At 67.7% G+C, this 55,198-nt stretch carries 54 protein-coding genes and 1 pseudogene (1 of these 55 only partly in view); 30 read left to right on the plus strand and 25 right to left on the minus strand.

Annotated elements, in window-relative coordinates; genetic code table 11:
* Positions 1-37 precede the first annotated feature (37 nt).
* From lptB to OEL49_RS10860, 9 genes are all read left to right on the plus strand, one after another.
* Positions 38-784: an LPS export ABC transporter ATP-binding protein gene (gene lptB / locus OEL49_RS10820; RefSeq protein WP_014235815.1), complete on the plus strand. Its 747-nt coding sequence runs from the start codon at positions 38-40 to the stop codon at positions 782-784.
* Between the two features lie 66 nt (positions 785-850).
* A complete protein-coding gene (locus OEL49_RS10825; RefSeq protein WP_014235814.1) occupies positions 851-2,329 on the plus strand; it encodes an RNA polymerase factor sigma-54 in 1,479 nt (492 codons plus the stop codon).
* 14 nt (positions 2,330-2,343) lie between these two features.
* Positions 2,344-2,664, plus strand: a complete 321-nt coding sequence (gene hpf / locus OEL49_RS10830; RefSeq protein WP_014235813.1) for a ribosome hibernation-promoting factor, HPF/YfiA family — start codon at positions 2,344-2,346, stop codon at positions 2,662-2,664.
* 155 nt (positions 2,665-2,819) lie between these two features.
* On the plus strand, positions 2,820-3,305 hold the full coding sequence (ptsN, locus tag OEL49_RS10835; RefSeq protein ID WP_014235812.1) for a PTS IIA-like nitrogen regulatory protein PtsN: 486 nt from the start codon (positions 2,820-2,822) through the stop codon (positions 3,303-3,305).
* Positions 3,274-4,209, plus strand: coding sequence for an HPr(Ser) kinase/phosphatase (hprK, locus tag OEL49_RS10840; protein ID WP_014235811.1), 936 nt, complete (start codon positions 3,274-3,276; stop codon positions 4,207-4,209). The genes ptsN and hprK overlap by 32 nt, the downstream gene beginning before the upstream one ends.
* Positions 4,210-4,254: 45 nt before the next feature.
* Positions 4,255-4,569, plus strand: coding sequence for a PsiF family protein (locus OEL49_RS10845; protein ID WP_130459698.1), 315 nt, complete (start codon positions 4,255-4,257; stop codon positions 4,567-4,569).
* Between the two features lie 124 nt (positions 4,570-4,693).
* Entirely contained in the window at positions 4,694-5,365 is a 672-nt protein-coding gene (locus OEL49_RS10850; protein WP_287874665.1) for a hypothetical protein, read from the plus strand.
* Positions 5,366-5,381: 16 nt separating this feature from the next.
* On the plus strand, positions 5,382-6,197 hold the full coding sequence (locus tag OEL49_RS10855; protein ID WP_130459700.1) for a hypothetical protein: 816 nt from the start codon (positions 5,382-5,384) through the stop codon (positions 6,195-6,197).
* A 33-nt stretch (positions 6,198-6,230) separates the two neighbouring features.
* Positions 6,231-8,555: a serine/threonine-protein kinase gene (locus tag OEL49_RS10860; RefSeq protein WP_287874666.1), complete on the plus strand. Its 2,325-nt coding sequence runs from the start codon at positions 6,231-6,233 to the stop codon at positions 8,553-8,555.
* A 79-nt stretch (positions 8,556-8,634) separates the two neighbouring features.
* Here OEL49_RS10860 and OEL49_RS10865 read toward each other — a convergent pair whose 3' ends face one another.
* From OEL49_RS10865 to OEL49_RS10875, 3 genes are all read right to left on the minus strand, one after another.
* On the minus strand, positions 8,635-9,537 hold the full coding sequence (locus OEL49_RS10865; protein WP_014235806.1) for an adenylate/guanylate cyclase domain-containing protein: 903 nt from the start codon (positions 9,535-9,537) through the stop codon (positions 8,635-8,637).
* Positions 9,538-9,657: 120 nt separating this feature from the next.
* Positions 9,658-10,557 (minus strand): tRNA 2-thiocytidine(32) synthetase TtcA, encoded by a 900-nt coding sequence (gene ttcA, locus OEL49_RS10870; protein WP_014235805.1) that lies wholly within the window; start codon positions 10,555-10,557, stop codon positions 9,658-9,660.
* A gap of 21 nt (positions 10,558-10,578) precedes the next feature.
* The gene (locus tag OEL49_RS10875) at positions 10,579-11,334 is read right to left on the minus strand and encodes a pteridine reductase (protein WP_014235804.1); all 756 of its coding nucleotides are present in this window, start codon (positions 11,332-11,334) and stop codon (positions 10,579-10,581) included.
* A 90-nt stretch (positions 11,335-11,424) separates the two neighbouring features.
* Here OEL49_RS10875 and OEL49_RS10880 point away from each other — a divergent pair, with 90 nt between their 5' ends.
* Together OEL49_RS10880 and OEL49_RS10885 are read left to right on the plus strand one after the other, a co-directional pair.
* A complete protein-coding gene (locus tag OEL49_RS10880) occupies positions 11,425-12,582 on the plus strand; it encodes a class I SAM-dependent methyltransferase (protein ID WP_014235803.1) in 1,158 nt (385 codons plus the stop codon).
* An 82-nt stretch (positions 12,583-12,664) separates the two neighbouring features.
* Positions 12,665-13,519, plus strand: coding sequence for a type IV pili methyl-accepting chemotaxis transducer N-terminal domain-containing protein (locus OEL49_RS10885; RefSeq protein WP_014235802.1), 855 nt, complete (start codon positions 12,665-12,667; stop codon positions 13,517-13,519).
* 17 nt (positions 13,520-13,536) lie between these two features.
* On the opposite strand, the gene OEL49_RS10890 is transcribed toward OEL49_RS10885, so the two are convergent.
* Positions 13,537-13,734, minus strand: coding sequence for a hypothetical protein (locus OEL49_RS10890; protein ID WP_014235801.1), 198 nt, complete (start codon positions 13,732-13,734; stop codon positions 13,537-13,539).
* 160 nt (positions 13,735-13,894) lie between these two features.
* Between OEL49_RS10890 and OEL49_RS10895 the strand changes: the two genes are divergently transcribed.
* Positions 13,895-14,089: a YjfB family protein gene (locus tag OEL49_RS10895; RefSeq protein ID WP_014235800.1), complete on the plus strand. Its 195-nt coding sequence runs from the start codon at positions 13,895-13,897 to the stop codon at positions 14,087-14,089.
* A gap of 72 nt (positions 14,090-14,161) precedes the next feature.
* On the opposite strand, the gene OEL49_RS10900 is transcribed toward OEL49_RS10895, so the two are convergent.
* Together OEL49_RS10900 and OEL49_RS10905 are read right to left on the minus strand one after the other, a co-directional pair.
* A complete protein-coding gene (locus OEL49_RS10900) occupies positions 14,162-14,974 on the minus strand; it encodes an alpha/beta hydrolase (RefSeq protein ID WP_014235799.1) in 813 nt (270 codons plus the stop codon).
* A complete protein-coding gene (locus OEL49_RS10905) occupies positions 14,974-15,591 on the minus strand; it encodes a glutathione S-transferase family protein (RefSeq protein ID WP_014235798.1) in 618 nt (205 codons plus the stop codon). Before OEL49_RS10905 ends, OEL49_RS10900 begins: the two co-directional genes overlap by 1 nt.
* A 95-nt stretch (positions 15,592-15,686) precedes the next feature.
* Between OEL49_RS10905 and OEL49_RS10910 the strand changes: the two genes are divergently transcribed.
* The gene (locus tag OEL49_RS10910) at positions 15,687-15,878 is read left to right on the plus strand and encodes a DUF2905 domain-containing protein (RefSeq protein WP_014235797.1); all 192 of its coding nucleotides are present in this window, start codon (positions 15,687-15,689) and stop codon (positions 15,876-15,878) included.
* Here OEL49_RS10910 and OEL49_RS10915 read toward each other — a convergent pair.
* From OEL49_RS10915 to OEL49_RS10930, 4 genes are all read right to left on the minus strand, one after another.
* Positions 15,862-17,082, minus strand: coding sequence for a multifunctional CCA addition/repair protein (locus tag OEL49_RS10915; RefSeq protein ID WP_014235796.1), 1,221 nt, complete (start codon positions 17,080-17,082; stop codon positions 15,862-15,864). The genes OEL49_RS10910 and OEL49_RS10915 overlap by 17 nt on opposite strands.
* An 8-nt stretch (positions 17,083-17,090) precedes the next feature.
* Entirely contained in the window at positions 17,091-17,723 is a 633-nt protein-coding gene (locus tag OEL49_RS10920; protein ID WP_287874700.1) for a glutathione S-transferase family protein, read from the minus strand.
* Between the two features lie 33 nt (positions 17,724-17,756).
* Positions 17,757-18,716 carry a complex I NDUFA9 subunit family protein gene (locus OEL49_RS10925; protein ID WP_130459709.1) on the minus strand — a complete coding sequence of 320 codons (960 nt, stop codon included), beginning with the start codon at positions 18,714-18,716 and terminating at the stop codon, positions 17,757-17,759.
* A gap of 105 nt (positions 18,717-18,821) precedes the next feature.
* Positions 18,822-20,810: a lytic transglycosylase domain-containing protein gene (locus tag OEL49_RS10930; protein ID WP_205229618.1), complete on the minus strand. Its 1,989-nt coding sequence runs from the start codon at positions 20,808-20,810 to the stop codon at positions 18,822-18,824.
* 161 nt (positions 20,811-20,971) lie between these two features.
* Between OEL49_RS10930 and OEL49_RS10935 the strand changes: the two genes are divergently transcribed.
* On the plus strand, positions 20,972-21,565 hold the full coding sequence (locus OEL49_RS10935) for a 5-formyltetrahydrofolate cyclo-ligase (protein WP_014235792.1): 594 nt from the start codon (positions 20,972-20,974) through the stop codon (positions 21,563-21,565).
* A gap of 161 nt (positions 21,566-21,726) precedes the next feature.
* Here the strand turns inward: OEL49_RS10935 and OEL49_RS10940 are convergent, their stop codons facing one another.
* Complete coding sequence (locus OEL49_RS10940) at positions 21,727-22,536, minus strand: helical backbone metal receptor (RefSeq protein ID WP_287874667.1); 810 nt, start codon at positions 22,534-22,536, stop codon at positions 21,727-21,729.
* A gap of 29 nt (positions 22,537-22,565) precedes the next feature.
* Between OEL49_RS10940 and OEL49_RS10945 the strand changes: the two genes are divergently transcribed.
* Positions 22,566-23,297, plus strand: coding sequence for an SDR family NAD(P)-dependent oxidoreductase (locus OEL49_RS10945; protein ID WP_287874668.1), 732 nt, complete (start codon positions 22,566-22,568; stop codon positions 23,295-23,297).
* Between the two features lie 3 nt (positions 23,298-23,300).
* On the opposite strand, the gene OEL49_RS10950 is transcribed toward OEL49_RS10945, so the two are convergent.
* Together OEL49_RS10950 and OEL49_RS10955 are read right to left on the minus strand one after the other, a co-directional pair.
* The gene (locus OEL49_RS10950; protein WP_287874669.1) at positions 23,301-23,975 is read right to left on the minus strand and encodes an SCO family protein; all 675 of its coding nucleotides are present in this window, start codon (positions 23,973-23,975) and stop codon (positions 23,301-23,303) included.
* A 2-nt stretch (positions 23,976-23,977) separates the two neighbouring features.
* Entirely contained in the window at positions 23,978-24,334 is a 357-nt protein-coding gene (locus tag OEL49_RS10955) for a hypothetical protein (RefSeq protein ID WP_014235788.1), read from the minus strand.
* A gap of 129 nt (positions 24,335-24,463) precedes the next feature.
* Here OEL49_RS10955 and OEL49_RS10960 point away from each other — a divergent pair, with 129 nt between their 5' ends.
* Positions 24,464-25,285 (plus strand): hypothetical protein, encoded by an 822-nt coding sequence (locus OEL49_RS10960; protein ID WP_205229622.1) that lies wholly within the window; start codon positions 24,464-24,466, stop codon positions 25,283-25,285.
* On the opposite strand, the gene OEL49_RS10965 is transcribed toward OEL49_RS10960, so the two are convergent.
* From OEL49_RS10965 to argS, 4 genes are all read right to left on the minus strand, one after another.
* Positions 25,282-26,055 carry an SDR family oxidoreductase gene (locus OEL49_RS10965; protein WP_205229623.1) on the minus strand — a complete coding sequence of 258 codons (774 nt, stop codon included), beginning with the start codon at positions 26,053-26,055 and terminating at the stop codon, positions 25,282-25,284. The two genes, OEL49_RS10960 and OEL49_RS10965, sit on opposite strands and share 4 nt — an antisense overlap.
* Positions 26,056-26,133: 78 nt before the next feature.
* The gene (locus OEL49_RS10970; RefSeq protein ID WP_205229624.1) at positions 26,134-26,790 is read right to left on the minus strand and encodes a thiol:disulfide interchange protein DsbA/DsbL; all 657 of its coding nucleotides are present in this window, start codon (positions 26,788-26,790) and stop codon (positions 26,134-26,136) included.
* A gap of 11 nt (positions 26,791-26,801) precedes the next feature.
* Positions 26,802-27,455, minus strand: a complete 654-nt coding sequence (locus tag OEL49_RS10975) for an SPOR domain-containing protein (RefSeq protein ID WP_232058790.1) — start codon at positions 27,453-27,455, stop codon at positions 26,802-26,804.
* Between the two features lie 46 nt (positions 27,456-27,501).
* Positions 27,502-29,244, minus strand: coding sequence for an arginine--tRNA ligase (gene argS, locus OEL49_RS10980; protein WP_287874670.1), 1,743 nt, complete (start codon positions 29,242-29,244; stop codon positions 27,502-27,504).
* 118 nt (positions 29,245-29,362) lie between these two features.
* Here argS and ubiB point away from each other — a divergent pair, with 118 nt between their 5' ends.
* The 5 genes and pseudogenes from ubiB to OEL49_RS11000 all read left to right on the plus strand — a co-directional run bounded on the left by ubiB (position 29,363) and on the right by OEL49_RS11000 (position 32,758).
* Positions 29,363-30,913, plus strand: a complete 1,551-nt coding sequence (gene ubiB / locus OEL49_RS10985; RefSeq protein WP_014235782.1) for a ubiquinone biosynthesis regulatory protein kinase UbiB — start codon at positions 29,363-29,365, stop codon at positions 30,911-30,913.
* Positions 30,914-30,938: 25 nt separating this feature from the next.
* Positions 30,939-31,817: an arginase gene (locus OEL49_RS10990; protein ID WP_014235781.1), complete on the plus strand. Its 879-nt coding sequence runs from the start codon at positions 30,939-30,941 to the stop codon at positions 31,815-31,817.
* Between the two features lie 376 nt (positions 31,818-32,193).
* Positions 32,194-32,385 carry an aldehyde dehydrogenase family protein gene (locus OEL49_RS10995; RefSeq protein ID WP_274413064.1) on the plus strand — a complete coding sequence of 64 codons (192 nt, stop codon included), beginning with the start codon at positions 32,194-32,196 and terminating at the stop codon, positions 32,383-32,385.
* A gap of 107 nt (positions 32,386-32,492) precedes the next feature.
* A pseudogene (locus OEL49_RS17415) lies at positions 32,493-32,537 on the plus strand (hypothetical protein); the annotation flags it as partial.
* A 5-nt stretch (positions 32,538-32,542) separates the two neighbouring features.
* Complete coding sequence (locus tag OEL49_RS11000) at positions 32,543-32,758, plus strand: hypothetical protein (RefSeq protein ID WP_235832476.1); 216 nt, start codon at positions 32,543-32,545, stop codon at positions 32,756-32,758.
* Here the strand turns inward: OEL49_RS11000 and OEL49_RS11005 are convergent.
* The gene (locus OEL49_RS11005; protein ID WP_014235779.1) at positions 32,751-35,471 is read right to left on the minus strand and encodes a DUF2339 domain-containing protein; all 2,721 of its coding nucleotides are present in this window, start codon (positions 35,469-35,471) and stop codon (positions 32,751-32,753) included. The genes OEL49_RS11000 and OEL49_RS11005 overlap by 8 nt on opposite strands.
* Before the next feature lie 186 nt (positions 35,472-35,657).
* On the opposite strand from OEL49_RS11005, the gene OEL49_RS11010 reads away from it, so the two are divergent.
* The 3 genes from OEL49_RS11010 (at position 35,658) to ppk2 (ending at position 39,017) form a co-directional block, all read left to right on the plus strand.
* Complete coding sequence (locus tag OEL49_RS11010) at positions 35,658-35,864, plus strand: hypothetical protein (RefSeq protein ID WP_014235778.1); 207 nt, start codon at positions 35,658-35,660, stop codon at positions 35,862-35,864.
* Between the two features lie 305 nt (positions 35,865-36,169).
* The gene (locus OEL49_RS11015) at positions 36,170-37,672 is read left to right on the plus strand and encodes a sodium:solute symporter family protein (RefSeq protein ID WP_014235777.1); all 1,503 of its coding nucleotides are present in this window, start codon (positions 36,170-36,172) and stop codon (positions 37,670-37,672) included.
* Between the two features lie 145 nt (positions 37,673-37,817).
* Positions 37,818-39,017, plus strand: a complete 1,200-nt coding sequence (gene ppk2 / locus OEL49_RS11020; protein ID WP_014235776.1) for a polyphosphate kinase 2 — start codon at positions 37,818-37,820, stop codon at positions 39,015-39,017.
* Positions 39,018-39,095: 78 nt separating this feature from the next.
* Here ppk2 and hemL read toward each other — a convergent pair whose 3' ends face one another.
* From hemL to thiD, 3 genes are read right to left on the minus strand one after another with little or no spacing between them, the layout of a single operon-like run.
* On the minus strand, positions 39,096-40,379 hold the full coding sequence (gene hemL, locus OEL49_RS11025; protein ID WP_014235775.1) for a glutamate-1-semialdehyde 2,1-aminomutase: 1,284 nt from the start codon (positions 40,377-40,379) through the stop codon (positions 39,096-39,098).
* Positions 40,366-41,013, minus strand: a complete 648-nt coding sequence (gene thiE, locus OEL49_RS11030; protein ID WP_014235774.1) for a thiamine phosphate synthase — start codon at positions 41,011-41,013, stop codon at positions 40,366-40,368. Before thiE ends, hemL begins: the two co-directional genes overlap by 14 nt.
* Positions 41,006-41,848, minus strand: a complete 843-nt coding sequence (gene thiD / locus OEL49_RS11035) for a bifunctional hydroxymethylpyrimidine kinase/phosphomethylpyrimidine kinase (protein WP_014235773.1) — start codon at positions 41,846-41,848, stop codon at positions 41,006-41,008. The genes thiE and thiD overlap by 8 nt, the downstream gene beginning before the upstream one ends.
* Before the next feature lie 139 nt (positions 41,849-41,987).
* Here thiD and OEL49_RS11040 point away from each other — a divergent pair, with 139 nt between their 5' ends.
* The 6 genes from OEL49_RS11040 (at position 41,988) to OEL49_RS11065 (ending at position 51,971) form a co-directional block, all read left to right on the plus strand.
* Positions 41,988-42,140, plus strand: coding sequence for a rubredoxin (locus tag OEL49_RS11040; RefSeq protein WP_043797679.1), 153 nt, complete (start codon positions 41,988-41,990; stop codon positions 42,138-42,140).
* 126 nt (positions 42,141-42,266) lie between these two features.
* Entirely contained in the window at positions 42,267-42,629 is a 363-nt protein-coding gene (locus OEL49_RS11045) for a response regulator (RefSeq protein WP_172974747.1), read from the plus strand.
* Positions 42,630-42,650: 21 nt separating this feature from the next.
* Positions 42,651-43,013 carry a response regulator transcription factor gene (locus OEL49_RS11050; RefSeq protein WP_014235770.1) on the plus strand — a complete coding sequence of 121 codons (363 nt, stop codon included), beginning with the start codon at positions 42,651-42,653 and terminating at the stop codon, positions 43,011-43,013.
* Between the two features lie 14 nt (positions 43,014-43,027).
* Positions 43,028-43,540, plus strand: coding sequence for a chemotaxis protein CheW (locus OEL49_RS11055; protein ID WP_014235769.1), 513 nt, complete (start codon positions 43,028-43,030; stop codon positions 43,538-43,540).
* A 79-nt stretch (positions 43,541-43,619) separates the two neighbouring features.
* Positions 43,620-45,818, plus strand: coding sequence for a methyl-accepting chemotaxis protein (locus OEL49_RS11060; RefSeq protein ID WP_287874671.1), 2,199 nt, complete (start codon positions 43,620-43,622; stop codon positions 45,816-45,818).
* A gap of 33 nt (positions 45,819-45,851) precedes the next feature.
* On the plus strand, positions 45,852-51,971 hold the full coding sequence (locus tag OEL49_RS11065) for an Hpt domain-containing protein (RefSeq protein WP_287874672.1): 6,120 nt from the start codon (positions 45,852-45,854) through the stop codon (positions 51,969-51,971).
* 58 nt (positions 51,972-52,029) lie between these two features.
* Here the strand turns inward: OEL49_RS11065 and OEL49_RS11070 are convergent, their stop codons facing one another.
* The 4 genes from OEL49_RS11070 to OEL49_RS11085 form a co-directional block, all read right to left on the minus strand.
* Positions 52,030-52,656, minus strand: coding sequence for a DUF2238 domain-containing protein (locus tag OEL49_RS11070; protein WP_287874701.1), 627 nt, complete (start codon positions 52,654-52,656; stop codon positions 52,030-52,032).
* 126 nt (positions 52,657-52,782) lie between these two features.
* Positions 52,783-53,238 carry a hypothetical protein gene (locus OEL49_RS11075; protein WP_014235765.1) on the minus strand — a complete coding sequence of 152 codons (456 nt, stop codon included), beginning with the start codon at positions 53,236-53,238 and terminating at the stop codon, positions 52,783-52,785.
* Between the two features lie 238 nt (positions 53,239-53,476).
* Positions 53,477-54,664: a class I SAM-dependent rRNA methyltransferase gene (locus OEL49_RS11080; protein ID WP_287874673.1), complete on the minus strand. Its 1,188-nt coding sequence runs from the start codon at positions 54,662-54,664 to the stop codon at positions 53,477-53,479.
* Positions 54,665-54,760: 96 nt separating this feature from the next.
* Positions 54,761-55,198, minus strand: the 3' end of a protein-coding gene (locus tag OEL49_RS11085) for a VIT1/CCC1 transporter family protein (protein ID WP_287874674.1). The gene runs 705 nt beyond the window's last position; the window shows 438 of its 1,143 coding nt (coding positions 706-1,143); the start codon falls outside the window, past its right edge — the gene reads right to left on this strand; its stop codon occupies positions 54,761-54,763.

Raw genomic sequence — 55,198 nt, forward strand, 5'->3', positions numbered from 1 at the left:
GCCTTTACGCCCCCGCATTCATAGAATCCGATAGCCCATGTCCGAGCAGAACCCCGACCTCATCGCCAAGCTTTCCGCCAACAACCTGAAAAAGCGCTACAAGTCCCGCACCGTGGTGCATGACGTGTCCTTCGAGGTGGGCAGCGGTGAGGTGGTCGGCCTGCTGGGCCCCAACGGTGCCGGCAAGACCACCTGTTTCTACATGATCGTCGGCCTGGTGCCCTCCGACGGCGGCTCCATCCAGCTGCAGAATCAGGAAGTGACCCACTTCCCCATCCACAAGCGGGCCCATCTGGGCATTTCCTACCTGCCCCAGGAGGCTTCCGTCTTCCGCAAGCTCAACGTGGAGGAGAACATCCGCGCCGTGCTGGAACTGCAGAAGCTGCCCAAGCACGAGATCGACCTGCGCCTGGAGGAACTGCTGGAAGAGCTGCACATCGGCCACATCCGCGCTTCCAATGCCGCCGCCCTGTCCGGTGGCGAGCGCCGCCGGGTGGAAATCGCCCGGGCCCTGGCTACCTCTCCCCGTTTCATCCTGCTGGATGAGCCCTTCGCCGGCGTGGACCCCATCGCCGTGCTGGAAATCCAGAAGATCATCCGTTTCCTCAAGGACCGCAGCATCGGCGTGCTCATCACCGACCACAACGTGCGTGAGACCCTGGGCATCTGCGACCGGGCCTACATCATCAATGAGGGCCGGGTGCTGGCGTCTGGCCGCCCGGATGAGATCGTTTATAATGAAGACGTCCGAAAAGTATATCTGGGCGAGAGCTTCCGTCTCTGACGAGCCCAGTCTCCGAGTCTTTCCCTCAACCCGCTCATTGCCGCCGGCCCCTTCGGCCCCGGGTCCATGAAACCAACCCTCCAACTCAAACTCTCGCAGCACCTGGCCCTGACGCCACAGCTGCAGCAGTCCATCCGGCTGCTGCAACTGTCGACGCTCGAGCTGGAGCAGGAGTTGGAGAAGTATCTGCTGGAAAACCCCCTGCTGGAGCGCGAGGACGAGAACTACGAGCCCTCCTACAGCGGGAGCGAAGGCGAATACGCCGGCAGTACGGCCGAGGCTGCTGCCGAAGGCCCGCGGGAAGGCGATAGCGGCGAATCCGGTGAAGGCGCCGACAGTCACGGCCCCGAAGAAGTCCGGGACGACAGCCGGGACAGCCTGGGCGAAGGCGAGGACTGGTTTGCCGAAGGCAGCTACCCTTCCGCCTCCCGCGACGAGGACGAGGATTCCGACTTCCAGGAAGTGCAGGCCGCCAACACCTCCCTGCGCGACCACCTCAACTGGCAGCTGGGCCTGATGCAGCTCTCCGAGCGGGACCGGCAGCTGGTCAGCTTCCTGATCGAGGCTCTGGACGAGGACGGCTACCTGACCCAGCCCCTGGAGGAGCTGCAGGAAGCCCTGCCGGAAGAGCTGGAAATCGACCTGGACGACCTGCAGATCGCCCTGCGCCACCTGCAGCACCTGGACCCGACCGGTGTCGGCGCCCGCACTCCGGGCGAATGCCTGGCCCTGCAGCTGGAAGCCCTGCCGGCCGACGAGGTGCGGGACCAGGCCCTGAAGCTGGTGCGCCATCACCTGGAACTGCTGGCCGGCCGGGACTTCACCAAGCTGAAGAAGCTGCTGGGCTGCGACGACGAGCGCCTGCGCGCCGTCACCAACCTGGTGAAGAGCCTCAACCCCCGGCCCGGCGCCCAGTACGCGCCCCTGGATGCCCGCTACATCACCCCGGACGTGGTGGTGAAGAAGGTGCGCAACCAGTGGACCGCCAGCATCAATCCGGACGCCTACCCGCGCCTGCGCATCAACCGGCTCTACGCCGAGATCCTCTCCAAGCAGCGCGGCTCCAGCCTCTCCGGCCAGCTGCAGGAGGCCCGCTGGCTGATCAAGAACGTGCAGCAGCGTTTCGACACCATCCTGCGCGTGTCCCAGGCCATCCTGGACCGCCAGCGCCAGTTCTTCGAACACGGCGAGGTGGCCATGCGTCCCCTGGTACTGCGGGAAATCGCCGAAACCCTGGGCCTGCACGAATCCACCGTTTCCCGGGTGACGACCCAGAAGTACATGGCCACCCCCCGGGGCATTTTCGAACTCAAGTATTTCTTCGGCAGCCATGTGGCCACGGATACGGGGGGCGCCTGTTCGGCCACCGCCATCCGGGCCCTGATCAAGCAGCTGGTGGCGGCCGAAGACCCCAGAAAACCCCTTTCGGACAGTCAAATATCCGAAATTCTTGGCCAACAAGGCATTGTTGTGGCGCGTCGAACCATTGCAAAATACAGAGAAGCGCTCAACATTTCGCCGGCCAACCTACGCAAGTCCATCTAAAAAAGGAGCGAGCCATGAACCTGCACATCACCGGACATCACCTGGAAGTCACCCCGGCGATCCGCGACTACGTCACTGCCAAGCTGGAGCGGGTTACGCGTCACTTCGACAGCGTCATCGACGTCAACGTCATCCTCACCGTGGAAAAGCTGAAGCAGAAGGCTGAAGTCACCGTGCGCGTGCCCGGCAAGGACATCCACGTGGATGCCGAGGATGCCGACCTGTATGCCGCCGTGGACACCCTGATCGACAAGCTGGACCGCCAGGTGCAGAAGTACAAGCAGAAGGCCCAGGATCACCACCGCGACACCATCAAGAATCACATCGAAGAGTGATCTGATTCCCTCTCCGGGACTGGGACGAAAGGCATAGGCGGCGGGGTCGTTTTCCGTTATGATCCCGCCACTTTTCGCCAGGTATCCTGCCTGAATCCCAGTCTCCAACCGGCCCTGCCGCCGCCATCCCGCTGTTCGGGGAAGGTTCCCGCCCCATGGATCTGATCGCCAAACTCCTCCCTCCCGCCCACATCCTGCTGGACCTCGAAGCCAGCAGCAAGAAGCGGGCATTCGAGCAGGCCGGACTGCTGTTCGAGAACAACCTGGGCATCGCCCGGGCCACGGTTTTCGACAGCCTCTTCGCCCGGGAAAAACTCGGTTCCACCGGCCTGGGCCAGGGGGTTGCCATTCCCCACGGCCGCATCAAGGGGCTCAAGGAAGCCGCCGGCGCCTTCATGCGCCTGTCCGCCCCGGTGCCTTTCGATTCCCCCGACGGCAAGCCTGTCGGCCTGATGTTCGTGCTGCTGGTGCCGGAACAGGCCACCGAGCAGCATCTGCAGATTCTTTCCGAGCTGGCCCAGCGTTTCTCCGACCGGGCCTTCCGCGAGGCCCTGGGCGCCTGCGACAACACCGACGACGCCCACCGCCTGTTCACCGACTGGGGGAACCATGCGGCAAATCTCCATCAGCCAGCTGTTTGAGGACCACCAGGACAAGCTGTCCCTGACCTGGGTCGCGGCCCAGGGCGCCGAACGCTCCATCGAGATCCGGGAGCGGGGCAACTACGGCGCCGACGTGGTCGGCCACCTCAACCTGATCCACCCGGAACGCCTGCAGGTCATCGGCGCCGCCGAGTACCAGTGGCTGAGCCGGGTCAATCCTGAGCGCCTCAAGGCGCAGATGAACGAAATCTTCGCCGCCCAGCCCCCCGCCGTCATCGTCGCCGAGGGACTGGAAGTGCTGCCGGCCGTGCTGGAGGGCTGCGAGAGCACCGGCACGCCCCTGTTCACCACCGCCAAACCCTGCTCGGCCGTGATCGACCTGCTGCGCATCTACCTTTCCCGCCGCCTGGCGGACACGGTGTCGGTGCATGGCGTCTTCATGGACGTGCTGGGCATGGGCGTCCTCATCACCGGCGATTCCGGCGTCGGCAAGTCCGAACTGGCCCTGGAACTGATTTCCCGGGGCCACGGCCTGGTCGCCGACGACGTGGTGGAACTGGCCCGCATCGCCCCCGCCACCATCGAGGGCCGTTGCCCTGGCATGCTGCGGGACTTCCTCGAAGTGCGGGGCCTGGGCCTGCTCAATATCCGCACCATCTTCGGCGAGACCGCCTCCCGGCGGAAAATGAAGCTCAAGCTGATCGTGCACCTGCAGAAGCCGGTGGCCGGGGTGGATGCGCCGCGCCTGCCCCTGGATGCCCAGACCCAGGAGATCCTCGGCGTGGCCGTGCGCAAGGTGGTCATTCCGGTGGCTGCCGGGCGCAACCTGGCGGTGCTGCTGGAGGCGGCGGTGCGCAACAGCATCCTGCAGCTGCGCGGCATCGACAACATGCAGGAATTCATCACCCGGCAGCAGAAGCTGCTGCTTGACGACGATATTTGACGAACGCATAGTGGTAAGCCCTGCCTGACCACTGACGGAGACACCATGAAAAAGATGCTGCTTGCCCTGTGTTCCCTGGCCTGTATCGGCCTGGCTCCCGTTGCCGGCGCCGCCGACGCGGCCAAAGCGCCGACGCCCCAGCAGGAGCGCATGAAGAACTGCAACAAGGAAGCCGGCGAGAAGGGCCTCAAGGGCGACGAGCGCAAGGGCTTCATGAAGACCTGCCTCTCCGGCAAGACCGCCGACGCTCCCGCCGCCAATGCGGAGTGCCAGTCCAAGGCCGCGGAGAAGAAGCTGGCCGGTGCCGCCAAGGCCTCCTTCATCAAGAAGTGCGAAGCCGACAGCCAGGCTGCCAAGTAAGCCAGGGGCGGACTTCCCGCAAAAATGCCAGCCGATTGAAGGCTGGCATTTTTTTTGACAGAATGGCCTGCCCCATTCCACCTGCCCCGGCGTTGATGCCGGGGACTTTTCCTGGAGTCCCGAGATGAAGCCTGCCCCCCTGCGTGCCGCTTCCCGCCTGCTCTGCTGTGGCCTGCTGCTGGCGGCAGCCGGCGGCGCCCGGGCCTTCAGTTTTGCCGAGGACGAGAAGCAGGGTGCTGCCGAGGAGGAGGGCCGCCGCGGCCGCATCGCCCAGCATCTGGCCGTTCCCTGCAAGGCTGCATTGCGCAACCAGGGCATCCTGGTGGCCCTGGCCGACCAGACGGCCGACGGCTACCAGCTGCAGGGCAGCAAATACGGCCGCCATGCCGCCGTGATCAACCAGAAGCTGAAGGCCCTGGGCCTGAAGACCTACACCGCCGAGGAGCAGCGGGCCCGCATCGCCCAGGCCGAGATGGAAGCCTATTTCCGCAACGACCCGGACGCGGCCCTGGCCGCTTCCAGCAAGCTGGGCGCCGCCTTCGTCCTCAAGGGCGGGGTTTCCACCCGCACCGCCTACAACCCGGTGGTGCGCCTGCCCGAGGTCTATGTGACCATGCATTTCACCCTGGCGGCGGCGGACGGCCGCACCATTTCCACCGCCACGGCCAAGGCCGAGTCCTATTCCGGCAGCGACACCGCCGGCATGGCCCTGGAGCTGGTCCATGAGCAGGCCGAGGAGGTCGTGGCCAAGCTCTACAACGATTACTGCCGGGCTGCCGGCAAACCAAAAAAATAAACCTACGGAGTCTTCCATGCGTCAGTACATCGCCCCCATTGCCCTGGCCCTGGCCTGCGCCGGTTCGGCCCATGCCCAGCCGGTTTTCGACAGCCCGTCGCCCACCGCCGGCAGCGACACCTCCAAGCAGGCCAACGAAATGGCCGACAAGGCCATGTACAAGCCGGTGGAGTACGCCAATGCGGCGAAGAAGGGCCCGGCCCTGGTGGTCATCCCGGGCGAAGTGAAGTCCAACAACGCCTCCTTCACCCAGAAGTACGGCCCCAACAACATCGCCGACTACGCCGAACTGGAACTGGGCAAGGCCAACTTCAAGATCCTCGAACGTTCCGACATGGGCCCCCTGCTCAACGAGTTCACCCTGGCCTACACCATGGGCGACCCCAGTGCCGCCCGCAAGCTGCTGCAGAAGGGCAAGTTCAAGACCACCAAGTACGTGGTCAAGTTCGACATCCTCAAGGCCGAGCAGGTGGCCCAGGCCCAGCAGGGCTTCGACGGCCGTGCCGTGGGCAAGCTGCTGGGCGTCTTCGGCGCCTTCTCCGGCTCCATGGGCGGGGCCCAGGCCGGGGCCGTCGGCGAGACGGTGGTCGGTTCGGTGCAGACCCAGGAAAACACCGGGGTGTGGATCATCGGCATGCGCTACAAGATCATCGACGCCAACACCACCGAACAGGTGGCCACCGGCTATACCGAAGAGAAAATGGAACTGGGAGCCAAGGGCTCGTCGGTGATGGGCGTTTCCTCCGGCGCCTCCGGCGGCCTCACCCTGGACAGCATGGTGCAGCGCCTGGTGCAGAAGAACGTCTGGGAAATCGACAGCAAGTACAAATAACCTGCCGCCGGGAGAGCCGCTATGGCCGAGGCTATGCCGCCCAGACTGGGCAAGTACGAGGTCCGCCGAGAGTTGGGGCGGGGGGCCATGGGGGTGGTCTATGAGGGCTTCGACCCGGGCATTGCCCGGCGGGTGGCCCTCAAGACCGTGCGCCGGGACCAGCTGGAGAAGGACGAGGCCCAGGAGCTGCTGAGCCGTTTCCAGCGCGAGGCCCAGGCCGCCGGGCGGCTCAACCATCCCAACATCGTCGCCATCTACGAGTATGGCGAGGACGGGGGCACCGCCTTCATCGCCATGGAGTATGTGGAAGGGCGGGAGCTGAAGGACTATTTCGACAAGTCCGAACGCTTTTCCCTCAGCGAGATCGCCCGCCTCATGGGCGAGCTGCTCTCCGCCCTGGACCACGCCCACGGCAACGGCATCGTGCACCGGGACATCAAGCCGGCCAACATTTTCATCCTGCACAACGGCCAGGCCAAGGTGGGGGATTTCGGCATCGCCCGCATCGAATCCTCCAACCTGACCCAGGCCGGCTCCGTCCTCGGCACTCCGGCCTACATGTCGCCGGAGCAGTTCATGGGGCAGACGGTGGACGGCCGTTCCGACCTGTTCTCCGCCGGTGTATTGCTCTACCAGTTTCTCACCGGGGAAAAGCCCTTCACCGGCCAGCTCACCACCATCATGCACAAGGTGTTGAAGGAGGACCCCATCGCCCCTTCCGAGCTCAACGTGCAGGTGCCGCGGCGTTTCGATGCGGTGGTGCGCAAGGCCCTGGCGAAGCGGCCGGAGCAGCGTTTCCAGAGCGCCCGGGAATTTGCCGCCGCCCTGCAGCAGGCCATGGCCGGCGGCCCCGAGGAGGAGGCGACCCTGGTGGCCGATGAGGTCACCCTGCTCTCTGCCGAGGCGGAGCGGACCCTGGTCTCCGGGGCGGCAGGGCCCGCCGCAGCCGGCGAAGCCACCCGGGTGGTGCCATCGCCAGCGGCCAGCAAGGACGCGCCTTCCAGCCATGGCATGGCCGGGACGTCCGTCCCGCCTGCCTCCCAGGCCGTTGCCAAATCCCGTCTGCCCTATGCCTTGGCGGCGGGGGCGGCGATCCTGGTGGCGGCCGGTGCCGGCTACCTGTACCTGGGCCGCGGCGGCGACGGATCGGGTTCCCCGGCAGCGTTGCCGACGGCTTCGGTAGCGGCGGCCGACAACGGCACCATCGTCATTTCCGCCGTGGGCGTGGCCGATCCCAGCGATTCCCGCCTGGCCGGCGATCCGGCCCTGCTGCAGGCCGCCCTGCGGGAGGATGCCCGTCGCCAGCTGGTGGAAAAGGCGGTGGCCCTCAACGTGCAGCCGGCCTCCCTCTCCCGCTACTACGATCTGCTGTCTGCCCGCCTGCTTTCCCGCAGCGGCGACTTCATCGAATCGGTGCTGCAGGAAGAGGCGCCACAGCAGGAGGCCGGCGGTCTGGCCACCCTGGGCACCCGGGCCGTGGTGCGGGTGCGGGAAGTGCAGAAATCCCTCAACCAGATGTCTGCCGAGGAGCGGGTGGATTTCATCCGCAACAACGGCGACCCGAAAATCTCCGTCACCATCAACACCCGGGGCGAAGCCGGCGACGCCGTGCGTTCCCCCATCGCCGAGAACATCCTCAAGGAGCGGGTCCAGTCCTTCGGCTTTCGCACCTGGGGCGATGCCGCCAAGGGCCAGCCGGGGGCCGATTTCGCCATCGTCGGCGAGGCCCGCTTCAAGAAGCTTTCCGCCACCCTGCAGGCTTCCGGCCTGACCATCGAGAAGTACGTCATCACCTCGTGGACGGTGAAGTGCATCGACCAGGCCAGCGGCGAGGAAATTTACTTCAACACCACCCTGCCCCAGAACGGCAGCTGGGCCACGGAAGAGGCGGCCCTGAAGGATGTGGGCCGGCTGGTGGGCGAGGAGTTCTCCAAGAGCTTCTTCCTGCAGCACTTCCGTTTCGCCGGCCAGAAGGTCCGCTTCCGCTTCGGCGCCCTGCCCGACAAGGCCCTGCTGCCCAGGTTGCAGCAGGAAATGAACGGCCTGCGGGCAGTGCTGGGCACCCGTCTCGACGGCGAGGTGGTGGAGGCGGAGCTGTCCGGCAGCCTGCCGGCCACGGCGGAGCTGGCCCAGGCCGCCGTCCTTGCGCCCCTCAACCGCAAGCTGGGCCAGCCCTGCTTCAGCGTGGTATCCACCGCCGGCAGCGAGGTGACGGTGGGCCTGGACAGCCGTTGCAGCAGCGCTGCCGGCCTGGCTCGCCTCAACGAGGCGCCGCCGGCCGCCCTCTACGAAGCCACGCCCGGGCGCCGGGCCGAAGTGGTGAAAAACCCGGCCCTGCTGAAGAAGCTGGAAATCTGAAGGCGGGCCTGGGGACAGGCCCAAAAGAAACGGCCGGCAGGCATGACGCCTCCGGCCGTTGGTTTTGGTTGGGGCCCGCTTACAGGTATTCGAACTGGGCCACTTCCATTTCGGTGCTGCCGCTGGCGGCGGTGTGGCCGAAGGCCACCAGGCCCTTGTTGCGCAGGACGATCTCCTCGCGCCGCAGGAACACTTCGGCCTCGCCTTCGAAGGCGACGAAGGTGCCGTTGGTGCTCTGGTCGATCAGCACGTACTTGTCGCGCCGGCGTTCGATCTTGGCGTGGCTGCGGGAGGCCTTGCGGTCCTCGATGACCACGTCGTTCTCGCCGCCGCGGCCGAAGGTCAGGGTGGAGGTCTTGTCATCCAGCAGATAGGCCTTGCCGTGGTGCCGCACGCAGAGGCGGGTCACGGTGCGCAGGGGCTGGGTGGGGTCGATGCTGGGAGCCTTCATGGTCAGCTCCTCGGTCTCCTGCCACAGCACCTCGACGATCTGCATTTCCTCGGCCTTGCCCTTCACCGGCAGCCGGTCCACATCCCGGGTCGAAGCCCGCAGCAGGGGCGAGACGGTGGCCAGGCTCTGGGCGTTGGTGATGATCTGGCCGGCCTTGGCCAGACCGGCCATGCGGGCGGCGGTGTTCACCGTGTCGCCGAAGAGGTCGTTGTTCTCCTCGATGGTGGGGCCGAAATGGAAACCCACCCGGATGTTGAGCTTGACCCCGGAAACCGGCGGCAGGTCCAGGACCCGCTGCTGCATGTCCATGGCCGCCTGGAAGGCGGCGTCGGCGGTGGGGAAGGCCACCATCAGTTCGTCGCCGATGGTCTTGATGATACGCCCCTGGTAACCCTCGACGGCCCGCTCCATGCGCTTGATGCAGCGATCGACGGCGTGCAGGGCTTCCGTGTCCCCCAGCTTCTCATAGAGCCGGGTGCTGCCGGAAATGTCGGCAAACAGTACCGCCAGTTCGGATTCGGTACTACTCATGCCATTACCCCCCTGAATGACTGCGACAGCATGACTCCAACTACCTGAACTGCACGTATTCTCTTCGTCATATTATTGATTTATGTTGATTTTCCCTGAACCGGCATCATAGCAAAGGGCTCAGGCCCCAGCCACTACGGGCAGCGGAAAATCGTCCCCGTCCAGGGGACCCCGGGGCGCCAGCATGGGGGGCAGCTCCGGCGGATCGAACAGGGTGTCGCCCTCGGCCGCCGGGGTCAGGCCGGCCTTGAGACCCTTGAAGTCGAACAGCTTGGTGTCCGCCAGGTGGGAGGGCACCACGTTCTGCAGGGCGCTGAAGACGGCCTCGGTGCGGCCGGGGAATTTCTGGTCCCACTCCTGCATCATTTCCCGGATTTTCTGCCGCTGCAGGTTGTCCTGGGAGCCGCACAGGTTGCAGGGGATGATGGGGAATTCCATGCCCCGGGAGTAGCGGGCGATGTCGCTCTCGGCGCAGTAGGCCAGGGGACGGATGACCACGTGGGCGCCGTCGTCGGTGACCAGCTTGGGCGGCATGGCCTTCAGCTTGCCGCCGAAGATGAGATTGAGGAACAGGGTGTGCACCATGTCGTCCCGGTGGTGGCCGAGGGCGATCTTGTTGGCGCCCAGTTCCTTGGCGGTGCGGTAGATGATGCCGCGGCGCAGGCGGGAACAGAGGGAGCAGGTGGTCTTGCCCTCGGGAATCTTCTCCTTCACCACCGAGTAGGTGTCGGCCTCGATGATGCGGAAATCGACGCCGGTCTTCTCGAAGTAGGCCGGCAGCACCTCGGCCGGGAAGCCGGGCTGCTTCTGGTCCAGGTTCATGGCGATGAGGCGGAAGTTGATCGGCGCCTTGGCCTGGAGGATGCGCAGCAGGTGCAGCAGGGTATGGGAATCCTTGCCGCCGGAAACGCAGACCAGCACCGTGTCGCCTTCCTCAATCATGTTGTAGTCGGCGATGGCCTTGCCGGTTTCGCGCAGGAGCCATTTTTCAATGCGTTGCAGGGTGTTGGAGCGTTCCACGGGAGATTCCTGGTTACTTGATTACAGATGGGCCGTGCGGCCCCCGTCTACGTTGATCACCTGGCCGGTGATGTAAGGGCTGTCCACCAGCAGGAAGTGCACGGCCCGGGCGATGTCGGCCGGGCTGCCTTCCCGGCCCAGCAGGGTGTCGGCGACGATGGCCTGGCGGGCGGCGCTGTCGAAGTCGCTGCCCTCCGGCCACAGGATGGGGCCAGGCGCCACCGCATTGACCCGCACCACCGGTGCCAGCTCCGCCGCCAGGGCCCGGGTCAGGGTGAGCAGGGCGCCCTTGGCGGCGCAATACAGGGGATAGCCCACCAGGGGGCGCTCGGCATGGACGTCGGTGATGTTCACCACGGCGCCGCCGCTGGCCCGGAGATGGGGCGCCGCCGCCTGGGTGAGGAACAGGGGGGCCTTGAAGTTGCTGCCCACCAGGTCGTCCCAGGCCGCCTCGTCGATGCTGCCCAGGGGCGTGCGGAAAAAGCTGGAAGCGTTATTGACCAGACCGTCCAGGCGGCCGAATGCCGTCACCGACTGCTCCACCAGCCCGGGCAGGGCCGAGGTCTGCAGCAGGTCGGCCTGGATGCAGACGGCGGAACCGTCCCGCTGGGCGTTCAGCTCGGCCGCCAGGCTGCGGGCCTCGGCCGCCGCCGAGCGGTAATGCAGCACCAGACTGGCGCCGGCGGCATGCAGGCGCCGGGCGATGGCCGCACCGACCCGCTTGGCGCCGCCGGTCACCAGAATCGCCTTGCCCTGCAAGTTGCCGTTGCTGTCCATGGACTGCCCTGAACGGATTTGGAAGTTTGCGAATTTTAGCGGATTGGCCCATCATCCCGCCCTCTTTTCGCCCCTTTTTCTTCTTCTTTCATGGCCTTGCCCCTGCCCGACGCCGATGCCCTGGCTCACAGCCAGCGACTGACCGATGCCCTCGCCGCCGAAATCGCCGGCCGGGGCGGCTGGATCGACTTCGCCCGGTTCATGGAACTGGCGCTCTACGCGCCGGGGCTGGGCTATTACACGGCCGGGGCGCGCAAGTTCGGCGCCGACGGGGACTTCGTCACCGCCCCCGAACTGTCGCCCCTCTTCGCCCGCAGCCTGGCACCCCAGGCGGCCCAGATCATGGCGGCCAGCGGCCCCCGCATCATCGAGGCCGGGGCCGGTACCGGCCGCCTGGCGGCCGACCTGCTGCTGGCCCTGGAGGCCCTGGGCAGCCTGCCGGAAAGCTATGCCATCCTGGACCTGTCGCCTGACCTGCGCCAGCGCCAGGCGGCGACCCTGGAGCAGCGGGCGCCCCATCTGCTGGACCGGGTGCAATGGCTGGATCGCCTGCCGCAGCGCTTCTCCGGCCTGGTGCTGGGCAACGAGGTGCTCGACGCCATGCCCGTACATGCGGTGGCCTGGCGCGAGAGCGGCATTTTCGAGCGGGGCGTCGGCATCGGCCCCGCAGGCTTTGCCTGGGTCGAACGCCCCGCCACCGGCGAACTGCTGGCCAGGGCCCAGGCCCTGGCGGCCGAATGCACCATTCCGCCGGCCGGCTACATGAGCGAGATCGGCCTCGCGGCACCGGCCTGGGTGGCCTCCTGGGGGCCGATCCTGGAGCAAGGAGCCCTGCTGCTGCTGGACTACGGCTTTCCCCGGCAGGAGTTCTACCATCCCCAGCGGGGCGGCGGCACCCTGATGTGCCACTACCGCCACCATGCCCACCCGGACCCCTTCCATCTGCCGGGCCTGACCGACATCACCGCTCACGTGGATTTCACGGCAGCGGCCGAAGCCGGCTTCGTCGCAGGCCTGGAAGTGCTGGGCTATACCGCCCAGGGCCAGTTCCTCATGAATGCGGGCCTGCTGGACTGCCTGGCCAGTCTGGCCCCCGGCAGCAGCGAGTACTTCAAGGCCGCGGCCATGGTGCAGAAACTGGTGCAGCCCCATGAAATGGGCGAGCTGTTCAAGGTCATCGCCCTGGGCAAGGGCCTGGCCGAGCCCCTGCTCGGCTTCCAGCGCGGCGACCGCAGCCACACCCTGTAAGCGGCAGCGTTCCGACCCTTCATATTCCTGCAACGCGGAGGGTGTTTACTGACGGCCCCTAGATGTTTTCGGGAATGCCGTCATGCCCCTTGCCTTGCTCCCCGTCGCTGCCAGTCGCGCCCTCTTCCTGGGACTACTGTTTCTCTTTGCCCTGCTGCTTTCCGGTGCCGTCCAGGCTGCCGGGGCCAGCGACCTGGTGGCCGTGGGCCAGCTGCGGCTGCAGTCCCAGCGTGTGGCCAAGCTCTATCTGCAGGCCGGCCTGCAGATCCAGGCGGACAGCGCCCGCAATCAGTTGCAGAAAGCCACCCAGCAACTGGAGACGGCTCTTGCCGAACTGGCCCCCTACAGCCGCCAGAGCCGCATGGCGCCAACCCTGCAGCGCACCCAGGCCCTCTGGGTGGAGCTGCGGCAGGCCCTGAAGTCCCCCTACACCACGCCGGCCCTGCAGCGGGTGCTGGCGGTCAGCGACGACCTGATGCTGGCCAGCGGCAAGCTGAGCCTGCTGATCGAGGAGCAGAGCGAAGGCAATATGGGGCGCCTGCTGGATCTATCCCAGCGGCAGAACATGCTGGCCCAGCGGCTGGCACGACTGTATCTGATGGGCTACGCCGGTGACCGCAGCCAGGGGCGCCAGGTGGACGCGGAACAGGCCCGCCGTGAATTCAATACCGCCCTGGGCGAGCTGGCCGGGGCCCGGGAAAACACCGCCGCCGTGCGCAATGCCCTGGAACTGGCCCGTACCCAATGGCTATTCTTCGACCAGGCCCTGGTCGGCGGCGGCAGCGGTGCCGGTACGGACAGGCAGAGCCAGGCCCGCAACGTGGCTACCACCAGCGAGCGCATCGCCGAAGTGCTGGAGGAGGTCAGCCGTCAGTACGCCCAGGCCTACAACAGCACCCAGGTGGCGGTGGCGCCGGGGGGCGCCCGTCGCAACTGAGTTTGGCCGGGCAGCGCCTATTCCTGGGCGGCGTAGAAGGCGTTGAGATAGAGGGCGGGGTCGATACCCGGTTGCCGCGTCGGCACCGCCACCAGTTGCAGCTGGGGCTCCAGCCGGGGCGGCTCGGTCCAGTTGGCGTTCAGCACGTCTTCGTCGTAATGGGCGGTGAGGTCGTCGCTGCAGCGGCCCGTGCTCATGTCCATGATGGTCAGCATGTTGCTCTCCTTCACCGTGAGGGGGCGCCCGTCGCCCTGTAAGAGGTGTAACGGAGCGCGGTGGGAAAAGGTTGAGCCGTTCCGGGATTTTTTTGCTCCGGTATCAAGAAAGACGGATTTTGGTCGTAAAATGAAACAGTAATTCCACGAGGAGAACGCCATGGACGTCAATGGCATCGCCAGTCTGGCCACCAGTTTTTCGGAAACCCAGACCAGCAACCAGATTCAAACCGCAGTCCTGAAGAAGGCCCTGGATGCCCAGGCTTCCAGTGCGGCCCAGTTGATCCAGGCCCTGCCCCAGTCCACCGTCAATCTGCCCGACCATTTGGGCAAGAACGTGAACACCACGGCCTGAGCTGCCCGGCCCTGCCGTCGCAGATACCGAAACGCCCCGGCTTGCCGGGGCGTTTGTTTTTGGTGCCGCGGTTCAGAAACCCTGGCCTTGGAGCCAGGCCAGGAGCGACCTGGCCACCTTTTCCCAATCCTGTTCCAGCATCAGCCCGTGGCCCATGCCGGGGAAGATTTCCGGGGTGATGCCGTAGGTGTCCCCGGTCATCTTCACCTGGGCCGCCGGCACCAGGGCATCCAGTTCGGCGCCGATGATCTGCAGGGGCGGCAGCCGCATGCGCAGCAGCTGGGGCAGGTTGAACAGGGACATGTCCCAGATGGCCCGCTGGGACTCCTTCTGCATGTGGCCGTAGTAGCGCAGCAGCCGTTCCGGCTCCACGTCCTGGGCGAACAGGGCCTGCTCCAGCACATGGCTGGCCACCTGGCCGCCCCCCAGCAGGTGGTTGAGGTCCCCCAGCAGGTCCGGGCGGGAGAAGACCATCTGCAGGGAAGCCCCCACCAGGCCCTGGGGCGGCACCGAGCACATCAGCACGGCGCCCGGCACCTGGGCCTGCTCCAGGTACTTCTGCACCACGAAGCCGCCCATGGAGTGGCCGATCAGCACCGGCGCCTGTTCCAGTTCCGCCACCGCCCGGCGCACGTCCTCGACGTAATCCTGGATGCTCCACCAGTCGATGCTGTTGTGACCCCAGCTGCCGCCGTGGCCGCGCAGGGAAACGGCATGGGCGTCGTAGCCGGCGGCGGAGAAGAAGGGCAGGAAGTGCTCGTCCCAGCACCAGGCGCCGGCGAAGGCGCCATGGACGAAGAGCAGGGGCGTGGGCCGGGCCTTGGCCTTGCCTTGGGCCGGGCGGGAAATGACTTCGAGGACCTGGTCCTGGGCGCGGGTGTCCATCAGGCGGGCACCTCCATGCCGCGCCGCACGGCGGGCCGCTCACCCACCAGGGCCGCCCAGCGGGCCACCTGGGGATAGTCTGCCAGGTCGATGCCCTGCCATTCGTGGCGGCTGACCCAGGGGTAGATGGCCATGTCGGCGATGGAATAATCGCCGGCGACGTAGGTCTGGCGTTGCAGCTGACCCTCGAGAACGCCGTAGAGGCGGGCCGTTTCCGTGCGGAAGCGCTCGATGGCGTAGGGCACCGGAGCCGGGGCGAAGCGCAGGAAGTGGTGGGTCTGGCCGAAGATGGGGCCGATGCCGCCCATCTGGAACATCAGCCATTGCAGCACGGCATAGCGCTCCGGCCCGGCAGCGGGCAGGAAGCGGCCGCACTTTTCCGCCAGGTAGATGAGGATGGCGCCGGATTCGAACAGGCTCAGGGGCTGGCCGCCGGGGCTGTCCGGGTCCACGATGGCGGGGATCTTGTTGTTGGGGTTGATGGCCAGGAAGTCCGGGGCAAACTGCTGCTCCCGGGTGATGTCCACCGGCTGCACGGCGTAGGGCAGGCCGCACTCTTCGAGCATGATGGAGACCTTGCGGCCGTTGGGGGTGCCCCAGGTGTAGAGGGTGATCATGGCTTTCCTTGGTTCTGTGTCGCGGGGCCGGCTTCCCGTGGTTAAATCGGGGCCGCCGGATGTGGGCGCCAACCTTTCCTGTCTAGGTCTGCACAATGTTGAAATGGCTTCTGACCCTGAGCCTGGGGGTGATACTCCTGGGCCTGTTCCTGCCCCGCCAGCCGGGGTGGCGGCGGGGCCTGCCCGGGGATGTCAATCTGCGCCTGCGCGGCCGGGACTATTTCTTTCCCTTCGGCTCCACCCTGGTCTTTTCCGCCCTGCTGGCCCTGCTCAGCCGTTTTCTCTGAGGGCTGCCGCGACGGCGCCGGCCCGGGCCTGGTGGATGGCGTCGGGGATGCGGGAACGGTCGCCGGCGGCCTTGGCCACGGCCCCCGCATCGACGCTGCGGGCCGCCGCCAGGGCGGTGCGCAGGCGCGCCGGGCTGGCGTAGGGGCGCTCCTCCCAGTCCTTGCGGCCGTTGTAGTCGCAGGCGCAGGCGGCGAGCAGTTGCTCGAAACGCTCGGGGCGGCGGAAGGCGTCGGTCTTTTCCAATAGGGTGACCAGGGTCGCCGGCCGCATTTCCAGGCATTTGTGGATGTCGCCGTGGTAGCGGGCGGTGAGCAGGGCCAGGTCCCGGCATTCCACCGGCACCTTGAGGCGGGCGCACAGCGCCGCGCCCAGCTCCACGCTGCGGTGCTCGTGGCCGATGTGCCGGGGCAGGATGTCGGCCGGCGTGGTGCCCTTGCCCAGGTCGTGCAGCAGGGCGGCGAAGCGCACCGGCAGCGGCTCGCCGCGGCTGGCGGCGACGTCGATGACGCGCATGACGTGGTCGAAGGTGTCGATTTCCGGATGGTAGTCGGCCCGCTGGGGCACCCCGTCGAGCTTCTCCAGTTCGGGCAGGAGGCGGGCCAGGGCGCCGCAGTCCTTGAGCACGGCGAACATGCGCGAGGGCCGGGCCTCCATCAGGCCCTTGGACAGTTCCTGCCACACCCGTTCCGGCACCAGGGCGTCCACCTCACCGTTGGCCACCATTTCCCGCATCAGGGCCAGGGTTTCCGGGGCCACGGAAAAATCGGTGAAGCGGGCGGAGAAGCGGGCCAGGCGCAGGATGCGCACCGGGTCTTCGACAAAGGCCGGGCCCACATGGCGCAGCACCCGGGCGGCAATGTCCCGGACCCCGCCGTAGGGGTCGGTGAGGCTGCCGTCCTCACCTTCGGCGATGGCATTGATGGTCAGGTCCCGCCGCGCCAGGTCCTGTTCCAGGGTCACGTCCGGCGCCGCGTGGAAGGCGAAGCCGGCGTAGCCCCGGCCGGTCTTCCTTTCGGTGCGGGCCAGGGCGTATTCCTCATGGGTCTGGGGATGCAGGAAGACGGGAAAATCCTTGCCCACGGGCTTGAAGCCCTGGGCCAGCATGGTCTGGGGATCGGCGCCCACCACCACGTAGTCCCGGTCCTGCACCGGCAGGCCGAGCAGGCGGTCGCGCACGGCGCCGCCGACGACGTAGATCTGCATGGGCGGGGTCAGGCGCCCACCTCGGCCCGGGCGCCGGCAGCCCATTCCTGCATGGCCGGCAGGGCCAGCAGGGTGTCCCGGTAGGCGGCAGCCAGGGGCGGCAGTTCGACGCCGTAGGTGTGGAAGCGGAAGGCCACCGGAGCGTACATGGCATCGGCCACGGAAAAGTCGCCGAAGAGGAAGGGGCCGGCCGCGGCGAAGCGCTCCCGGCTGGAAGTCCAGAGGGCGGCGATGCGGGCGATGTCGGCCAGGACCTCCGGCGTCTGGCCTTCACCGGGGCGGCTGGCAGCCACCTCCATGCTCATCTGTTGGCGCAGGGCGGCAAAGCCGGAGTGCATCTCGGCGCTGACGCTGCGCGCCTCGGCCCGGGCCTTGGGGTCGGCGGGCCACAGGTCCACATGGTTCAGGGAGGCTTTTTCGGCCAGGTATTCGCAGATGGCGAGGGAATCCCACACCGTCAGGTCGCCGTCGATCAATGCCGGCACCTTGCCGGAGGGCGAGTGGGCCAGGATCTGGGCCTTGGTGTCCGCCTGGCGCAGGCGCACGGGGATTTCCCGGAAGGGCAGCCCGGCCTGCTTCAGCAGCAGCCAGGGCCGCAGGGACCAGGAGGAGAAGTTCTTGTTGCCGATGACCAGTTGCAGCATGGAGTCTCCTCCCGGGCGGGGGGCAGGTGTTCAGCGGCCGGCCTGGCCCCGGAACGTGTTGAACTTGGCGTTGGGATCGGCGGCCAGGTAGGTGGGGGCCACGGATTCCAGGGAGGCGGGGCACCAGCGGGCCGGAGTCTTGGCGCCGGGGGTGGCCACATTGTCCACCTGCATGGAACGCAGGTTGTCCGGGGACATCAGGGGCTTGGGCGCCAGCCACAGCAGGCCGGCCTGCAGGTAGGCCCAGCCTTCGGAGAGCTTGAACAGGGGCCGTTCCTTGCCGATCACCTTGCCGGTGTACTGGATCAGTTCGCGCAGGCTGTACACGCCGGGGCCGCACAGTTCATAGGTCTGGCCGAAGGTGTCGCTGTCTTCCAGGCTGTCCACGAAGGCCTGGCCCACGTCGTCGATGCACACCGGCTGGAAGCGGGCGTCGGGGAAGCCGATGGGGAACACCGGGGCCAGCTTGAGCAGCTTGGCGAAGGTGTTGAGGAAGGAATCGCCGGCGCCGAAGATGACGGAGGGACGGAACACGGTCACGTCCAGCGGGCCCTGGGCGGCCAGCACGATGGCTTCGCCGTCGCCCTTGGAGCGCAGGTATTCGGAGGGGCCCTTGGCGTCGGCCTTGAGGGCGCTCATGTGCACCAGGCGCTTGACGCCGGCCTGCTGCATGGCGGCGACGACTTTCCGCGGCAGTTCCACATGGGCCTGGGCGAACTTGCGGCCGTAGGGCATTTCGCTGTCGCCGTGGAGGATGCCCACCAGATTGATCACCGCGTCCTGGCCGCGCATCAGGGCGAGCAGGTCTTCTTCCTTGTTGATGTTGGCTTCCACCACATCGACCCCGGGCAGGGGCAGCAGGTGCTTGGCCCGTTCCCGACGGCGGGAGGGCACGGTGATGCGGATGCCTTCGCGGGCAGACAGCAGGTTGGCAATGTGGCTGCCGACAAAGCCGCTACCGCCCAGCAACAGAATGTTTTTGATCGCCATGATTATCTCTGGAGTGTCGCTTTATAGTCTTTGCGCCGCGTCGTTGCCGACGCGATGCTCCCCTCACCTCCCGGCAACGCTGGCGCCGCCGGGAAACCCCGGATTTTACGGCAAATCTTCCGGTTTTGGCTGGTTCTCGCCACCGCTGCCCTTGGGCAGCACCACCCCCAGCCGGCTTTTCAGGGACTGGGGCCGGCCGTTGTTGAAGAGGGAGGCGTAGTAGACCGAGTTGCTCATCACCTTTTTCACGTAATCCCGGGTCTCGCTGAAGGGGATGGTCTCGGCGTAGATGGCCCCCTCGATGGGCTTGGCGGCCCGCCATTTCTGGGCCCGGCCGGGACCCGCGTTGTAGGCGGCGGAGGCCAGCACCGGGTGGTTGTCCAGGCTTTCCATGACCATGCGCATGTAGGAGGTGCCGAGCAGCACGTTGGTGTCCGTATTGGTCACCTGGCCGTGGTCGTAGTCCTTGAGGCCGATCTTCTTCGCCACCCAGCGGGCCGTGGCCGGCATCAGCTGCATCAGACCCGAGGCGCCGACGGAGGAGCGGGCGTTGGTGACGAAGCGGCTTTCCTGACGCATCAGGCCGTATACCCAGGCATCGTCCAGCTGCTGCTGGCGCGCCACGGGGCGCACCTGCTCGTCGAAGGGGGAGAGGTAGCGCAGGCTGTAGTCGTGTTCGTTCTTGGTGCGGTCGGCGGCGGCGATGGCCCGGTCGTAGATGTTGTTGCGGCGGGCGATTTCGGCGGCGGCCAGCAGTTCCCGGTCGTCCATGCCGCGCAGGGCCCAGCTCCATTCCTTGGTGCCTTCGAAGCGCAGGTTGGCGCGGAACAGGGCCAGGGCCCGGCGCAGGGCCAGGTTGTCGCCGACCCGGGCCAGTTCCTCCCGGCTCAGGGGGCGGGCCTGGGGCGGCAGCTTGATGGGGCGGCCCAGCTCGTCGTCCGCCAGGTTGCCGTAGAAATTGGGCTGGCCGGCGATGCGCTCGAACAGGGGCTGGGCGAGGTCGTTGCGGCCGGCGGCCTTGTAGGCCCGGCCCAGCCAGTAGGTCCAGCTGGGGTCGGCGGCCTGGGTCGGGCTCATGCCTTCGATGGCGTGGCGCACCAGGTGCCAGTCCTGGGCGCGCAGGGCGGCGCGCACCTTCCAGGCCTGGGCTTCGTCGGAGAGGGGCGCCAGGTCGCTGCCGCGGCGGTACCAGTCCAGGGCTTCCGGATAGTGGCGCTGGGCGCCCTGCCAGCCGATCTGGCCCCAGGCCCAGGCCCGGTCGGCCGGCGGCAACTGGCTTTCCAGGGCATCCAGGCGCTGGGCGGCCATGGCCGGGTCGTTGCGGGCCACCCGCTGCAGCGCCAGCAGGGCCAGTTCCCGCTGCAGGCGCTGGCTGGTGCCGGAGAGCTTGACCAGGAAAGGCAGGGGTTTGTCCGTCACCTGGTCCCACAGCTTGCGCTCCGGGGTCTGGGCCACGGGCAGGTACTGGGCCGTGTTCCAGGCGGCGCCGAGCTTGTTGATTTCGAACTGGCGGCGGATGCGGGCCCAGACGTCGTCGGAATTGACCTTCTGGGCCGCCACCACGGCGTCCAGCACCGGGTTGCAGGGCTCGGGCACTTCCAGCAGGGTGCGGAACAGGGGCAGGGCGTCGTCCAGGGCCTTCGGGTCCTTGCGTGCCAGGCGGCTCTGCAGGCTGAGGCAGGCCAGGTCCTGGTCGGCCTGGGAAATCTTCGGATACTCGGCCTCGAACTCGCTCCAGCGTTGCTGCTTGCCGAGCAGGCGCAGCCAGTCGCCGCGCAGCTTCTCGGCGATGTAGGTCTTGTCCTGGCGGGCGAGGAAATCGTTGAGGGCGGCGACGGTGTTGGCGTCGGCCTTTTCCAGCTGGGCGCGGATCTGGAAATACTCCACGTAGGGCGCCAGTTCGTGGTCCCGCAGCTCGGCGGCGAGGCGGTCGAGACGGTTCAGGTCGCCGGCGCGGAAGGCGTCCCGGGCGGCGACGAACTGTTCGTCGCCACCGGCGCGGGCCGGGGCGTTGAGGCCGAGACAAAGGCCGAGCAGGGCGGAGCACAGGGTGAGGCGAAGGGCGAAGCGGGGGCGGGCTGGGGAAGGCGACATCGTGGTGTGATAATCTGGTTCGGCGTCTGCAGGGCAGGCGCTTGAGGCAAGGGGCTGGCGGGAAAAAATGCCGTCACGGCAGAGCCACTGGCAGCCCTTTGAGCATAGCACAGGCCGGGGCCCTGCCCGGCCTCCGCAGCGAGCCAATTTCATCTTTCTCCATGACCGCCATTCCCTTCACCCCGCCGCCCGCCCCCGAGAACCGCAACGTCCTGCGCCAGCGCCTCATTGCCGCCCGCCGCGGGCTTTCCGCCGAGGCCGTGGCCCTGCTTTCCGAGGCCATCTGCGGCCACCTCATGGCCGGCTTTCCCGAACTGGAAGGCAAGGTGGTGGGTTTCTGCTGGCCGGTGCAGAACGAGCCGGACCTGCGTCCCCTGCTGCTGGAGTGGCAGTCCCGGGGCGGCCGCTCGGCCCTGCCGGTGGTGACGGTGCCCAATGCGCCCCTGGCCTTCCGCGAGTGGCGGGAGGCGACGCCCCTGGCGCCGGACCGCTACGGCATCCCGACGCCCACCGAGGGTCCCTGGCTGGTGCCCCAGGTGCTGCTGCTGCCGGTGAACGGGGTGGACCGGCTGGGCTACCGCCTGGGCTACGGCGGCGGCTTTTTCGACCGCACCCTGGCCAGCCTGGACCCCCGGCCCCTGGCCATCGGCGTCGGCTACGAACTGGCCAGGGTGGCCGACATCGGCCCGGAACCCCACGACGAGCCCCTGGATGCCCTGGTGACGGAAGCCGGCATCACCCGCTTCCGGCCCTGAGTCGTCGGCGTCGGCCACTGCCGGGAGAGGCAGGCGGGATGGGCGTCCTGAGATGGTGTGTCCGGTGAACGGCTTGCAATCAGCCTCTCCCGGCAGGGGGGCGGAAGAATGCCGTCTTTCCTGCCTGCCCGGGTAGGCGCAAAGGAGCGCTGCCTGCCGCCCTAGGCCAGGCTTTGGCGCAGGGCCGCCAGGTAGCGCAGGCCGGCGATGGCCCGGCTGCCGTACCAGGAGATCATTTCCCCATCCACCGTCAGCACCGGGGTGCCGCCCGCGGCCGGGTCGGCGGCCAGTTCCAGGGCGTCCTTGTCGCGGAAGGGATAGGGCTCGCTCGGCAGCAGGATGCGCCCGGCCTGGCGGGCCAGGGCCAGGTCCACTTCCGGATAGCGTTCGGCGGCGTCGGCGGGCAGGCTGTCCCAGCCGGCGGCGGCCAGCATGCGGGAGATGTAGGTGTCCCGGCTGATGCTCATCCAGGGCTTTTTCCAGATCAGGTAGAGCACCGTCTCCCGGGGCAGGTCGGCCACGGCGTCCGCCAGTTCGGCCCGGGCCGCGGCGTAGTCGGCGCAGAGCCGCTCCGCCTCCGCTTCCTTGCCGAAGAGATGGCCCAGCAGGCGGTACAGGGCCGGATTGTCGTCCGGGCCCAGGGGATGGGTGACGACGATGTGGGGCACGAAGGCCTCCAGGGCCGCCACTTCCTCGCGCCGGTTTTCATCCACATTGACGATGACGTGGGTGGGGGCCAGGGCGCGGATTTTCTCCACGGAGAAACCCTTGGTGCCGCCCACCTTGGGCACGGCCTGCAGGGCCTGCCGCGGATGCACGCAGAAGCCGGTGCGCCCCACCAGCTGCGGGCCCAGGCCCAGGTCCCACAGCAGTTCGGTGATGGAGGGCACCAGGGACACCAGGCGCAGTTCGCCCTGGGCGGCGGACCAGGCGGGGTGCGGCTTGCCGAGGGCGTCGGGCCATTGCATCATCGGGCATCCATGAACGTGAAGGAGCAGCGATGCTAGCGCAAAAAATTGCCGTGGTGACGGGTGCCGCCCGGGGCCTGGGCCTGGCCGTGGCCGGCCTGCTGGCCGAGCAGGGTTGCCGGGTGGTGCTGGTGGGGCGGCGGGAGGGTCCGCTGCAGGCGGCCTGTGCCGAACTGGCCGGGCGCGGCTTGGCGGTGGCGGCCCAGGTGGCCGACGTCACCCGGGGCGAGGACGTGGCCCGGCTGGCCGCCTTCCTGGAACGGGAATACGGCGGTGTGGACATCCTGGTGAATAACGCCGGGGTCTTCCTCGAACCCCACGATTTTGCCGATCCGGCCAGCGGCAGCCTGCTGCGGGTCGATCCGGCGCTGGTGGCGGCGACCCTGGAGGCCAACACCCTGGCGCCCCTGCGCCTGATGCAGGCCCTGGTGCCCCTGATGCGGCGGCGGGGCTGGGGGCGCATCGTCAATGTCTCCTCCGGCATGGGCCAGCTGTCCACCATGGGCGGCGCCTGGCCCGGCTACCGGGCCTCGAAGACGGCCCTCAACGCCCTCACCCGCATCCTGGCGGCGGAACTGGCCGCGGAAGGGGCAGCGATCAAGGTCAATGCGGTGTGTCCCGGCTGGTGCCGCACCGAGATGGGCGGCAGCGACGCCCAGCGCAGCGCCGAAGAGGGCGCCCGCAGCATCCTGTGGGCCGCCACCCTGCCCGACGACGGGCCCAGCGGCGGCTTCTTCCGGGACGGTCAGCCCCTGGACTGGTAAGGCTCAGCGCCGGGGCGGGGCGTCCGCCGGGGTCTGCTGTTCCCGGGGCGTCGGCTCCGGCGTGGCGTCCAGCTGGGCCTTGATGCGTGCCGTGATCTCGGCGGCGGGCATGGCGTAGGGGAACTTGGCGATAAAGCCGCTATCCGGCCCCAGCAGGTACATACCGGCGGAGTGGTCCATCCAGTACTGGTCCGAGCCCGGCTCCTGGACCTTCTCGTAGCGCGCCTTGAAGTTGTCGGCGACGCCCCGCACCAGGGCCGGCGAACCGGTGAGGCCGAGGATGCGCGGGTTGAAGAAGGCGACGTAGTTGCCCAGGACCTTGGGCGTGTCCCGCTGCGGGTCCACGCTGATGAAAATGGGCTGCACCCGCTTGCCCGCCTCTCCCAGCTGTTCCAGGATGGCCGCCATTTCGGCCAGGGTGGTGGGGCAGACGTCGGGGCAGGAGGTGTAGCCGAAGGTGATCAGCTGGAACTGGCCGCCGAAGTCCTGGTTGGTGACCACGTTGCCGTACTGGGTCTGCAGCAGGTAGCGGGGCTGCACGCCGACGGCGATGTCGTCGCCGCTGGCGGCCAGATGGCGGGCCGGGTTGAGGGGCTTGGCCGGGGCCTGGGCGGCGGCCGGCAGGGCAAGGGCGGCGCCCAGGGCCAGCAGGGTGAGCTTGAGACGGGCGTGTTTCATGGTCAGCGGGCCACGGCGTCGGCAGAGGCAGGCGGCAATTGCTCGGCCAGGGCTTCGGCCTTGCGGGCCAGTTCCGGGGCGGCGGGGCAGGTGCCCCCCTGGCGTGAGCGCTCCAGGAAAGCGTTCTGTGTGGCCCCTTCGAAAGCCTCGCCGTACTGGCGGGTCTTGGGCGCGCGCTGGATCACCAGCCCCTTGATCCGTGCCACCACCTCCTTCTGGCCGCAGGCCAGGGCGGTGCCGTTGAGGCGGCCCAGTTCGGTGAGGGCCTGCAGTACCGATTCGGGCGACAAATCCGCCGCCCGGGCGGGTTGGGCGGCCAACAGCGAGAGGGGCAGCAGGAGCAGGGCAAGACGGCGCATAGGGTCCTCGGAAGCAGGGGGAATGGGCGGATGATAGCCCGGCCCGGGGCCGCCTGATTTGATATAGGCCGGATTTGTCGCCGCCCCGGACCCCGCGGCGGCGGCGGGGCCTGTGGGATAATCCGCCCCATGTCTGCTCCCAACCTGCCCGCCGGCGCCCCCGAACTGGTCGCCGCCATCGAGGCGGCCCTGGCCGCCCGTCCCGAGGAACGCATCCTGCGCCTCAGCCATGAGGGCCAGTCCCTGGTGGTGAAGCGCGCCTCCGACCAGACCCGGGCCCCCTGGGTCACCTGGATCGCCGCCCGCATCGCCGGCAGCCTTTCGCCCCAGCCCCTACCGCGGCAGTCCCTGGCCCTGTCGGACCAGGGCGGCCTGATCCGCATCGAAGCCCGCCGCCTGCGTAGCCTCCACGCCGCCGGAGTGAAAGTGCCCCGGGTGCTGGCGGAAGGGGCCGGCTGGCTGGCCCTGGAGGCGGTGGGCGATACCCTGGAACACGCCCGCACGGACCGTCCGCGGCAGGAATGGGATGCCCTGCTGCTGCGGGCCATGGACGACCTGGCGGCCTTCCACCGGGCCGGCCACTGGCACGGCGGCAGCCAGGTGAAGAACCTGATGCTGTGGCAGGGCGAGATTTTCCGCATCGATTTCGAGGAAGACATCGGCGAGCACCTGCCCCTGGCCGTGGCCCAGACCCTGGACCTGGTGCTGCTGGTCAATTCCTGCCTGCTTCTCGACGACCGGGGTGAGGCCGCCTGGCAGGCCATGGGCGAGGCCCTGCTGGAGCGCTACTTCGCCGCCCACCCGGCGGCCGACATCCGCCGCTGCCTGCAGCGGGCCATGCTGTGGCTGCGCGCCATCACCTTCCTGGCCCGGCCCTGGCGCCACAAACGGGGCCGCAGCCTGCGCCGGGTATTCCTGCTGCGCCGTTGCCTGGAGCGGGTGCTGGCCTAGTCCAGCAGGCCCCGGGGCTTGCGCGGGGCCTGGGTGAACAGGCGGTCGTAGAGCCAGTTGGGCAGGAGCCGCAGGACCTTCGCCACCACCCCCATCTGCCAGGGAATGACCGTGTAGCTGGTGCCCTTCGCCACCGCCCGGGCGAAGCGCCGCGCCGCTTCCGCTGCCGGCAGCAGGAAGGGCATGGGATAGGGGTTGATGGCGGTCATGGGGGTTTCGATATAGCCCGGGGCGATGGTCACCACCTTGATGCCCTTGGGCGCCATTTCCAGGCGCAGGGATTCCAGATAGGCGATGGCGGCGGCCTTGGAGGCCGAATAGGCTTCGGCCCCCGGCAGGCCCCGGATGCCGGCGACGGAGGCGATGCCCACCAGGCGCCTGTCGCCGCCGGCGGCGGCCATGGGGCCGATGAAGGGGGCGAAGGTGGCGGCCATGCCGTAGACGTTGGTGTCCATCACCTTGCGGAAGGCCGCCAGGTCTTCCGGGCATTCGCTGAGGGTGCCGACGGAGACGCCGGCGTTGGCGATGACGATGTCCGGGGCGCCGTGGCGGGCCGTGAAGTCGGCAGCGGCGGCGGCCAGGGCCGGGGCGTCGCTTACATCCAGGGCATAGGCGGCGTGGTGGCCGGGCAGGTCGGCCAGGAGGTCCGTCAGTGCTTGTTGCCGGCGGGCTGCCAGGCCAAGGGTGGCGCCCTGTTCGGCGTAGTGGCGGGCCAGGGCGGCGCCGATGCCGCTGGAGGCGCCGGTTATGAAGACCTTGAGGGATGCCATGGAATGTTCCGCAGGTGGATGTGAAATCGCCCGGAGGGCGGGGCCGTCCGGGCGATGGCGTGGGTCTGCCGGCGGGGCTTACTTCTTCTTGCCGGCCCGCTCGGCGCGGATTTTCTCGATCAGCAGGTCGGCGTTGCGCAGCACGTCCTTGAAGGCTTCGCCCTTGACCACGTAGCGGCCGTCCACCACCACCATGGGCACGCCGTCCACCTTGTAGGCCCGGGCGATCTGTTCGGCCCGGCTCATCTTGCTGTTCACGCCGAAGGAGGCAAAGGCCTCGGCGAACTTCTTGCCGTCGGCGCCCTGCTTGCCCACCCATTCCTCGGCGGTGCGGGGGTCGAACAGATTGACGCGCTGTTCGTGGATGGCCTTGAACACGGCTTCGTCCAGCTTGGCCAGGTCGCCGGTGGTTTCCAGGGCGTAGTACAGCTTGGCCACGTTGGTCCAGGCGGGGCGGCCGAAGGTGATGGGCACCTTCTTGAAGGCCACGTCCGGGCCCAGGCGGGAGGCCCAGGCGTGGATCAGGGGGTTGAAGTCGGCGCAGTGGGGGCAGCCGTAGGAGAAGAACTCGATCACTTCGATCTTGCTGCCGCTGTCGGTGGCGATGGGCGGGTTGATCGCCTGGAACTGGGGCTGCTGCTGGGCAACGGCCGGCTGCAGGGCGGCGGCCAGCAGGGCCAGGGGCGCCAGCCAGCGGCGCAGGCGGGAATACAGGGAAGCGGAGGTCTGGGTCATGGGGGTTTCCTTCAGTCCTTGTTCTTGACGATATTGGCTTCGACGCCGGCCTTGGCCAGTTCGGCGCGCACCTTGTTCACTTCATCGATCTTGGTGTACGGCCCCAGGCGCACCCGGTACCACACCTTGTCGCCCACCATCACTTGCTGCACGGTGGCTTCCACCCCCAACATGGCCAGACTGGCCTTCTGATTGTCCGCGTCGCCCGGCTTCTGGAAGGAGCCGGCCTGGAGGAACACGGGTTCCTTGGCGGCGGCGCCGTCCTTGGCGTCCTTGGCCTCCTTCCCGTCCTTGCCATCCTTGGCCGTCTTGGCGTCGGGCTTGGCTTCCGGGGCGGGAACGGCGTCGGCGTTGCCGGGCAGAATCTTGTAGAAGTCGAAACGGGGCTTTTCCGGCACCGGGTCGCCGGGCTTGCCGGGCAGGGCCGCCGGGGCGGGGGGCTGGGCCGGGGCGGCCTTGTCTGCCGCCTTCTCGCCCGGCTTGGGCAGGGCCTCCGGCGGCATGGGGGCGCCGTTCTGGGTCTTGTTCACAAAGGGCATCGGCGCCTTGTTGATGTACCAGGCGACGCCCAGGGCCGCCACCACCCCCAGGATGAGGCCGATAAAGATGCCGATCAGGGTGCCGCCGCCGGACTTTTTCCTGGCGGGGGCCTTGCGGGGTTTCATGTCACGACTCATGGTTCTCTGCTCAACGTATGGGGGCGGGGTTGGCTTACATGGAGGCCGGGCAGGAAACACCCAGCAGGGCCATGCCGTTACGGATCACCTGGCGCACGGCGGCGGCCAGGGCGACGCGGGAACGGGCCAGGGCGGCGTCGTCCACCAGCATGCGTTCGGCATTGTAATAACTGTGGAAGTCGGCGGCCAGGTCCTTCAGGTAGAAGGCCACCTGGTGCGGCGCCAGGTCTGCGGCGGCATTGGCGACGACTTCGGGGAAGGCGGCCAGGCGGGCAGCCACGGCCAGTTCCCGCGGGTGGGTCAGCAGGGAGAGGTCGGCACCGGCCAGTTCGGCCTCGTTGCCGCCGGCATCGCCCCACTGCTTGACCACGGAACAGACCCGGGCGTGGGCGTACTGGATGTAATAGACCGGGTTTTCGTTGGTCTGGCTCTTGGCCAGGTCCAGGTCGAAGTCCAGGTGCTGGTCGGACTTGCGCAGCACGTAGAAGAAGCGGCAGGCGTCGTTGCCCACTTCGCCGCGCAGCTGGCGCAGGGTGACGAACTCGCCGGAGCGGGTGGACATGGCGGCCTTCTCGCCGTTGCGGTAGAGCACGGCGAACTGCACCAGGGCCACGTGCAGCTTGGCTTCGTCCTGATCCAGGGCCTGGAGGGCGCCCTTCACCCGGGGGATGTAGCCGTGGTGGTCGGCGCCCCAGATGTTGATGACCTTGTCGAAGCCCCGGTCGAACTTGTTCAGGTGGTAGGCGATGTCGGAGGCGAAGTAGGTGAACAGGCCGTTCTCCCGCTGCACCACCCGGTCCTTCTCGTCGCCGAAGGCGGTGGAACGGAACCACTTGGCGCCGTTCTGCACGTATAGGTGGCCGGCGGCTTCCAGCTTCTCCACGCACTTGGCCACCAGGCCGGTATCGAAGAGGGACTTCTCGGAGAACCAGACGTCGAAGTGCACGCCGAACTCTTCCAGGTCGTCCTTGCCGTCCGCCAGCTGCTCGGACAGGGCGTGCTGGTGGATGTAGCTCCAGTCCGGGCCGAGCAGGTTCTTGGCGTTGGCGATGAGGGCGTCCAGGTGGCCCTCCTTGTCCGCTTCCACGTCGGGAGCGCCGGCCAGGATATCCGCCGCCGGGCGCAGGTACTTGTTGCCGTGGGCTTCCTTGATCTGGCGGGCCATGTCGCGCACGTAGTCGCCCTGGTAGCCGTTGGGCGGGAAGGGGACATTGATGTCGTACAGACCGAGGTAGCGCAGCCAGGTGGAGAGGCCGAGGATGTCCATCTGCCGGCCGGCGTCATTGACGTAGTACTCCCGGGTCACATCCCAGCCGACGAAGGCCAGCAGGCTGGAGAGGGAGGCGCCATAGGCGGCGCCGCGGCCATGGCCGACGTGGAGGGGGCCGGTGGGGTTGGCGGAGACGAATTCCACCTGCACCTTCTGCTTGCCGCCGGCATTGCTGCGGCCGTATTCCCCGGCCTTGGCCAGCACGGCCTGGACCACGGCGGTCTTGGCGGCGGCCTTGAGGGTGAAGTTGATGAAGCCGGCGCCGGCGATGTCCACCTTTTCCACCCAGGCGGAGGGCGGCAGCTCATTGACCAGCTGCTGGGCGATTTCCCGCGGGTTCTTTTTCAGTTCCCGGGCCAGCTGCATCGCCACGTTGGCGGCGAAGTCGCCGTGGGACTCCTGTTTCGGGCGCTCCAGGGCGATGGGAGTGGCGGCGTGATCGGGGGCCACGCTCTTCAGGGCGGTCTGCAGCAGGTCGGCCAGGTGGGCCTTGATATCTTGACTCATAGGGAAATCGGGCGGTGCCAAAAGCTTGAAAGGGCCGATTATACCTGCCCGGCGCCGCGGGCCGGTCTGGATTCTGGTATTCTCGGCGGCTCCCTCCCCCGCCTCTTCCCGACTGACCATGCGCCTGCTGCGCCTCGCCAAGATCGCCACCGTCGCCATCCGTTACGGCCTCGACCAGATGGTGCTGGAACACGAGCCCACCGGCCGTGCCCGGGGCCTCTCCCGGCTTTCCCGCGCCCTCTTCTTCTGGCGCGACCTGGACCGCCGCTCCGAGGCCGAGCGCCTGCGCCTGGCCCTGGAAGCCCTGGGCCCCATCTTCGTCAAGTTCGGCCAGGTGCTGTCCACCCGCCGCGACCTGCTGCCGCCGGATCTGGCGGAGGAACTGGCCAAGCTGCAGGACCAGGTGCCGCCCTTCCCCTCGGAGCAGGCTATCGCCCAGGTGGAAGCGGCCTACGGCAAGCCCCTGGCAGAAATCTTCGCCGAGTTCGACCCGACCCCGGTGGCCTCCGCCTCCGTCGCCCAGGTCCATTTCGCCCGCCTGCACGATGGTCGCGAAGTGGCGGTGAAGGTGCTGCGCCCCGGCATGAAGCCGGTCATCGGCCACGACCTGGCCCTCATGGACACCCTGGCCGGCCTTACCGAAAAGCTGTGGGCCGACGGCAAGCGCCTGAAGCCCCGGGAGGTGGTGGCCGAGTTCGCCAAGCACCTCTACGACGAGCTGGACCTGATGCGGGAAGCGGCCAACTGCTCCCAGCTGCGCCGCAATTTCGAGAATTCCCCCCTGCTGCTGGTACCCGAGGTGCATTGGGACTACTGCACCCCCTCGGTGATGGTCATGGAGCGCATGCACGGCATCCCCATCAGCCAGACCCAGCGCCTGCAGGCCCAGGGCACCGACTTGAAGGCCCTGTCCCGGGCCGGGGTGGAGATCTTCTTCACCCAGGTCTTCCGCGACGGCTTCTTCCACGCCGACATGCACCCGGGCAACATCTTCGTCCATGCCGACGGCCGCTACATCGCCCTGGATTTCGGCATCGTCGCCACGCTGAACGACAACGACAAAAACTACCTGGCCCAGAACTTCCTGGCCTTCTTCCGCCGCGACTACAAGCGGGTGGCCGAGGCCCACATCGAATCCGGCTGGGCCCCCGCCGACACCCGGGTGGACGAGCTGGAAGCGGCCATCCGCGCCGTCTGCGAGCCCATCTTCGACCGCCCCCTGAAGGACATCTCCTTCGGCAAGCTGCTCTTGCGCCTGTTCCAGACCAGCCGCCGCTTCAATGTGGAAATCCAGCCCCAGCTGGTGATGCTGCAGAAGACCCTGCTCAACATCGAGGGCCTGGGACGCCAGCTGGACCCGGACCTGGACCTGTGGAAGACCGCCAAGCCCTTCCTCGAGAAGTGGATGGAAAGCCAGATGGGCTGGCGCGGTTTCGTGCGCAACCTGAAGAACGAGGCGCCCTACTGGGCCCGCAGCCTGCCCCAGATTCCCCGCCTGGCCCAGCAGGCCCTGGCCGCCCAGGCCCGGGCGCCGGAAGCCGGCGTCGCCACCCAGGCGGCCCTGGCCGCCATCCAGGCCACCCAGGCCCGCCACGAGCGCTGGCTGCGCCTGGCCCTGCTGCTGGCCGCCGGCATCTTCGCCCTGGAAATCTTCCGCAGCCTGGGCTGAGTCCGGGCCCGCCGCCTGCGCCGCCATGCACCGCACTCTCCGCCTCATTGGTGCCGCCAGCGGCGTCGGCGCCCAGGACCCGGGCTGCCACGCCGGCCCCACCGCCCTGCACCGGGCCCACGCTTTCGACGACCTGCAGCGCCGCCCCGATCTCAGCTGGGGCGAAACCCTCTTTCCGCGCCAGGCCCTGGGCGGCCGCGTGGCCGAGGTGGCCGACCTCTGCCAGCGCCTGGCCGAGGCAGTGCGCCAGGCCCGGGAGCGGGGCGAGACCCCGGTGGTGCTGGGCGGCGACCATTCCTGCGCCATCGGCACCTGGAGCGGCGTCCGCGCCGCCAGCCCGGCGCCCGTCGGCCTGCTCTGGCTCGACGCCCATCTGGACAGCCATACCCCCGAAAGCACCCATTCCGGCGCCCTCCACGGCATGCCCCTGGCCTGCCTGCTGGGCCAGGGCGACCGGCGTCTGGTGACCGTGGGCGGCCCCGGGCCCAAGCTGCTGCCCGGGCATGTGGCCCTCATCGGGGTGCGCAGCTACGAGCCGGAGGAGCGGGAATTCCTCGACCGCCTCGGGGTGCGCGTGTTCACCATTGACGAGGTGCGGCAGCGGGGCCTGCCGGCGGTCTTCGGCGAAGCCCTGGCCCGGGTGCGACAGGCGCCCGGCGGCTACGGCGTCAGCCTGGACCTGGACGTCTTCGATCCCCGGGAAGCGCCGGGGGTGGGCAGCCCGGAACCGGCGGGCCTGTCCCAGACCGAACTGATGCCGGCCTTGGCCGGCCTGGCCGGGGACCCGGCCCTGCTGGCCCTGGAGGTGATGGAGTTCAACCCGGACCGGGATGCGGGCGGGCGTACGGCAGCCCTGCTGGCCCGGCTCATCGGTGCCGTCTTCCCCCGCCGGCATGGGGCCTGAGAGGCCCGCCGGACGGGCTTCCCGGCCCGGCTGCGGGGCACTGGGGGCGGCCTTTCCCGGCTCTTGATCGGCGGCGATCCAAAATGGTGCGCCAAGGCACTGATTTGCTTGCCCTAAATCCTGCCGGCGCGGGGCGGAAATGCGGCTATACTTGCGCGTTTTTCAATTTTTCCGCCTCGTCATCGTCCCGGGATTTCCGCCACCATGACCACGCTCCTGGCCTTCGTCATCCTCTATCTCCTGGTCTCCATCGGCATCGGCCTGTTCGCTGCCACCCGGGTCCATAGCGCCAAGGATTTCGCCGTCGCCGGCCGCAGCCTGCCCCTGCCGGTGGCCACCGCCTTGGCCTCAGCGAACTCAACCCGGTCGACGCTTCCTGCACTGGCGCCAAGTGCCGGCGTCCCGTCGGGGCTTGGTGATCCGGGACCTGGCCACCGCCCTGCGGGAAAGGAAGGCTGACCTGGCCACCCTGCTGGCCATCGAGGTGGGCAAAATCTGCAGTGAGGCGGAAGTGGAAATCCGGGAAATGATCGACATCGCCGACTACGTCGTCGGTCTCTTCCGTTAGTTCCACGGCCTCAGCCTGCCCTTGGAGCGGCCCCGCCATCACCTGTTGGAGCGCTGGCAACCTCGGGCCCGATAGTGGTGATCACTGCCTTCAACTTTCCCGCTCCGGTGTGGGCCTGGAATGCCTTCATCACTGCCGTCTGCGGCGATACGGTGGTGTGGAAGCCGTCGCCCAAGGCGCCCCTCACCGCCATCGTCATCCAGAAGGTGTGGTGGATGAGGTGTGCCGCAACCACGGCGCCCAGGGCGTATTCACCCTGCTGCTGCCGGACGAAGCGGAAATGAGCCAGGCCCTGGCCATCAACTACGGTAACCAGCTGTCCCCGGCTCAGGGCATCCGCTTCGAACTGCCGGGCAGATGGCCGGCTAGGTAATTCCAGGCAGGGTGTCCGACTCCAGAGGGCCGTCTGCCGCTGCCTTCGGCGGCAGGGGCGCGAAGTAGCCGGCAGCCAGTACCAGCAGGGCGACGCCGATGAGGGTGGCAGTCCAGGTAAGGGTGCCCCTGCCCATGGTGTCGAACAGCAGCAGCTTGGCTCCCACTAGGCCCAGCAGGAGCATGCCGCCGAACCAGCGGTGGCGCAGTTCCCGGCGGGAAGCGTGGATCATAGTGGCAATGGCGGTGGTGCTCCAGAACAGGGTGAGCAGGGCCTGGAAGAGGGTGGCATGCATCAGCGTCGGGAAATTGAAAGGAATCCCGCCCCAGTGATGGGCAATACGTGCAGCCAGGGCCGAGAGCCAGAGAAAGGCCAGCAGGGCCGTGAGAACCCGCAGCAGGGGGGCGACGGCGGCAGCGAGCTGGCGGCCTAGAAGCACGAGGGCGCCCAGGGCGGCGAGTTGCCCCGCGTCGAAAATATTGAGCAGGGGCAGGTAGGGCCAGCCGAGGCCATCAAGGCCACTCAGGCGCAGATTGCCCCAGGGCAGCAGCAGGAGCAGGCCGAACAGGGGCGGCAGCACGCCGTAGGGGATGTAGCCGGCCCCTGCCGCCGTGAATGGCCAGCGCTGTCGCTGCTGTCCCAGGACCGGCAGGGCCAGCCCGGCGGCGAGTACCAAGACCACGGCGACAAAGGACCACAGGGTCGGTGCCGGCATCAGGTGCCGGGCCTGCCAGGCCAATTCCCAGGCCAGGGCGAAGAGCAGCAGCCACCAGGCGCCCAGATGGCGGATGGCGGCCAGGCCTGTCTCGCCCTGGCGCTCGTGGCGGGCCAGGAGTACGTAATGGACAGCCAGGGCCAGGGGCAGCACCAAAGCCATGAAGCCGGCCAGGGGATGGCCGTGGCGGCCGATGCCTGCCAGCGTCGCCACCACCAACCCAACCAGTAGCAGCACGGCGGCGGGCCGCAGTTGGGGCCAGCGCCAGAGGCTGATCAGGCCTTCCTGGAGGAGCACCGTGGCGGTAATGAAGAGTAGGGCGTAGGGAGCATGCAGGCTGTCAGGGGCAAAACGGTAGATTTCGTCCAGGCCTGGGCCCAGCCACCACAGCATGGCCCAGGCCCAGGGCAAGAAAGGCAGTAGCGCCGCCGAGGAGGCCCGGGAGCGCAGCTGGCGGGCGGAAAAGAGGCCGGCCAGGACCAGGATGAAGGCACCGAGCATCGCGTCGTTCGCCACCGGCAGGCGGTGGCCGAGCGCTGCCCAGCCCAGCAGCAGGGACAGGCCGGCCGCCAGTTGCATGAGGAAGCCGCTGACCTGGGCCAACTTGCGTTCCTGCCGCACCCCGAACCACAGCACCGCCGCCCCTTCCGCCGCCCAGAAGGCGGAGGTCACCTGGGCGTCGAAGGCCAGGGGGATGGCGATGGTGAGGAAGACCACGGCGATGCCCAGATGACTGCGCTCCACCAGCAGGTTGGCCGGTTCCCGACGTCGGAAAAGCAGGGCCCACAGGCCAAAATACCAAAGAGCGGCGATGAGGGTGCTCCAGGCCAGGCCGTAGCGCTCGCCCTCCATCAGCCGGGCCTGCAGGAAAGTGCCGGCCAAGGGGGTGCCGAAAAGCAGGATGCCATCGCGCCAGGCAGCCAGGCCGGGCGCCCGCAGCAGGGCAGTGGCCACCGGCATGGCCGAATAGACGGAGAGGAAGAGGACGAGGAAAGCCTGGGTTAGCAGGTAGTGCCGGGGCTGGTAGCCGCCCATGGCCCAGGCCATGCCCACCGCCAGGGTGAAGAAGAAGCCGGCGATATTGAGCACCCGCCAGGCCCGGAACCAGTCCACTGCCAGGATGAAGACATTGAGCAGGGTGAAATAGGCGAACAGGGGCAGGGGGCTGTCGGCCTGACCGCCGGCCAGTATCGGGGCCAGGAAGGCGCCGGAAAGGCCAAGTACGGCCAGGACTGGGGCATCCTGGCGCGCCGCCAGGAAGACGCAGGCGATGCCCAGCAGGGCGAAGAGCGCGAAGGCCGGTCCTTGGCCGATCATGGTGTAGCGCTGCAGCATGAAATAGGCGACCAGATAGAGCAGGGCGAAGCCGCCACCCTGGAGGGCCTGGCCGAAGGTGCGATGTTTTTCCTCCCCGGCTCGGTTCCAGCCGAAGGCGATCATGGCGATGCCGCTGGCGGCTGCGATAAGGAGACGCAGGGGCACTGGCAACAGGCCGTAATCCACTGCCAGGCGCAGGCCCGAGGCGATGCCGAAGAAGAGCAGGACGATGCCGATCTTGGCCAGGGGATTGATGGCCCACAGCCGCCGGGCCCAGTCCGGTGGCTCCAGGGTAAAGGGCTGGCCCGTTACGGGGCGGGCTGCTGGAGGCGGGCTGTCGGCGAGGGGGGCTGGTTGGGGCGGCATTGCCACGGGCGGAGCTTGCACCGCTTGGGGGACGGGGGAGGTCGGGGCAGGTGTTTCCCAACTGCTCTCAGCTACGGCGGTAGAGGCGGTCGCGGTGCCCTTGAGCACCTCCACCTCCCGGCGCAAGGCTTGGACCTGGTTTTCCAGCAGCTGCAGGCGCTGCCGGAAGTCCGGGCCGACTGCCGGCTCCCGCTTGTTTCCCTGGCGTCCCAGCCAGTGGCCGATGAGGCCGCCCGCGAGGGCGCCGGCCAGGCTGCCGAAGCTGCCCAGGGGGCTGCCGATGATCAGGCCGATGACTACTCCCAGTAACCACATGATGCGTCCTTTCCTCGTTCCGGCCGCCGTTTGGAGGCCGCCAAGCTGTCCCGCGAGTATAGGGATATTCCGATGGTATTGTCTCGCTGCCGCTACAGGTGCCTGCCTGCTGGAGCGGATGGATCGGCCGGTCCATGGGGGCGACCTACAATGAAAGGACTTCCTGCAATCCGGGAGGCGGTACGAATGAGCCGAAAATCGTTGTGGAGCCTGGTCGCCACGATCCTTGTGGTGACGGCCTGCGGCGTAATTCCCCTGGCGCTCCCGCCAGCAGCTACCCAGCTAGAATTTTCCCTGGCCAGCGGTACGTACCGGTGTGAACTGGGGGTGTCGCTGCAGTTGGGGCGGCAAGTTCGCGAAGGAGTGAACTACCGCATCCTGCTCGCCGGCTAAACCAGTTTGTCCCTGGTCAGCGAGTGCCAGCCGGGATGAGGCTGGTGGCCTTGTCCCGTGGCTGTGCCTGATCCGCTCCGCTAGCGGCGTCAGCGCCAAGGTAGCGGGTGACCAAGAAGTCCTGGGTTATGGTTCGGCCCAGAGCAGGGCTATGGCTGTTCCCCCGTTCCGATACAGTTATCGCCGGAATGGTGCCAATCGCTTGATTTGGCTGCTTTTCGTCAGTCTTTTAAAGGGGAATCCGGCTATACTCTTGCCCGTTTTTTCCAATCCCCTTTTTCTGACTTCCTGCCCGGGTTTCTGACATGACCACGCTCCTGGCCTTCGTCATCCTCTATCTCCTGGTCTCCATCGGCATCGGCCTGTTCGCTGCCACCCGGGTCCATAGCGCCAAGGATTTCGCCGTCGCCGGCCGCAGCCTGCCCCTGCCGGTGGTCACCGCCACGGTCTTCGCCACCTGGTTCGGTGCCGAGGCCGTGCTCGGGGTCTCCGCCACCTTCGTCAAGGAAGGCCTGGGCGGCGTCGTCGCCGACCCCTTCGGCGCCTCCCTCTGCCTCATCCTGGCCGGCCTCTTCTTCGCCAGCAAGCTGTACCGGATGAACCTGCTGACCATCGGCGACTACTACCGGCTGCGCTACAACCGCACCGTCGAGGTGCTCACCACTCTTTGCGTCGTGGTCTCCTACCTGGGTTGGGTCTCGGCCCAGATCAAGGCCCTGGGTCTGGTCTTCTTCGTCGTCACCGGCGGCGCCGTGTCCCAGGAGGCGGGCATGATCCTGGGTGCCCTCATCGTGCTGACCTACACCACCTTCGGCGGCATGTTCTCCGTGGCCATCCTGGACTTCGTGCAGATCACCGTGATCATGGGCGGCATGCTCTACATCGGCTACGTCATCTCCGGCCTCACCGGCGGCGTCGGCGCCGTGGTCGGCCACGCGGCGGCGGCGGGCAAGCTGGACTTTTTCCCCAAGGGTGGGCTCGAGGTGTGGGTGCCCTTCATCGGCGCCTGGATGACCATGATGCTGGGCTCCATTCCGCAGCAGGACGTGTTCCAGCGCATCACCTCGGCCAGGAACGAGAAGACCGCCATCCGCGGCTCGGTGCTGGGCGGCAGCCTCTACTTCGCCTTCGCCTTCGTGCCCATGTTCCTGGCCTACGCCGCCACCCTGATCGACCCGGCCATGTTCGGCGACCTGCTGGAACAGGATTCCCAGCTGGTGCTGCCCACCCTGATCCTGCAGCACACGCCGGTGTTCGCCCAGGTGGTGTTCTTCGGCGCCCTGCTCTCGGCCATCATGAGCTGCTCCTCGGCGACCCTGCTGGCGCCCTCCGTGGCCTTCTCCGAGAACATCCTGCGCGGCGGCTTCCCGCGCATGCCGGACCGCACCTTCCTCCTGGCCATGCGCACGGTGATCGTCTGCTTCGCCGGCACTGTGCTGCTGTTCGCCCTCAATTCCAACGAGAGCATCTTCCACATGGTGGAGAACGCCTACAAGATCACCCTGGTCACCGCCTTCATTCCCCTTTTCGCCGGCCTCTACTGGAAGAGGGCCAACACCCAGGGCGCCCTGTTCGCCATCTTCTCCGGCTTCTTCACCTGGATCCTCATGGAAGTGCTGGGGTCGGAAGACGCCACCTGGCCGCCCCAGGTGCTGGGCTTCCTTGTCGCCGGCGTGGCCATGGTGGCCGGTTCCCTGCTGCCCCGCGTGGTGGGCCAGCCGACTCCGGTGCCCTTCGGCCACGAGCATCATGCTGCCGGCCTGACCCATCACCTGGGCGACCACCCCCACCATCACGACGGCCGCTGACGGCCGACTGCGGCATGGCACGGTTGCCATGCCTAATGGGTCACACCGGCCGGGCTGAAATAGGCGCACAATGTTCCTTCGCCCGCCGGGCCAAGGAGGTTGGCCCGGCGCCCCGATTCCAGCCCATGACCCGGAGAATAAATACATGGTGACAAAGGTCAGCAAGCCCGCAACCCGCAAGTCCGCCGCCCTCGGCAACACCGCCCCCAAGGCCGCCACCAAGGTGGTGGCCAAGCCCCGCCCCAGCCGCGCCCGCCCGGTGAAGAGCGGCGACGTGGCCCCGGCCCACAGCCCTGCCGGCGTAGAGAGTTTCGAAGTCGGCCAGGCCGTGGCCGCCGCCCAGAATTCCAAGGTCGTCGCCATGCGCGACATCCTCAGTCGTACCCAGGGCACCGACCTCAAGTCCGTGGCCAAGACCCTGGAAGCCATTGTCGCCGGCGCTTCCCCCGACGACGTGAAGATGCTGCGGGACACCCTGTTCAAGGATGAGGTGCCGGCGGACAAGCTGCCGGTGAGCCCGGACGACCAGCTCTCCGACGAGTGGCGCACCGGCGGCTATCCCTACAAGAATCTGATGACCCGCAAGAACTACGAGAAGCAGAAGTACCGCCTGCAGGTGGAACTGCTGAAGCTCCAGGCCTGGGTCAAGGAAACCGGGCAGCGGGTGGTGATCCTCTTCGAAGGCCGGGATGCGGCCGGCAAGGGGGGCGCCATCAAGCGTTTCACCGAGCACCTGAATCCCCGGGGCGCCCGGGTGGTAGCCCTGGAAAAGCCCTCGGAAGTGGAACGGGGCCAGTGGTATTTCCAGCGCTACATCCAGCACCTGCCCACCGCCGGCGAGATCGTCATGTTCGACCGCTCCTGGTACAACCGGGCCGGGGTGGAACGGGTCATGGGCTTCTGCGACCAGGACGAGTACGCCGAGTTCATGCGCCAGTGTCCCGAGTTCGAGCGCAACCTGGCCCGCAGCGGCATCCACCTGATCAAGTTCTGGTTCTCCGTCAGCCGGGCCGAACAGCGCCGCCGTTTCAAGGAGCGGGAAACCCATCCCCTGAAGCAGTGGAAGCTCTCCCCCATCGACCTGGCCTCCCTGGACAAATGGGAGGACTACACCAAGGCCAAGGAGGCCATGTTCTTCTACACCGACACGGCCGATTCCCCGTGGACCGTGGTCAAGTCCGACTGCAAGAAGCGGGCGCGGCTCAACGCCATGCGCTACATCCTGCACAAGCTGCCCTACAAGAATAAGGACGTGGAGCGCATCGGCCCCCTGGACCCCCTGCTGGTGGGCCGGGCCAACGTGGTGTACGAACGGGGCGAACACGAAGGCACGGCGATTCTGTAAGCGCCGGCATCCGCCAAAGAAAAAGCCCGCTCGTTTGAGCGGGCTTTTTTACGTCCGGCAGTCGCTCCGGCGAGAGGCTCAGACGCCCTTGGCGAAAATGGCCTCGGCTGCGGCGATGGTGGCGGCGATGTCGGCTTCCGTGTGGGCGGCGGAGACGAAGCCGGCTTCAAAGGCGGAAGGCGCCAGGTAGTGGCCGGCCTCCAGCATGGCGTGGAAGAAGCGGTTGAAGGCCTCCTTGTCGCATTGCATCACCTCGGCGAAGGAGGTGGGCGGGGTGGCGCTGAAGTACAGGCCGAACATGCCGCCCACGCTCTGGGCGCAGAAGGTGACGCCGTGCTTCTTGGCGGCGGCGGTGAGACCGTCGGTGAGCTGCTTGGTACGGGCGGCCAGGCTATCGTAGAAGCCGGGGGCACGGGTGGCCTTGAGGGTCACCAGGCCGGCGGCCACGGCCACCGGGTTGCCGGAGAGGGTGCCGGCCTGATACACCGGGCCCAGGGGGGCGATCTTTTCCATGATCTCCCGCTTGCCGCCGAAGGCCGCCACCGGCATGCCGCCGCCGATGACCTTGCCCAGGGTGGTGAGGTCCGGGGTGATGCCGAAGAGGCCCTGGGCGCACTGGGGGCCGACGCGGAAGCCGGTCATGACCTCGTCGAAGATGAGCACGGCGCCGTGCTTGCTGCACAGCTCGCGCATGGCCTGCATGAACTCGGGCTTGGGCGCGATCAGGTTCATGTTGCCGGCCACCGGCTCGACGATGACGGCGGCGATTTCGCTGCCCTGCTTGGCAAAGGCTTCGGCCAGTTGTTCGGCATTGTTGTATTCGAGCACCAGGGTGTGCTTGGCCACGTCGGCGGGGACGCCGCCGGAGGAGGGATTGCCGAAGGTCAGCAGGCCGGAACCGGCCTTCACCAGCAGGCTGTCGGAATGGCCGTGGTAGCAGCCCTCGAACTTCACCAGCAGGTCCCGGCCGGTATGGCCCCGGGCCAGGCGGATGGCGCTCATGGTGGCTTCGGTGCCGGAGGAGACCAGGCGCACCATGTCCAGGGAGGGCAGGATGTCGCAGAGCAGGTCGGCGATCTCGATCTCGGCCTCGGTGGGGGCGCCGAAGGACAGGCCCAGGGCGGCGGCCTCCTGCACGGCCTTGACCGTGGGGGCGTGGGCGTGGCCCAGGATCAGGGGGCCCCAGGAACCGACGTAATCCAGGTAGCTCTTGCCTTCCGCATCCCACACCCGGGGGCCTTCGCCGCGGGTGAAGAAGCGGGGGGCGCCGCCGACGGAGCGGAAGGCCCGCACGGGGGAATTCACGCCGCCGGGAATGTGGCGTTGGGCGGCATCGAAGAGTTGCTGGTTACGAGAGCTCATGGGCAGCACTTTCTGCAAAAAGACGTTGATAGGCGGCGGCCCGGGCGGTCACGTCCGGGGCCTCGAACAAATCGGTGATGACGGCGACGAACTGGGCGCCGGCGGCGATGACCGGGGCGGCGTTGTCCAGGGTGATGCCGCCGATGGCGGCGACCTGTACGCCAGGCAGCTCCTGGCGGGCCCGGGTGACCAGGTTGAAAGGCGCCCGGGGTGCCTGGGGCTTGGTCGGGGAAGCGTACATGGCGCCGAAGGCGACGTAATTGGCACCGGCCGCGGCGGCCTGGGCCCGGGCGAAATCGGCGTAGCAGGAGGCGCCGATGAGCTTGTCGGGGCCCAACAGGGCGCGGGCGGCGGCCAGGTCCCCGTCCTCGCCGCCGAGATGGACGCCGTCGGCATCCACTTCCCGGGCCAGGGCTGCATCGTCGTTGATGATGAGGCGTGTGCCGTGGCGGCGGCACAGGGCCAGCAGGGCGGTGGCCTGTTCCCGGCGGCGGGCGTCGTCGCCGCTCTTGTCCCGGTACTGCAGCAGGGGAATGCCGGCAGCCAGGGCTGCCTCGGCCAGCATCAGCAGACGCGGCGTCTCCAGGCCGTCGGGGGTGACGGCGTAAAGGCCGGGGCGGGGGCGCTTAAGCATCGCCCTCTCTGCCCTCTTCCGGCGCCCGGGCCCAGAAGAAGCGGTCCGGGATGTACTGGCCCATGCCGGGGCGGAAGCCGGCGGCCAGGGCCTGCCAGGTGTACTCCTGGGCGTCCCGCACCGCGTCGCCCAGTTCCAGGCCGTTGGCCAGGTTGGCGGCGATGGCGGAGGCCAGGGTGCAGCCGGAGCCGTGGTAGCTGCCGGGCAGCCGCTCCCAGCGGTCGGCCCGCACCATGCCGTGCTCGTTGTAGAGGGTGTTGATGACCTGGCCGGTGTTTTCGTGGGTGCCCGTGAGCAGCACGTATTCACAGCCGTAGCTGACCAGGCGGCGGGCGCACTCCTCCAGTTCCGGCTCCTCCTCGTCCTCCTCGGCCAGGCGGCGGGCCTCCAGGCTGTTGGGGGTGAGGATGGTGGTCTGGGGCAGCAGCAGTTCCTTCATGGCGGCGATGAGGTCCTCCGTCGCCAGCTCGTCGCCCCGGCCGGAGGCCAGCACCGGGTCCAGGATCAGGGGAATGTGGGGATAGTCGGAGACGATCTCGGCGATGGCCGCCACGTTCTCCACGCTGCCGATGAGACCGATCTTGAAGGCGGCCACCGGCATGTCCTCCAGCAGGGAGCGGGCCTGGTCCTCGACCCAGTCCGGCTCCATGGGCAGGACCGCATCCACCCCGGCGGTGTCCTGGACGGTGATGGCGGTGATCACCGAGAGGGGGTGGCAGCCCATGCTGGCCAGGGTCAGGATGTCCGCCTGGACGCCGGCGCCGCCGGTGGGGTCGGAGGCGGCAAAGGTGAGGACAATGGGGGGCGACAGCTGGGGGGAGGGGTTTTGTGGCATTGCAGCACGCTTTCTGCCTTTCGGCGGCGCAGCGCTTTGGGTAAGATCAAGGGCCCCGATTCTAGCCTAAAACCCCCTTCCGAGCTTTGATATGACCCAGCCTGAATCCACCCCACCAGGAGGTCCTTACCGGACCTGGATGTGCCAGATTTGCGGTTTCATCTACGACGAGGCCGCCGGACTGCCGGAAGAGGGCATCGCCCCCGGTACCCGCTGGCAAGACATTCCCATGAACTGGGTCTGTCCCGAGTGCGATGCGCGCAAGGAAGACTTCGAAATGGTGGAAATCTAGGAAAATCCCGGGCGAAGGTTTAGTATTGCTGCATAAAATCCAGAAGCCCCGGCTGGTTCCGGGGTAATCGAGAGATCTTGGGAGGTTGATTTGCCGGATGCCACTGCCCAGCGCGGCGTGAAAGTGATGGTGATTGACGATAGCAATACCATCCGTCGCAGCGCTGAAATCTTCCTGGTGCAGGCAGGATGCCAGGTGGTGCTGGCCGAGGACGGGTTCGATGCCCTGGCCAAGATCGCCGACCACCAACCAGACATAGTCTTCTGCGACATCATGATGCCCCGTCTGGACGGTTACCAGACCTGCGCCCTGATCAAGAAAAACGCCCGTTTCCGCAACACCCCGGTGATCATGCTGTCCTCCAAGGACGGCCTTTTCGACCGGGCCCGGGGGCGTATGGTCGGTTCCGACCAGTACCTCACCAAGCCCTTTACCAAAGACAGTTTGCTGCAGGCTGTGGCCACCTACGGGCCCCAGCAGGTTCAATAAGCGTTAGCCGAGAGAGTCCCTATGCCCGTCAAGAAAATCCTCGTGGTGGACGATTCCCCCACCGAACGTCACTTCATGGTCGAAATCCTCACCAAGAACGGTTACCAGGTGGTTACCGCCGAAAACGGTGAGGACGGCATCGCCAAGGCCAAGGCCGAAAAGCCCGACCTGGTGCTGATGGATGTGGTGATGCCCGGCCTCAACGGCTACCAGGCCACCCGTACCCTGACCCGGGACGACGACACCAAGGACATTCCGGTCATCGTCTGCACCTCCAAGGGCCAGGAAACGGACAAGATCTGGGGGCTGCGCCAGGGTGCCCAGGACTACCTGGTGAAACCGGTCAACGCCGAAGAGCTGCTCGCCAAGATCGCCGCACTCTAGGAGGCTGGGGCGGCATGGCCAGAAAAATCAGCCTGCGGCAGTTCCAGGAACACCTGGCGGCACGCCTGTCCAGCGCCGCCCGCGGGCAGGCCGCGGCCGGCCTGCTCGGGGTCCAGGCGGGGAGCCGCCTGTGGCTGCTCAACCTGTCCGATTCGGGGGAAATCATTCCCTCCCCCCATCTGGCTCCCGTGCCCCTGACCAAGCCCTGGTTCGCCGGTATCGCCAACATCCGCGGCAGCCTCTATTCGGTGGCCGACCTTTCCGCCTTCCTTGGCGGCGATCCCACCCCCTACAACGCCAACGTCCGCCTGTTGCTGGTGGGCACCCGCTACGGCTCCAACGCCGCCCTGCTGGTGAATCGTTCCCTGGGGCTGAAGAACCTGGAAACCCTGACGCCTGCCGAGCCGGATGCCTCCCTCCCTGTCTGGGGCCGCGAGTGCTACACGGATGGCGACGGACGGACCTGGCACAAGCTGAACCTGAAGGAACTCCTGGCCGACCCCGATTTCATGCAGATCGGCGCCTGATCACGGATTTTCCCAACCAACAATAAACGAACCGCTCCGCAACACTAGGTTGCAAAAGCACTGAGAACTGGAGAACACCATGGCGTTCAAACTTAAGCTACCCGCCTTTTCTTTCGGCAAGGGTCAGAAAAAGTCCGCCGCACCTGTGGGCGAGGAAACCCTCGCCGCCCCCACCCGGGTAATGGAAGTTCCGGTGGCCAAACCGGCCAAGGAAAAGAAGCCGAAGGAGCCGGCTGCGGCCCTGACCGACTTCCTTGGCCAGTATCCGGTCGTCAAGCAGTTGCAGATTCTCGGTTCGGTGCTGCTGGTGGTGATGCTGTTCATCGCCGGCCTGGTTTATCACGACAACCGGGAATCCACCTACGGCACCGTCTATGTGGCGGCGGCCGGTGAAATGCGCATGCTCTCCCAGCGCCTGGCCAAGGATGCGGCCCAGGCCCTGCAAGGCACGCCGGTGGCCTTCGAACACCTGAAGACCTCCCGCGAATCCTTTGCCCGCCTGCTGGAACGCCTCTCCCAGGGTGGCGAAATCACCGAAGTGGCGGTACCTCCCTCCCCCGATGGCGTGCAGCCCCAGTTGCAGGCCCTGATGAGCGAGTGGGAAAAGACCGACAAGAACGCCACCCGCCTGCTGGAAATGGAAAAGAACCTGGTGAACCTGGGTAAGGACGTGGCCATCATCGCCAGCAAGAATCCCCAGCTGCTGGAGCTGTCCGAACAGGTCGCCGCCCTCAAGCTGCAATCCGGCGGCGGTGCCCGGGAAATCGCCGCGGCCAACCAGATGGTGATGCTGACCCAGCGTATCGCCAAGAACGCCTCCGCCCTGCTGGTGGGCGACGCCATCGACCCGGAAGTGGCCTTCCTCCTGGGCAAGGACACCAACTCCTTCCGCGACCTGCTGAACGGCCTGATCAAGGGTAACGAAACCCTCAAGGCCGCCTCCGACGGCGACACCCGCACCAAGCTGGGCGAGCTGGAAGGCGCCTTCAAGGAATACCAGGACGCCGTGTCCGGCATTCTCGGCAACATGCAGCGCCTGGTGCTGGCCAAGCAGTCCGGTTCCGCCATCTTCAAGGATTCGGACGAACTGCTGGCAGCCACCGACAAGCTGGCCGACGCCTACCAGGCCGAACTGGCCGAGCGGGCCCTGTACATCGTCATCCTGGTGGTGATGGTGCTGGTGGCTCTGGGTGCCCTGGTGCTGATGGCCAAGATCTACCTGGAAGACTCCCGCCGCCGTGCCGAGGAAGCCGAGCGCCTGCGCCTGGAATCCGAGCAGCTGAACCGCCAGAACCAGGACGCCATCCGGCGCCTGATGAACGAACTGGGCGACCTGGCCGACGGCGACCTGACCGTCACCGCCACCGTGTCCGAGGACATCACCGGCGCCATCGCCGACTCCATCAACTACACCATTGAAGAACTGCGGGTGCTGGTGGGCCGCATCAACGACGCCGCCAACCGGGTGACCCTGGCCACCGAAATGGCCCGCAAGACCTCCGAGGAACTGCTGGCCGCTGCCGAGCGCCAGTCCAAGGAAATTGAGGAAGCCGGCCGCTCCGTCCTGACCATGGCCAGTTCCATGAACCAGGTGTCCTCCGAGGCCACCCAGTCGGCCCAGGTGGCCCGCCAGTCCCTGTCCGCCGCCGAGAAGGGCGCCCAGGCCGTGCAGGATTCCATCAAGGGCATGAACGAAATTCGCGAACAGATCCAGGAAACGGCAAAGCGGATCAAGCGCCTGGGCGAAAGCTCCCAGGAGATCGGCGAAATCGTGGAACTGATTTCCGACATTACCGAACAGACCAACGTGCTGGCCCTGAACGCCGCCATTCAGGCCGCCTCCGCCGGCGAGGCCGGCCGCGGCTTCACGGTGGTGGCAGAAGAAGTGCAGCGCCTGGCCGAACGTTCCGCCGAAGCCACGAAGCAGATTGCGGCCATTGTGAAGACCATTCAGACCGATACCCAGGATGCGGTTTCCGCCATGGAAGAATCGACCCAGGGCGTGGTGGAAGGGGCCAAGCTGTCCGACGCCGCCGGTCAGGCCCTGGCCGAGATCGGTTCCGTGTCCCAGAACCTGGCCAGCCTGATCGAGAACATCTCCAGCGCCACCCAGCAGCAGGCCCAGTCCGCCGCCGGCGTGGCCGAGACCATGAAGGACATCCTCAACGTGACCGAACAGACCACCGCCGGTACCAAGCAGACGGCCGAGGCCGTGGGCGAACTGGCCGGTCTGGCAACCGAACTGAAGGGATCGGTGGCCGGCTTCAAGGTCGCGTAAGCGTTGTTCCGCTAATCAGAAAACAAGGTCCCCATGAGCGCAGTCACCGAATTCGACGTCGGGCCCCTCACCTGGGTGAAGGGCGAGATCGACGCCGCCCTGGAGCGGGCCGACCAGTCCCTGCAGCAGTATCTGGGCGGGGATCGGAGCGACCTGTCCCAGATCAAGTTCGGCCGCACCCACCTGCACCAGGTCCATGGTGCCCTGGCCATTGTCGGCCTGGACGGGGTGACCCAGTTCACCGAAGCCCTGGAAGCTTTCCTGGCCGACCTGGAGTCGGGCAAGCGCCCGGCCGACGATGCCGCCGTCGATCTGGTGCGGCGTTCCCTGCAGGCCATCCGCCACTACCTGGACGACCTGCTCAACGGTGAGCCCAACCAGCCCCTGCGCCTGTGGGACCTGTACCAGTCCGTGCAGCAGGCCCGGGGTCTGGAGCGGGTCAATCCCACCGACCTCTTCTTCCCCGACCTGGCGGTGCGTCCGCCCCGGCGCCAGGCTGCCGCCCTGCCGTCGGCCGAGCTGAACAAGCGCCTGCGGGCCGAGCGCAGCCGCTTCCAGCGGGGCCTGCTGGCCTGGCTGCGCGGCGACCGCGCCGGCCTGGCCCTGATGCGCGATGCCATCACCGCCATCGAGGCCACCCAGGATCTGCCCGCCGCCCGCTCCTTCTGGTGGGTGGCCCAGGGCTTCATCACCGCCCTGGCCGAAGGCGCCGTCACCGGCGAGAACGACATCAAGCAGCTGTGCGCCCGCATCGACCTGCAGATCCGCCGGCTCATCGAGGGTTCCCGCAATTTTGCCGAGCGTCTGATGCGCGACGCCCTCTATCACGTCGCCGTGGCCGACAGCCAGGATGGCGTGGTGAGCGGCCTCAAGCAGTCCTTCGCCCTGGGCGACCTGCTGCCCGCCGTGGACGGCGACGGGGTGATCCACGCCACGCCGGCCCAGGAACTGGTGCTGCGCCGCCTGCGCGAGCACATCGCCGCCGCCGAGGAGGCCTGGGGCAAGTTCTGCGCCGGCACCGGCTCCGCCCTGCCGACCTTCCGCGAACAGGTGGGCCATCTGGCCCAAGGCGCGGAGCAGCTGGGCCAGCACGACTTCCACCGCCTCTGCAAAGCCCTGCTGGGCACCGCCAACTGGCTGGTGGAAAAGCCCGCCCGCCATAGCGAGGTGATGGGCATGGAACTGGCCACCGGCATTCTGCTGGCGGCCAATGCCCAGGAGAATTTCGAGCACCTGGGCCAGGATTTCGCCCACCAGGTGGACGTCATGGTGGCCCGCCTGCACGCCTGTGTCAGCGGCCAGCCGGCCGAGACCGGGGCCGAGGTGCCGGGGCTGGACGAAATGTCCCGCCGGGCCCAGGAGCGCCTGCTCAACAGCCAGGTGGCCAAGGAAATTCAGACCAACCTGGTGCAGATCGAACAGGTGCTGGACGCCTTCTTCCGCGACGTTTCCCGCCGCGGCGATCTGGCCGGCCTGGACATGCCCCTGAAGCAGGTCACCGGCGCCCTCACCATCCTCGGCCAGGACGCGGCCGTGGCCACCCTGGCCGATTGCAGCGCCCGCATCGCCCGCTTCTCCGCCCCCGACTACGAGCCGGTGGAGGCCGATTTCGAGGCCGTAGCCAGCCAGCTTTCCGCCCTCGGCTTCTTCGTCGAAGCCCTGCCCCGGGAACTGGCCAAGGGCAGCGCCGACTTCTCCGCCTTCTCCCGCGGCCTGGGACCCCAGGGCAACCGGGAGGAGGAAGAGGTCGAAGAGGTGGTGGAAGCCGCCGCCCCGTCGGTGGAACAGGAACTGGAAAAGCAGAAGAAGGAAACCCAGGCCCTGATGGAGGCGCTGAAGGAACAGCCCGCCGACGCCAACCTGCGCCAGGAACTGAAGCAGAACCTGGAGTCCCTGCAGAAGGATGCAGACCTGGTGGCCGACAAGGCCCTGGGACAGCAGGCCAAGGCAGCCCTGTCGGCCCTGGAGGCCGCGCCCCACCTGGATGCCGCCGCCCCTGCCCTGGATGCGGCCCTGGCCGAGATCAAGCCCCAGGTGGCTGCCGCCCCGGCGCCGTCCGCCGAAACCATCAAGCTGACCCAGGCCTCGGAAGAGGAGCTGGACGCGGAGCTGCTCTCCATCTTCCTGGAAGAGGCCCAGGAAGTGCTCGGCACCATCGGCAGCCACATCGGCCTGCTGCGGGAGCAGCCCCACAACGTCGATTTCCTCACCACCATCCGCCGCAGTTTCCACACCCTCAAGGGCAGCGGCCGCATGGTCGGCCTCAAGGACCTGGGCGAGACCGCCTGGGCCATCGAGCAGGTACTCAACCTGTGGCTGCGCCAGGAATATGACGTCAGCCCGGAACTGTTCGCCCTCATCGAAGAGGCCCATGTCCTCTTCTCCGCCTGGGTCCGCTACCTGGAAACCCGGGAAGGTGGCGCCCCCGATTCCGCGGCCCTGGTGACCAAGGCCGACACCATGCGCGGGGCCGAAACCCCGCCGGCACCGGTGGCCGAGGCGGCACCGGCCTCTGCCCTGCCCGAACTGTCCCTGGAGGAGAGCACCCCCTTCGCCGACCTGGGCCTGGAGGTGGACCTGGATGGGGCCTCGGTGGACCTGACCCCCCCGGCCATGGAAGTGATGCCGGTGATCGCCAGCGACATGCGCGACTTCATGGCGGAGGCCGAGGTGCCTGCCGTGCAGGAAACCGACGCGGCGACAGCGCTCGAGGCGGAGCCGGAGATCGAGGAACTGACCCTGCCGGAACTGGAGGAAGCTCCCGTCGCCGCGACGGCCGACGTGGATCTGGCCCTGGAAGAATTGCCGGCCCTGGAGGAAGTGACGCCCGCCGCCCTGGATTTTGATTTCGACCTGGGGGATGCGGCCCCCGCGCCGGCCGCCCCGGAGGCGGCGCCAGCCATGGCAGAAGCTCGGCCGGAAGCCGGGCTGGAAGCCGCTGCGCCGGAGCTGGACGAAGAACACGAGCTCTCCGGCGATCTGGAAACCCTGGAACTGCCGCCCCTGGACGACCTGGGTGAGCTGGAGATGCCTGCCGCGGTGGAGCCGCTGCCGGAAGTCGCCGCCGCCGACGAACCCATCGCCCTGACGGAACTGCCGGCCGAGCCCGCTGTCGCAGCAGCCCCCGAGTCATCGCCGCTGTCGCTGGAGAGCGAGCCTGCCCTCGACATCGCCTTCGACGGCGAAGTCGAGGCTCCGTCCGAGACTGTGCCGGATATGGCCCAGGAGATCGAGCTGACGCCCCCGGCGCCCGCCGCCCAGGACATCCTGCCCGAGCTGGAGGCCGAAGAAGCGCCACCGCCGCCGCGGCCGACCCTGAAGGTCTCCTCCACCCTCTACCAGATTTTCATGGAAGAGGCCCAGGGCCACCTGGAAGCCCTGCAGCGCCAGTTCGGCCTGCTCGAGACCGACCCGGAAATGCCCACGGCCGAGCCCTTCACCCGGGCCGCCCACACCCTGGGCAGCATCGCCGGCACCATCGGCCTGGACGCCATCAACCGCCTTGGCCGGGCCCTGGAACACGCCTTGCTGCGGCGCGACCAGTCGGCCCATCCGGCCAGCCTGGAAGCCCTGGAAATCATCCGCCTGGCCATCTCCTCCCTGGAGGAAATGGTGGCCAGCGTTGCCGCCCAGCAGCCGCCGGAGCCCGCCTCCCACCTGGCGGATGCCCTGGACACCCTGTTCCCCGCGGCCCTCAACGACAACGGCGACGGCAACGAAGTGCCGGCCGTGGTCAGCGCCGGCGCTCCGGCTGCAGCCCCCGCCGCCCCGCCGGCGCCGGTGCAGCTCAAGGATGACCTGGACGAGCAGCTGCTGCCCATCTTCCTCGAAGAAGCCCAGGAGCTGACCCAGAGCATCACCGAGCAGCTGCGCCTGTGGCACGACGATCCCCACGATGCCGACGTGGCCCGGGCCCTGGCCCGGCTGCTGCACACCCTCAAGGGTTCGGCCCGCATGGCCGGCGCCATGAACCTGGGGGAGCTGACCCACACCCTGGAAACCCGGGTCGAGCAGGCCCACAAGGCCGGAGCGGCGGAAGCGGCCCTGATCGAGGAAATCCAGATCGCCTTCGACGCCATCGCCCAGATCGTCGAGCGCCTGGCTTCCGGCGACACCCTGGATACGCCCCTGCCGGTGGAACTGCTGGCCCTGCCGGAGACGGCGGAAGCCGATCTCGCACCGGCCATGCCGGAAACCCAGGCAGCGCCTGCTTCCGCCGAGATGCCTGCCGCGGTGGCCCAGCCGGAGCGGCCCGCAGCCGAGGCCCCGGCCACGGTGCAGGTTGCAGCGGCCGAGCCGGAAGTCGATGCGGCCGCCGCCTCCCGCGCCACCCTGCGGGTGCGCTCCGACCTGATGGACCGGCTGGTGAACGAGGCCGGTGAGCTGTCCATCGCCCGGGCCCGCATCGAAGGGGAAATGCGCAGCCTCAAGGATTCCCTGCTCGACCTGACGGAAAACGTGATCCGCCTGCGGCGCCAGCTGCGGGAGGTGGAAATCCAGGCCGAGACCCAGATCCAGGCCCGCACCGCCGAGGCCGAAGTGGCCCATGCCGGCTTCGACCCCCTGGAGTTCGACCGCTTCACCCGCTTCCAGGAACTGACCCGGATGATGGCTGAGTCGGTGAACGACGTGGCCACGGTGCAGCAGAACCTGCTGAAGAACCTGGACGAAGCCAACGCCGCCATCATCGCCCAGGCCCGCCTCAACCGGGAACTGCAGCAGTCCCTGATGAGCGTGCGCATGGTGCCCTTCAGCAGCCAGACCGAGCGCCTGCACCGCATCGTGCGGCAGACGGCGAAGGAAGTGGGCAAGCGGGCCAATCTGGAAATCGTCGGCGGCCAGGTGGAACTGGACCGGGGCGTGCTGGACAAGATGGTCGCCCCCCTGGAGCACATGCTGCGCAACTCCGTCGCCCACGGCCTGGAAAGCCGGGAAGGCCGCCTCGCCGCCGGCAAGGAAGAGATCGGCGAGATCGAACTGAAGGTGGCCCAGGAAGGCAACGAAATCATCATCACCATGGCCGACGACGGCGCCGGCCTGGACCTGCAGCGCATCCGCGCCAAGGCCGAGAGCCAGGGGCTGCTGGCTGCCGGCGAGGAGGCAGACGACGCCCGCCTGGCCGACCTGATTTTCGCCCCCGGCTTTTCCACCGCCGGCGAGGTCTCCCAGATCGCCGGCCGCGGCGTCGGCATGGACGTGGTGCGCACCGAAGTGACCAACCTGGGCGGCCGCCTGGAAATGCAGTCGGTGGCCGGCAAGGGCCTCACCTTCCGCATCTACCTGCCCCTGACCCTGGCTGTCACCCAGGCCCTCATCGTGCGCGTCGGCAATCGCCGCTACGCCATTCCCTCGGTCATGATCGCCCAGGTCCAGGAAGTGAAGGAACAGGTCCTGGCCGGCATCCGCGAGACCGGTCAGGTGGAATGGCTGGGCAACCGCTATCCCTACCACTTCCTGCCCCACCTGCTGGGCGAACCCCAGGCCCTGCCCGAAGCCCGGCGCCTGTCCTGGGTGCTGCTGTTGCGCTCCGGCACCCAGCGGGCGGCGATCCAGGTGGACGAGCTGTTCGGCAACCAGGAAATCGTGGTCAAGAACGTCGGCCCCCAGCTGGCCCGGGTGATCGGCATTGCCGGCGCCACCGTGCTCGGCGACGGCCAGGTGCTGCTGATCCTCAACCCGGTGGCCCTGGCGGCCCGCAGCGAAGCCAGCGTGGCGGTGCACACCCCGGCGGCGCCCCTGGAGTCGGTGCCGGTGGAAGAAACGCCGGCCCAGACCCTGCCGACGGTGATGGTGGTGGACGACTCCCTCACCGTGCGCAAGATCACCAGCCGCCTGCTGTCCCGCGAGGGTTACCACGTGCTGACGGCCAAGGACGGCGTGGATGGCCTGGAGCAGCTGATCGACACCATGCCCGACGTGCTGCTGGTGGACATCGAGATGCCGCGCATGGACGGCTTCGACTTCACCCGCAACGTGCGGGCGGACGAGCGCCTGAAGCACCTGCCCATCATCATGATCACCTCCCGCACGGCGGACAAGCACCGCAACTACGCCTTTGAGATCGGGGTGAACCACTACCTGGGCAAGCCCTACCAGGAAGACGAGCTGCTGGCCCTGGTGCAGGAGTACACCAAGCGCAAGCGGGTGCACTGAGGCGGCTCGGTCCCCAAATGAAAAAGCGCGGAGCGATCCGCGCTTTTTTTTTCGCCCCTCAGGATCTCGGACGGGGCAGGGCGGCGATCTGCCGATCCTGCCAGCGGGCCAGTCCCGCCTGGGCCAGGAGGGCGCCGAGCAGGGCGCAGAACATGTCCGACTGGGTGTCCCAGGGGTCGCCCTGGGTGCCGAGGAAGTCGTCCGCCCCCTGGCCGAAGGCCAGGGCGGTCCACCATTCCAGCAGTTCATAGGTGGCGCTGATGGCCAGCACGACGCAGGTGACGAGGAAGAACAGCATCTTGCGTCCCCGCACATAGGCGCCCCGCAGCAGTATTTCCCGGGCGATCAGGGCCGGGGCGAAGCCCTGGAAGAGATGGCCCAGCTTGTCGTAGGGATTACGCTGCAGGTGCAGCCATTCGGCCACCTGGAAGCCCACGGGCACCCTGGCATAGGTGTACATGCCGCCCACCATGAGGATCACCCCGTGGATGAAGATGCAGACATACAGCAGGGTGGTCAGGGGATAGCGGCGCCAGGTCAGGGCCAGCAGGGGCAGGGCGATCAGTACCGGCAGCACCTCCAGCAGCCAGGTGGCCCGGTCATAGGGGCGGTAGCCGGTGATGCCGAGCAGGGCCAGGGTGGCGACGGCCAGGAGCAGCAACAGGGAGGTGCGGGAGGAGGTCATGGCGGACAAGATAAGCGCGGGTCCGGGCACTGTAGTGCCTTTCGCCACTCCCTGACTAGCCCGTCCCGGGATGGAAAAGGCCGGCCCTCCTGCGGGAGGCGCCGGCCCTGGAACGCCGCCGGAGGATCAGCGGCCCTGGTGCACCTGGCCGGTGACCACGTCCACGAAGACGTAGGGCTGGCTCGGGTTGCCACCGAAAATGAAGTAGGGATTGCCCAGCTTGGGGCCCAGGGGATTGCGCAGGGTCACGGCGCCGTAGGCCTGGGTGAAGCCGGCCTGTTCCTTCAGCTTGTTGGCTTCGGGCAGGTCCATGGGCACCGGCCACTGGATCACCACGTCCTCCAGCCAGGGTTCGGGAATGAGCACGGGAGCACCGAATTCGCCATAGCCGGTGGACTTGATGATGACCGTGGTGTTGTTGGAATTCTGGAACACCACCCGCAGCTGGTCGATCTGGGCCGGGTCCGTGGTGGGGCCCTTGGAGGCGATGCCGTCGGCTTCGTACAGCTTGGCGGCGGGGTACTGTTCGGTGACGATGCGGACCGCGATATTGACCCGGCCGTTGAAACTCAGAATAGCCATGATGCACTCCTTCAGTGGCGGCGGAGGATGGATATCGGTCGCGGCAGCCGCCATGCCGCCCGATGCCGTGCGTTGCAGGCGGCGGGCGGTCTTGCTGGAAAGTGCTTTATTACCAATGTATTACGACATCGATGGGCGGCCGCGCCGACTGCCCATGCAGCATAGGCCCGGAATTAAAATATGTCGAAGGAATATTGCCGGTGCTATTGCACCGGCAGCCGTGGCGAGGCGCCGGGGGTCACACCTGGCAGAGCAGGCCCTTGAGGTATTCGCCTTCCGGCACCGCCAGGGCGATGGGATGGTCCGGGCCGGCCGCCAGGTGGCGCAGGATGCGGGCATCCACGCCGGCGTCGAGGGCGGCGCCGGCGATGATCTTCTGGAACAGCTCGTTGCCGATGCCGCCGGAGCAGGAGTAGGTGAACAGCAGGCCGCCCGGATTGAGCAGGCGGAAGCCCAGCAGGTTGATGTCCTTGTAGGCCCGGGCTGCCCGGTCGGCGTGGGCGGCGGAAGGGGCGAACTTGGGCGGGTCGAGCACGATCAGGTCGAACTTGCGCTCGGCCTTGCGCAGCTCGCGCAGGGCGGTGAACACGTCGGCTTCCCACCATTCGGAGCGGGCGGCATCCAGCTGGGGATTGAGGGCTACGTTGCGTTTAGCCGTCTCCAGGGCCGGCCCGGAGGAGTCGATGGAAAGCACGGAGGCGGCCCCGCCGGCCAGGGCCTGCAGGGAAAAACCACCGGTGTAGCAGAAGCAGTTGAGCACGCTCTTGCCCGCCGCCAGGGCGCCGGTGAGCAGGCGGTTTTCCCGCTGGTCCAGATAGAAGCCGGTCTTGTGGCCGCCCACCACATCCACCAGCAGGCGCACGCCGTTCTCCATGATGGAGAGATCGCCGGCCGGGGCCTCGCCGTGGAGCCAGCCGGTGACCGGCTCCAGGCCTTCGAGGCGGCGTACGTCCGAATCGGAACGCTCGTAGATGCGGGCGCAGCCGGTGGCCTGGACCAGGGCATTGACGATGGCCTTGCGCCACTTTTCGCCGCCGGCTGAGGTCAGCTGTAGGGAGAGGGTGTCGCCGTACTGGTCGCAGACGACCCCGGGCAGGCCGTCGGATTCGCCGTGCAGCAGACGCACGCCTTCCTCGTTCTTCAACTCCGGCAGGTTGCGGCGCCGGGCCACGGCCTCGGCGATGCGGCGCTTGAAGAAGACGTCGTCGATGGTCTCGTTTTCATTGAAGGTCCACACCCGGGCCCGGATCTGGGAATCGGGGCTGTAGGCGGCCCGGGCCAGGAACTTGCCGTCGTCGGCCAGCACCTCCACCGTGTCGCCGGGCCGGGCCTTGCCCTTCAGCCGGCCGACGGAGCCGGCGAAGATCCAGGGATGGCGGCGCAGCAGGGAGCGTTCCTTGCCGGGGAAGAGGATGAGCTGGGACATGGGCAGACCTTGCAAAGCGGCGCCGCGGCGGCGGCAAAGGTGCGCAGTGTACCGGGCGATGCCGTACGGCGCCACGGCCCGCGCCGATAGGGGCGGTCAGGCGGCCAGCCAGGCCTCGACGGCGTAGCCGGCGCCGTAGGTGACGGCTGCGGCGGCCATGCCGATGAGCAGCTGGCGCAGGCCGGCCCGGCCCGGATGGCGGCCGGTGAAAATGGAAATGGCGGCGCCGATGAGGAACAGCCCGAGGGCACTGGCCACGGCGCTGCCCATGACGGCGGCCCTGCCCTGGAGGAACAGCAGGGGCAGGATGGGAATGAGGGCGCCCACCAGGAATACGGCGAAGGATGCCAGGGCGGCGGTGCCGGCGGAGCCCCCTAGGTCGTCCGGGTTGATGCCCAGTTCTTCCCGGGTCAGGGTGTCGAGGGCCGTCTCCTGGTTCTGGATGACCCGGGCGGCAATGGCGGCGGCCTCCTCGGCGGTGAAGCCCTTGGCTTGATAGATGAGGGCCAGCTCGGCCTGCTCCTCCGCCGGCAC

Origin of the sequence: Azospira sp. (assembly GCF_030247495.1) — a bacterium.
In the GTDB taxonomy this organism is placed as follows: Bacteria; Pseudomonadota; Gammaproteobacteria; order Burkholderiales; family Rhodocyclaceae; genus Azospira; species Azospira oryzae.

Coding starts and splice junctions, on each gene's coding strand:
- lptB (WP_014235815.1), top strand. CDS start 38: ATGTCCGAGCAGAACCCCGACCTCATCGCCAAGCTTTCCGCCAACAAC.
- OEL49_RS10825 (WP_014235814.1), top strand. CDS start 851: ATGAAACCAACCCTCCAACTCAAACTCTCGCAGCACCTGGCCCTGACG.
- hpf (WP_014235813.1), top strand. CDS start 2,344: ATGAACCTGCACATCACCGGACATCACCTGGAAGTCACCCCGGCGATC.
- ptsN (WP_014235812.1), top strand. CDS start 2,820: ATGGATCTGATCGCCAAACTCCTCCCTCCCGCCCACATCCTGCTGGAC.
- hprK (WP_014235811.1), top strand. CDS start 3,274: ATGCGGCAAATCTCCATCAGCCAGCTGTTTGAGGACCACCAGGACAAG.
- OEL49_RS10845 (WP_130459698.1), top strand. CDS start 4,255: ATGAAAAAGATGCTGCTTGCCCTGTGTTCCCTGGCCTGTATCGGCCTG.
- OEL49_RS10850 (WP_287874665.1), top strand. CDS start 4,694: ATGAAGCCTGCCCCCCTGCGTGCCGCTTCCCGCCTGCTCTGCTGTGGC.
- OEL49_RS10855 (WP_130459700.1), top strand. CDS start 5,382: ATGCGTCAGTACATCGCCCCCATTGCCCTGGCCCTGGCCTGCGCCGGT.
- OEL49_RS10860 (WP_287874666.1), top strand. CDS start 6,231: ATGCCGCCCAGACTGGGCAAGTACGAGGTCCGCCGAGAGTTGGGGCGG.
- OEL49_RS10865 (WP_014235806.1), bottom strand. CDS start 9,537: ATGAGTAGTACCGAATCCGAACTGGCGGTACTGTTTGCCGACATTTCC.
- OEL49_RS10875 (WP_014235804.1), bottom strand. CDS start 11,334: ATGGACAGCAACGGCAACTTGCAGGGCAAGGCGATTCTGGTGACCGGC.
- OEL49_RS10880 (WP_014235803.1), top strand. CDS start 11,425: ATGGCCTTGCCCCTGCCCGACGCCGATGCCCTGGCTCACAGCCAGCGA.
- OEL49_RS10885 (WP_014235802.1), top strand. CDS start 12,665: ATGCCCCTTGCCTTGCTCCCCGTCGCTGCCAGTCGCGCCCTCTTCCTG.
- OEL49_RS10890 (WP_014235801.1), bottom strand. CDS start 13,734: ATGCTGACCATCATGGACATGAGCACGGGCCGCTGCAGCGACGACCTC.
- OEL49_RS10895 (WP_014235800.1), top strand. CDS start 13,895: ATGGACGTCAATGGCATCGCCAGTCTGGCCACCAGTTTTTCGGAAACC.
- OEL49_RS10900 (WP_014235799.1), bottom strand. CDS start 14,974: ATGGACACCCGCGCCCAGGACCAGGTCCTCGAAGTCATTTCCCGCCCG.
- OEL49_RS10905 (WP_014235798.1), bottom strand. CDS start 15,591: ATGATCACCCTCTACACCTGGGGCACCCCCAACGGCCGCAAGGTCTCC.
- OEL49_RS10910 (WP_014235797.1), top strand. CDS start 15,687: ATGTTGAAATGGCTTCTGACCCTGAGCCTGGGGGTGATACTCCTGGGC.
- OEL49_RS10915 (WP_014235796.1), bottom strand. CDS start 17,082: ATGCAGATCTACGTCGTCGGCGGCGCCGTGCGCGACCGCCTGCTCGGC.
- OEL49_RS10925 (WP_130459709.1), bottom strand. CDS start 18,716: ATGGCGATCAAAAACATTCTGTTGCTGGGCGGTAGCGGCTTTGTCGGC.
- OEL49_RS10930 (WP_205229618.1), bottom strand. CDS start 20,810: ATGTCGCCTTCCCCAGCCCGCCCCCGCTTCGCCCTTCGCCTCACCCTG.
- OEL49_RS10935 (WP_014235792.1), top strand. CDS start 20,972: ATGACCGCCATTCCCTTCACCCCGCCGCCCGCCCCCGAGAACCGCAAC.
- OEL49_RS10940 (WP_287874667.1), bottom strand. CDS start 22,536: ATGATGCAATGGCCCGACGCCCTCGGCAAGCCGCACCCCGCCTGGTCC.
- OEL49_RS10945 (WP_287874668.1), top strand. CDS start 22,566: ATGCTAGCGCAAAAAATTGCCGTGGTGACGGGTGCCGCCCGGGGCCTG.
- OEL49_RS10950 (WP_287874669.1), bottom strand. CDS start 23,975: ATGAAACACGCCCGTCTCAAGCTCACCCTGCTGGCCCTGGGCGCCGCC.
- OEL49_RS10955 (WP_014235788.1), bottom strand. CDS start 24,334: ATGCGCCGTCTTGCCCTGCTCCTGCTGCCCCTCTCGCTGTTGGCCGCC.
- OEL49_RS10960 (WP_205229622.1), top strand. CDS start 24,464: ATGTCTGCTCCCAACCTGCCCGCCGGCGCCCCCGAACTGGTCGCCGCC.
- OEL49_RS10965 (WP_205229623.1), bottom strand. CDS start 26,055: ATGGCATCCCTCAAGGTCTTCATAACCGGCGCCTCCAGCGGCATCGGC.
- OEL49_RS10970 (WP_205229624.1), bottom strand. CDS start 26,790: ATGACCCAGACCTCCGCTTCCCTGTATTCCCGCCTGCGCCGCTGGCTG.
- OEL49_RS10975 (WP_232058790.1), bottom strand. CDS start 27,455: ATGAAACCCCGCAAGGCCCCCGCCAGGAAAAAGTCCGGCGGCGGCACC.
- argS (WP_287874670.1), bottom strand. CDS start 29,244: ATGAGTCAAGATATCAAGGCCCACCTGGCCGACCTGCTGCAGACCGCC.
- ubiB (WP_014235782.1), top strand. CDS start 29,363: ATGCGCCTGCTGCGCCTCGCCAAGATCGCCACCGTCGCCATCCGTTAC.
- OEL49_RS10990 (WP_014235781.1), top strand. CDS start 30,939: ATGCACCGCACTCTCCGCCTCATTGGTGCCGCCAGCGGCGTCGGCGCC.
- OEL49_RS11005 (WP_014235779.1), bottom strand. CDS start 35,471: ATGTGGTTACTGGGAGTAGTCATCGGCCTGATCATCGGCAGCCCCCTG.
- OEL49_RS11010 (WP_014235778.1), top strand. CDS start 35,658: ATGAGCCGAAAATCGTTGTGGAGCCTGGTCGCCACGATCCTTGTGGTG.
- OEL49_RS11015 (WP_014235777.1), top strand. CDS start 36,170: ATGACCACGCTCCTGGCCTTCGTCATCCTCTATCTCCTGGTCTCCATC.
- ppk2 (WP_014235776.1), top strand. CDS start 37,818: ATGGTGACAAAGGTCAGCAAGCCCGCAACCCGCAAGTCCGCCGCCCTC.
- hemL (WP_014235775.1), bottom strand. CDS start 40,379: ATGAGCTCTCGTAACCAGCAACTCTTCGATGCCGCCCAACGCCACATT.
- thiE (WP_014235774.1), bottom strand. CDS start 41,013: ATGCTTAAGCGCCCCCGCCCCGGCCTTTACGCCGTCACCCCCGACGGC.
- thiD (WP_014235773.1), bottom strand. CDS start 41,848: ATGCCACAAAACCCCTCCCCCCAGCTGTCGCCCCCCATTGTCCTCACC.
- OEL49_RS11040 (WP_043797679.1), top strand. CDS start 41,988: ATGTGCCAGATTTGCGGTTTCATCTACGACGAGGCCGCCGGACTGCCG.
- OEL49_RS11045 (WP_172974747.1), top strand. CDS start 42,267: ATGGTGATTGACGATAGCAATACCATCCGTCGCAGCGCTGAAATCTTC.
- OEL49_RS11050 (WP_014235770.1), top strand. CDS start 42,651: ATGCCCGTCAAGAAAATCCTCGTGGTGGACGATTCCCCCACCGAACGT.
- OEL49_RS11055 (WP_014235769.1), top strand. CDS start 43,028: ATGGCCAGAAAAATCAGCCTGCGGCAGTTCCAGGAACACCTGGCGGCA.
- OEL49_RS11060 (WP_287874671.1), top strand. CDS start 43,620: ATGGCGTTCAAACTTAAGCTACCCGCCTTTTCTTTCGGCAAGGGTCAG.
- OEL49_RS11065 (WP_287874672.1), top strand. CDS start 45,852: ATGAGCGCAGTCACCGAATTCGACGTCGGGCCCCTCACCTGGGTGAAG.
- OEL49_RS11070 (WP_287874701.1), bottom strand. CDS start 52,656: ATGACCTCCTCCCGCACCTCCCTGTTGCTGCTCCTGGCCGTCGCCACC.
- OEL49_RS11075 (WP_014235765.1), bottom strand. CDS start 53,238: ATGGCTATTCTGAGTTTCAACGGCCGGGTCAATATCGCGGTCCGCATC.
- OEL49_RS11080 (WP_287874673.1), bottom strand. CDS start 54,664: ATGTCCCAGCTCATCCTCTTCCCCGGCAAGGAACGCTCCCTGCTGCGC.